The following is a 57,671-nucleotide window of genomic DNA, read 5'->3' as shown; positions in this document are numbered from 1 at the left end:
TGGAGCAGGAGCTTTTGGGAAATACCACTACATCAATCATCAAAAAACTGCGTTCGCCTGTATTGGCAGTTCCGGCTAATGCAAAGTTCAGCGTTCCTAAAAAAGTGCTTTTTGCCTGCGATGTATTGAACGGGGTTTCTGAAGAAATACTGGCCCGGGTTAAAGAAGTTGCCCTGGTGACCAAGGCCGAGATCGAAATATTGCTGATCAATCAAACCGTAGAAGAATTGCAGGAAGCAGGTGGAGACGCGACCTCATTAAATCGCATCGACGACGGATTAGAAGGCATTGATTACTATTATAAAAACGTTAAATCCGACTCTATTATTGATGGCATCGCCAACGAGATCAAGCGATTCGGCGCCGACCTGCTGATCATGGTTCCAGAGCAACACGGCTTCTGGGGCTCCATGGTGCACCGCAGCAAAACACGCATCATGGCCTCGGGCTTAAATATTCCGCTATTTTCAATTCCAGCTTAAAAAAGGGAAAGGCCAAAAGTCGGAAAAGTCCGGAAGAATGAAAATCTGGAAGTTTTGTACTATCTTAATTTCAGACTTTGGGGTCTTTCGGACTTCCAGACTAATCTGCATATTTGCACATAAGCATATCTGCACATCTAAAAATTATGATCCACAAAAAAACAAGAACATACATCCCGGCCACACTCGAAATGAAGTGGGAGAACCTGGAACCTATTTATAAAGAACTGCTCGATCGTCCGCTGAATTCAGTTCAGGAACTGGAAAAATGGCTGCATGATAAAAGCGAGCTCGAAGCCGCTTTGGAAGAAGATTTTGCCTGGCGCTATATCCGCATGACCTGCGACACAGCCAGCGAAGAGCTTTTACAGAACTTCCAGTACTTTGCTACCGAAATTGAGCCTAAAGTTGCGCCTTATGGTAATGAGCTCAATAAAAAACTGGTTGCCAGCGAATATGTTAACCAGCTCGACGGCGAAAAATATTTTATCTTTTTACGTGCCGTAAAAAAAGCCCTCGAATTGTTTAGGGAAGAGAATATCCCCGTACAAACCGAGATACAGGTTGAACAGCAAAAATATCAGTCTATTACCGGGGCCATGTCGGTACACATCGACGACAAAGAATTTACCTTAGAGCAAGCTTCTGTATTTCTGAAAGGTACCGACCGCGTTAAGCGACATGAGGTTTGGGAAAAGATCACCAAACGCCGTTTACAGGATAAAGAGCAGCTGAATGAGTTATTCGATCATCTGCGCAAACTAAGACATACCGTGGCTACCAATGCCGGCTTCGAAAACTTCAGGGATTACATGTTCCAGGCACTGGGGCGTTTTGATTATACCCCGCAGGATTGCTACGCTTTTCACGCGGCTATCGAAACCGAAATTGTACCTATCCTGCGCGAACAAGCCGCGAAACGCAAAGCGGCCCTTAACCTTCCCGAGTTAAAACCATGGGATATGGATGTGGATATATCGGGCAAACCCGCTTTAAAGCCTTTTAGTGATGGCAATGATCTGATTGAGAAATCCATCCAGTGTTTCAGCAATATCAACCGTTACCTGGGCGAGCGCCTGGAGATCATGAAAGATAACAGCCTGTTTGATGTGGAAAGCCGTAAAGGCAAAGCCCCTGGCGGTTACAACTATCCGCTGGCCGAAACCGGCGCGCCATTCATTTTCATGAATTCGGCCAATACCTTCCGTGATTTGACTACTATGGTACACGAAGGCGGGCACGCGGTACATACTTTTTTAACCGCCGACCTGGAACTGAATGATTTTAAACATTGCCCTTCAGAAGTGGCTGAGTTGGCATCCATGTCGATGGAGCTGATCTCGATGGATAACTGGAATGTATTTTTTGATAATGAAGAAGACCTGAAACGCGCCAAACGCGATCAGTTGGTTGACGTGTTGAAAACCTTGCCATGGGTAGCCGTGATCGATCAGTTTCAGCACTGGATCTACACCAACCCCAATCATACCGATGCCGAACGCACCGAAGCCTGGATAAAAATATTTGAACCATTTGGGGCCGGCTTTGCCGACTGGAGCGAGCATCCTGATGCCGAAGCTAACCTTTGGCAAAAACAGCTGCATATTTTCGAGGTACCGTTCTACTACATTGAATATGGCATGGCCCAGTTAGGCGCTATTGCCGTATGGAAAAACTATAAAGAAAACCCCGAAAAAGGTTTACAACAATATCTGGATGCCCTGAAACTGGGTTATACCAAAACCATCAAGGAAATCTACGAAACAGCAGGAATCAAATTTGATTTCAGCGCGGCTTATGTAAAAGAGCTGGCCGAATTTGTAAAAGCCGAAATGGACAAGATCAATTAAAAATAACATCGGTTTGTGCAAAAGCCTCTCCGTTTGGAGGGGCTTTTTTATTTTTAGAAGATCAAAGTGTATTGTTTTTAATACAAACTGATCAGCTTGACGTTCCAACAGATACCGTGAAGCCGATTGTTGGTTATCCTACTCATTAACAGTGCTATCCATCTGTCATCCTCCTGTTTCATTTCCTTTAAAAACTCTTGCAGATTAGTCTTTGGCATACCCATTGCATTATCAGTCTTATAAGACTAATTCGTATATAATTGACAGTCAATAAGATACGATTTAGTCATATTAAATTCATTATTAATATTCTTTTAAACTAACCGGCCTGCAGAGGGTTCTAATCAATATGAAAAAGATAATTTTAAGTATAACAATCATATGCTTGTTTGCAACACTGGGTTTTAGCCAGGCTTTAAAGCCAGTGCAGATAGATAACCTGGTTTCGATATCATTACCGGCAAATTTTTTAAAGAAAGACACTTTAGGTCAGCAAATCTATTCCGGTAATGGAGCTTTTGGTTATATGGTAGTAATTAAGGCCAAAAATCCGGCTAACACCAAACCACTGGATAAAGAACGCGATTTGAACCAGGTGTTAAAAAACACGGTGAATGATATCCAGAAACAATCAGTTACCGGTAGTGTCATGAACCTGCGAGATACCACTGTTGGCTCATTAAAAGCCAAAGTATTTACACTGTTTGTTGATAATAGCAATACAACAGGCGAATCGCCACAGTTAAGGAATTTTATCCTGATATATACTCAGGAAGCTGCTTATACAATTGAGTATCTGATTCCCGAACAACGCCAGGATTTAGCTAAAGATGAGTTGAAAGCATTTACCGGTTCATTAAAAATAGCACCTGAACTGCAGCGCCATGACCAATATATATCAGACGCCAAAGGTATATCATTTGGTGCCAAAATGGCCTTATACGGCGGTATCCCTATCGTACTGATCATTGTACTAATGGTTATCCGAAGGAACAGGAGATTAGCGCTTGAACAAGCTTAATAGCAAAAATTTAAATAAAAAAAGGCCCGGTTTAAACCGGGCCTTTTTTTATTCTATATAGTCATGCCGAACTTGTATTCCATTGGTAGGTATACGCCGTGATAGTTAACCTGCCTTGAGGGATCTTGAAACAAGTTCAGGATGACTTTATTTACTCAGCGTTTTAATCAATCCCCTATTCCATTTATCGGTATGAATAAACCGCCTGCTATCCAGCCAGCTCAGCCAAATTACCGTTACAATTACGCCGATAATCGAACCCATCATCACATCCTCAAAAAAATGCTGGCTCAAATACATTCTGGAATAGCCTACTGCTACGGCAACCAAAAAGGCCGGTATCCCCCATAATTTGTTTTTGCACAAATAAGTGATCACCACCGTAGCCGAAAATATAGAAACCGTATGACCCGAAGGAAAGCTATGCGTAGCCAATATGTATATACCCTTTACAAAATGGATGCGATCGAGCTGGTTTTCAAAATATATCCGGGGGCGTGGCGCATCGAAAATAAATTTCAGGATCTGGGCAACAATACTGGTAACAGCATAGCTTGTAGCCAATAATAACCCTTTCCGGTAACTGAATAAGCCGACAACCAGCGAAAGGATCACCGCCGTAAGTCCTTCGCCAATATCCGTTACATAAGGCGCCAGCGTATCTGCCCAGGGCGCATTTAAGCCATTCACAGTAAAGTATATAGTTTCGCGGCTATAAGATAGTTTGATAATCAAACACACGCAGAGCAACAGGAGGTATAGGATAAAAAACGGCCTTATCCGGTACAAAACATCTTTTATTCCTATCTTCATGGCGCAAAATAAGCATATACTTATTCAATGCAAAAAAATGATTATGTTTGAATTTGAGTTGAACTAATTAGCTGAAATAAATGTCGAAAAGTATATTTCGTAAGAAATCTGTTGAAAAAATATTACATGATGTAGAGTGTGGATTTAGTGATAGCGAGCACCCCGGGACACCGACATCACAGCTCAAAAAAGAACTTAATGTAAAAGACCTCACCCTCATGGGGATAGCGGCCGTTGTGGGCGCGGGTATATTCTCAACCATCGGCGAAGCCTCTTTTCATGGCGGGCCCGCGGTTTCCATCTTATTTGTAGTTACAGCCATCACCTGCGGTTTTTCGGCCCTTTGTTATGCCGAGTTTGCCTCACGCATACCCGTTGCAGGTAGTGCCTACACCTATGCTTATGCCTCCTTCGGCGAACTGATTGCCTGGATCATCGGCTGGGATCTTTTAATGGAATATGCCATCGGCAATATCGCGGTGGCCATATCCTGGAGCGAGTATTTTGTAAACCTGCTCGAAGGTTTTAACATCCACATGCCCAAATACCTTACTATGGATTATGTGTCGGCTTTACGGGCGCATGAACAGGTACAGGCAGCCGGTGGCCACCTGGCCGATATTGGCGACAGGGTAAAAATAGCGGCATCGGCATGGGATATGGCTCCAGGTATAGGCAATTTTAAACTGATTGCTAATTTGCCTGCTTTAGGTATTGTAATTATTATCACTTACCTGGTTTATGTAGGTATCCGCGAAACAAAAAAGGCAACCAATGCCATGGTTATCCTTAAAATATTAATTGTTATAGCCGTTATTGTTATCGGCTTTTTTTATGTTACCCCTGCCAACTGGCACCCTTTTATGCCTAACGGTTTTAGTGGAGTGATGAAGGGCGTATCAGGCGTATTTTTTGCCTATATCGGTTTTGATGCCATATCAACCACAGCAGAGGAATGTGAAAAACCCCAGCGCGACCTGCCCCGTGGCATGATCTACTCACTTATTATTTGTACAGTTTTGTACATCCTCATTGCCCTGGTGCTTACAGGTATGGTAAGTTATAAAGAGCTTCAGGTTGGTGATCCATTAGCATTTGTGTTTGCCAAGGTTGGTTTGCACAATATCAGCTATGTAATATCTATCAGCGCGGTTATTGCTACAGCCAGCGTTTTATTGATATTTCAATTAGGGCAACCACGCATCTGGATGAGCATGAGCCGTGACGGCTTGTTACCCAAAGCGTTCTCCCGTATTCACCCTAAATTTCATACGCCCGCTTTTGCAACCATAGTTACCGGTTTTGTGGTAGCTATACCGGCCCTGTTCATGAACCTGACCGAAGTTACCGACCTAACCAGCATCGGTACCCTGTTTGCTTTTGTACTGGTATGCGGCGGTGTGCTTTTATTACCACGCCAGGGCGCACAAGCCGGTAAATTTCACTTGCCTTATGTGAATGGTAAACTCATTATACCGTTCATAACGCTTATTATTTTGGGCGCTTGCATTTATTTTAAGCCAGCCCCACAAGTAGAGATGATGCAGCTTAAAAAGCTGAAAGACCGCTCGGCTATTATTGAAAACCTGGATGCTACGGATAATACAACCCTGCTTACCAGTTTCAATACGCTGTATGGTGATCAGCATATAACTCCGGCTAACGCCACAAAATATTTCAAAGACATTGAGGAAGATAAATTCAACACTGCCCTAAGGGCTACCAATATCAGCGATGCTAAAAAGTATTATCTCGGTCTGGATGGGTTCCTGTATAACTTCCCGAATTACCTGTTTTTTATCCTGATCATCATTATCAGCATATACAGCTTTATCAAAAACTTTTCGCTGATACCAGTGCTGGGCTTAATGAGCTGCTTTTATTTAATGACGGAATTGGGTTACACCAACTGGCTGCGTTTTTTAATATGGCTGGTTATTGGCCTGGTTATTTATTTTACTTACAGCTATAAAAACAGCGTACTGGGTAGAGTGGCAAGTGCTAAGTCGTAAGTTCTGAGGATAAAATTTCATCTTTAAGTTTGTTATTTTTAGTACTTTGAACTCAAGACTTAGAACTCAGAACTTGTATGACCTGGATATGCCCCATATGTAACCGCGAATTTGCTGCTACCAACCAGGTACATTCCTGCCGGGAACGTAACCTGAGCGATTTTTTGCAGGGAAAGTCGGATGATACCATAGCTCTTTTTGATTATTTCATCAACGAATACCTGCAAATAGCGCCCATCAAAGTTTATCCAACCAAAAGCATGATAGCCATAGGCGATCGTGTGAACTTTGCCTATGTTACCCAATTGGGTAAAAACTTTGTTGATGTGGTGTTTCCCTTTAACGAGATATATGAGGATAACCTCTGCTTTACCAAGATAAAAACAGTACCGGGAACTAATGATCATAACCATTACTTCCGGATGTATTTTAAAGAAGACCTAAACGACGAGGTGAGGAAATACATGAAAATGGCCTGGGAGAAGGGGAAGTAGTTTGGAGTCGGAAGTCTTAATTAAGAAATCTTTAGCAAAAAGAAAGATCTTTTACCAACTACAGGCTTAAGACTTCCGACTTAATACTCTCTACTGCGGATAATTCTTATGTTTCTTCTTACCCAAAATCCATTGCTGAGCTTTAAAGCTCAGATAAGCCGAACCTGCCCCTACAAGTGCTCCAGCCACAACATCACTTGGGTAATGAACGCCCAGGTACATCCGAGAATAGCCTACCGCGCCCGCGTATAAAAACGAAGGAGCTATCACATACCATTTGGGTATAGCCAAACTTAAAGAAGTGGCCGCCGAAAAAGCAAATGCGGTATGCCCAGACGGAAAGGAAGGGTCCGTAGGCCCCGGCAATTCTTTCAGCGTTATCAGATCGGGATGCGCTATGTAAGGTCGCGTACGGTTAAATATCTTTTTTAACACATAGGTAGAGCCGCCCGCGACAATCAGAGACGCTCCGGCCTGTAAACCAGTTATTTTGAGGTCGTCATCATGGTTAACAAAGCCGGCTACCAGGAAGCCAACCGGTACCGCCGCATCAACATAAATAGCTTTTTTGGTAACAAATCTCCAGGTTTTATCTCCACCGCTAACCGGGCAATTGATATCTTTTAACAGATTAAGATCAAGCCCCTGGGCAAATAAACCGGCGGCACAAAACAATGCCCAAAACGTCAAATATATTTTCTTTTTCACTCGCAGGATTTTTCAAACCGCGATAAAAGTGAAAAAACATTCTGTAGTAATATTGGATTAATATTGACTTAACATCTTTTAGAGAAGAAGGAGCAAGGATTTTGGGACCAAGGAACAAAAATTACTAATTGGGGCAAAGATTTTGGGAACAAGGATTAAGTCTTTAAGTCTAAAAGTCCTTACTCCAAAAATCCCAAAATCCTTGATCCAAAAAATCTAATTTACCCGGTGTATCTCTATAGCTTCAGGGATCGACAGCATTAACGGTACTTTCTCTACAGTAACAAAGCTCAGGTCCAGACCAAAGCCACGTTCCTCAGATAAACTCACCTTTTTAAGCTGTACGTAGAAATCCATGATAAACCGTTCGTAGAACGACAGGCTGTGCGAGCGTGACAGCACTTTTTCGATCACCACAAACCTGAAATCGCCAACGATCTTGTGTTTGTTCAATGATTTATAATGACTGGTAATATCCACCTCGCCTTTTTTAACCAGATCTTCCACTACTTTACGGAACAGCAGGTTGATCTGTTGCTCTACCCGGAAACCAAGTTTAAAGTCGATCCTGATCAATTTGTTAGGCACCAGGAACTCCACTTCATATTCGCGTTTGTAAGGCTCATCAACCACATCAACATGTACCAGCCAGTAAACATCAGCACGTTTAGGTTGCTTTTGTAAAATGGAGTAAACTATCTTCGATTCAATTTCGGAGTTGAAATTGGCGCTGGTTAAATACACCAATTGCGACGCGTATTTAGGTACGGTTTCATCGGCGCTTAATTCTTTAAGAATATCAAAGTAATCATCAATACTCACAAACTTCACGTAACGGTTCCTGATCTTACGGGCCGTGTGCCAGGTCCACATTACGGTGAACAGCACAAAACCTATTGACAGGGTAAACCAACCACCATCCAGGAACTTGTGTAAGTTACCCGCCAGGAAAGTACCCTCGATAGACACGTAAACAACCAAAAATATAGTAATGATATAGTTGGGTACCTTTTTGCGCTTCAGGAATTTGGATACCAATATAGTGGTCATCAACATGGCCACGGTTATACTTAAACCATAGGCAGCCTCCATCCTGTCAGAATGACGGAAGATCAATACCACACCCAAACAACCAGCCCAGAGTATCCAGTTTACACTGGGTACATACAGTTGTCCTTTTTGTTCCGACGGATAATTGATACGCACCTTGGGCCACAGGTTAAGTCGTACGGCCTCGGCTATCAGCGTAAATGAGCCCGATATCAAGGCCTGGCTGGCAATAATTGCCGCCACCGTGGCTATACCAATACCGAATATCAGAAACCAGGCCGGCATTATTTTATAGAACGGATTATTAATATTAAGGTCCATCACAGTGCCATTGCGTTGCAACAACCAAACTGCCTGGCCCAGGTAGTTTAGTATCAAACAGGTTTTAACATATATCCAGCTGATACGGATATTGGCTTTACCACAGTGACCCAGATCGGAGTATAAAGCCTCGGCACCGGTAGTACATAAAAACACGGCGCCTAATACAATAAACGCGTTACCACTGGTGCTGGAGCTTAATAATTTATAAGCATAATATGGGTTTAAGGCCCTTATTACGATTGGATCATGGATGATATAGCTTATACCCAGCACACCCATCATAGTGAACCAGATAAACATGATAGGCCCGAAAGCTTTACCCACCAGTGATGTACCAAATTGCTGTATCACAAAAAGCGCAGTAATGATGGCCATTACTATCTCGACGGTAGGTAAATTCGGATAATAAGTTTGCAAACCCTCAATAGCCGATGATATGGTAATTGGCGGGGTAATGATACCGTCGGCCAATAGCGCGCAGCCACCAACCACAGCAGGCACAATAAGCCATTTGGCTTTACGGCGCACCAGCGAGAAAAGTGAGAAAATGCCACCTTCGCCCTTGTTGTCGGCACGCAGCGTGATCACCACATATTTCAACGTGGTTTGCAGCGTAAGTGTCCAGAAGATGAGGGATACACCTCCGAGTATTAATGTTTCGGAAATTTGTTGCTGGCCAACTATAGCCTTAAATACGTATAATGGGGAGGTACCAATATCACCGTAAATTATTCCTAAACTGATAAGAAGGCCCGCGGCCGTCAGTTTTTGCAGATCTTTATGGTTCGACACTATTATATTTTAAAGTTGCAAAAATATTAAATTTTTCCAGTAAACTTAAATAAACATTAAACGTATAAATGAAAGAAGAGTCAAATAGTGTAAAACGGACATATTTTGTTAAAAATTGTTAAAAAGTTTTACAAAAGCATCATTTTTTTAATTGATGATGGCTTTATTTATACTTTTGTAGACGAAGACTTAAAATGGGGCGAAAAATAACTTATTCCTTTATTTACACTTATACATGGTTCGTACTAATTGCGATGGCAGTTTTTATGAATCTGGCCTTTGTCTCCGATGCCAAAATTAAAAACGACACTACTTACCTGCGTGCTTCAAAAGAGAAGGCAGGAAAAATGTCTTATTTTAAAAATGGGCTGCACCTGGTATTACCCCCAACAAAACCCGCAATAACATCAAGCGTAAAAGTAAGCGTTTCGCGCCCCACAGATAAATTATTGAATGATGTGCAGGTATACCCTAACCCGGTTACCGATCAGATCAATTTAAAATATACCATATCCCGCAACTCCAATGTCACTATTAAAATAATGGATATTTTGGGTAACGATATTACCACCATGTTTTCATCAAGGGTTGATTCCGGCGATCATAACATCAATTACCCTATAGCCAACAAACTTAACCGCGGCTTTTACTTTGTACGCGTTGTAGCCGGTACCGAATCGGTTATCAAGCGCATCTCGGTATTGTAATCCTTAATAATTCATCTTTTATTTTGTCATCCTGAGGAACGAAGGATCTGTTATTTAACTATTCAGGTCATATAATTAGATGCTTCACTACGTTCAGCATGACAAATCTCTCGCTCAAAAACTCAAATCATATTTGCCATTTCCCCAAAATCCCCATACCACAAACCAACCTATTTTTTTAGCTTTGGCGTTTAAGCTTTACTTATGAAGATAATTGCCATTGGCCGCAACTATGCCGAACATGCCAAAGAATTAAATAACCCGGTACCCGCCGTTCCGGTTATTTTCATGAAACCCGAAACAGCCATCATCAAGGATAACAAGCCTTTTTACCATCCCGATTTTTCTGACGATGTACATCACGAGATCGAGATCGTTTTAAAAATAAGCAAGGAAGGCAAGCACATCAGCGAAAAATTCGCGGCTAATTACTATGAGGAAATTGCCCTCGGTGTTGATTTTACCGCCCGCGATATCCAAAGCAAACATAAAGAAAAGGGCCTGCCCTGGGAACTGGCCAAAGCATTTGACGGTTCAGCTCCCATCAGCGCTTTTGTGCCCAAAAGTAAATTTGCCCAAATCTATGATCTGAATTTTAAACTGGACGTAAATGGCGAAACCCGGCAGCAGGGCAATACCCGTGATCTGCTGTTTCCGTTCGAGAACATTATTGCCTTTGTTTCACGATACATCACCCTTAAAAAAGGCGATTTGATATTTACCGGTACCCCACAGGGCGTATCAAAAGTAAAAGTTGGCGATAGGCTGGAAGGATATTTAGAGAACGAAAAACTGCTTGACTTTTACGTTAAATAAAATATGATTAAAAAACAGCTGATTGCAGCCGCGCTATGTCTCGCTTTTAATTTGGGCATACAGGCACAAACACCTATACAAAGCAGGCAATACCCGCAAAACTATTTCCGCTACCCACTTGATTTGCCGCCTACAACAGCCGGTTCATTTGGCGAACTCAGGCCTTCCCACTTTCACTCGGGGCTCGATTTTAAAACCAATCAGCGTACCGGCTACCCGGTACATGCGGCCGCCGAAGGCTATGTATCAAGGGTAAGGGTGCAATTTGGTGGTTTTGGTCGCGCGGTTTACATCACCCATCCCAATGGCTATACCACCGTTTATGGTCATCTCGAAGCTTTTTCACCGGCTATAGCGGCCATTGCAAAAGCCTACCAATATGATCACCAAACCTACGAGGCCGATTTTAATCTCGACCCTAAACAGGTACCTCTTCAAAAAGGTGACGTATTCGCCATGTCGGGCAATGCCGGGGCATCGGCTGGGCCGCACGTGCATTTCGAGATCAGGGACACTCAAACCGAGCAAACCATTAACCCGCAATTGTTTGGTTTAACCATTCCGGATCGCGTTCCACCATCCATCACATCTATCGGCATTTATCACCTCAACGGTAGTCCTTTCAGCGAAAAAACGCCTAAAGAATTTCTGGCAGTAACCGGGAGCGTAGGTACAGGCAGCTATCGCTTATTAAAACCACAGGTGTTGCATCTGAGCGGATACGTAGGTTTCGGTATCAATACTACCGATATGAACAGCGCGTCGGCCAATCATAACGGCATTTATTCACTGGAGTTAAAGCTCGATGGTCAAACCGTGTATACCTTTACAGTAGAGCGTTTTGCCTTTGATCAAACCCATGCCATCAATGCTTATATTGATTATCCCGCGTTTGAATCATCGCGCCGCTGGATGCAGAAGTGCTTTATATTACCTGGCAGCCACATATCCCTTTATCCACAGTCCATTAACCGGGGTATCATTACTTTTGATGACAACGCTCTGCACGATGTGGAGTATGTAGTGAAAGACGTGGCCGGCAATACATCAACCCTGAAACTAAAAGTACAGTCAGAAAAATTTACGCCCCCTGCTTATAAAATAGCTGGTACATTGTTTCATTTTGATCAAAAAAGCGAGTTCAGTACAGATAAGGTGAAGGTGAGTATTATGCCGGGCAATTTATATGACGATTTGGATTTTATTTATTCTGTATCGCCCAAACCGGCCTCGGGCTTTTCGCAGGTACATCATATCCATAATCGCCTTACACCCATCCATGATAGTTACGACCTTTGGATAAAACCAGATGCCGACCTGGGCAAATATGCCGATAAGGCAGTGATTGTAGGTACAGCAAATGGTTGCCAGGGTGGTTATTTTCAGGATGGCTACGTTAAATCAAAAGTGACCTCCTTTGGCGATTATTTTATTAAGATAGATACCATTTCACCGGTTATCCATCCGCTCAATATCATCAACGGTAAAAACATGGCTGCGGCCAAAAGTATCAATTTCAGGATGAGCGATAACCTGTCGGGCATTAAAACCTATGCGGGCACTATCGATAATAAATGGGTTTTAATGGAGTGGGATTATAAAAGTAAAATACTAAGTTATACCTTTAACGGCGAAATTGCTCCCGGTAAGCATGTATTTAAGCTTACAATTGGCGACAATAAGAATAATTTTTCGGAATTTACAGCCGATTTTTATAGATAGTATAATTTAGTATCAAGTAGCTAGTATCAAGTATCAAGACCTCTTGAATGCGGTGTTTAGGAGCAACGAAAATCTTGATGTAAAAAATCTTGATACTTGATACTAGCTACTTGATACTAACCGGCTACTTGATACTAAAAAACAAACAACACCTATGGCAACATTAAAAGAAGGCGATAAAGCCCCCGATTTTACGGCGAAGGACCAGAATGGTAAAACCATTTCGCTTGCTGATTACAAAGGAAAAAATGTGATCCTTTACTTTTATCCAAAAGATGACACCCCGGGTTGCACCGCCGAGTCATGCAACTTTAGAGATAACTATCAGTATTTATCGAAAATTGGCTTTGAAGTGATCGGAGTAAGTACCGACGACGAAAAATCGCACAAAAAATTCGAGACCAAATACAGCCTGCCTTTTACCCTGATAGCCGATAGCGAAAAACAAATTGTAGAAGCTTATGGCGTTTGGGTAGAAAAAAACATGTACGGCAAACAGTATATGGGTACCGCACGCACTACTTTCCTCATCAGTGCCGATGGTATCATCAGCAAAATAATTCACAAGGTTGATACGCAAAACGCTTCACAGCAGATACTCGACCTGATAGCATAAACTTTAAAAACCATATCAAAGCTATTTTTAGCGATCCCGAACTTTATTGATGAAACCTACTATTCAAGAATTAGAAAAAACCGCGTCGCAGATCCGCCGCGACATTGTACGTATGGTACACGCCTGCCAATCCGGTCACCCGGGTGGTTCATTAGGCTGTACAGACTATTTTACCGCCCTTTACTTCTCGGTAATGAACCACAATCCAAAGTTTAACATGGATGCCGTGGGCGAGGATATTTTCTTTTTATCAAACGGGCATATTTCGCCTGTATTTTACAGCACATTGGCCCATGCCGGTTATTTTGACAAAGCAGAGCTGGCTACCTTCCGCAAGCTGAACACCCGTTTGCAGGGCCACCCAACCACGCATGAGCATTTACCGGGAATCCGCATCGCTTCGGGTTCATTAGGTCAGGGTTTATCGGTAGCTATTGGCGCCGCTCTTACCAAAAAATTGAATGGCGATAAATCATTAGTATTTACACTGCACGGTGATGGTGAGTTGCAGGAAGGACAAATATGGGAAGCCGCCATGTTTGCACCGCACAATAAAGTAGATAACCTGATATCAACCATAGACGTAAACGGCCAGCAGATTGACGGACCAACCAACCTGGTATTGTCATTAGGCGACTTACATGCCAAATGGGAAGCTTTTGGCTGGGATGTACTGGAGATGAAAGGCAACGACATGGCCGATGTGGTAAAAACACTGGAGCTGGCCAAAAGCCGCACAGGTCAGGGCAAACCGATCATGATACTGATGCATACCGAAATGGGTTACGGAGTTGATTTTATGGTGGGCAGCCACAAATGGCATGGTGTAGCGCCAAATGACGAGCAGCTGCAACTAGCCCTCGGCCAACTGGAAGAAACACTGGGCGATTATTAAGCCCCTTCTTAGAAGCAAGAGACAAGAATCAAGACACAATAATTTATCACATAGAATATTTCCCAAAAACACTCTCTCCCGATAACTATCGGTATGGAAAGGGTTGGGTGAGGCTCATGAAAAAATACACTTACACAGATAAAAAAGATACCCGCTCGGGCTTTGGCGCCGGGCTGCTGGAAGCCGGCAGAAAAAACAACCAGGTAGTGGCCCTTTGCGCCGACCTGATCGGATCGTTAAAAATGAATGATTTCATTAAAGAATTTCCTGAACGTTTTGTACAGGTAGGTATTGCCGAAGCCAACATGATGGGCATTGCCGCCGGTATGACCATTGGCGGTAAAATTCCGTTTACAGGTACTTTCGCTAACTTTTCAACCGGCAGGGTTTATGACCAGATCCGCCAATCGATAGCTTACTCCAACAAAAACGTAAAAATTTGCGCTTCACACGCCGGTTTAACCCTGGGTGAGGATGGTGCTACTCACCAGATCCTGGAAGATATTGGGCTGATGAAAATGTTGCCGGGTATGACAGTGATCAACACCTGCGATTATAACCAAACCAAAGCCGCTACCCTGGCCATTGCCGAATATGATGGCCCGGTTTACCTGCGTTTTGGCAGGCCGGTGGTGCCTATTTTTACCGATCCGGATCAAAAATTTGAGATTGGCAAGGCATGGATGGTGAATGAAGGCGCAGATGTAAGTATATTTGCCACCGGTCACCTGGTATGGCAAGCCATATTGGCCGGCGAAATATTGGCCGAGGAAGGTATTGATGCCGAGATCATTAACATACATACCATAAAACCTTTGGATGCAGAAGCCGTATTAAAGTCGGTAGCCAAAACAGGTTGCGTAGTAACTGCCGAAGAGCATAACCGCCTGGGTGGTTTGGGCGACAGCATTGCACAAGTGCTGGCGGTACATAACCCAACACCACAGGAGTATGTGGCAGTTAATGACAGCTTTGGCGAAAGCGGTACACCAGAGCAGTTGATGACAAAGTATGGCCTTGATGCCGAGCACATTGTGCTGGCGGCAAAAAAGGTGATGAAAAGAAAACAAAATGCGATAATAAGCATTTAACTATAAAATTTAAAAAATGTCGTTGCAGGTTGAAGATTCAGAGATTTTAAGTAAGTTCCAGGACGAAAAAACACGTAACGAAGCGTTTAACCTGTTATTGAAAAAATACCAGCAAAAAATTTACTGGCACATCCGTCGTATGGTTGTTGATCATGACGATGCGGACGATCTTGTGCAGGACGTTTTTATCAAGGTTTGGAAAAACCTGCTGGGCTTCAGAAACGACGCGCAGCTATACACCTGGATGTACAGGATAGCATCCAACGAGTGTATTACCTTTTTGAACAAGAAGAAGCAAAAAAATAATATACCGTTGGATGATGTAGCTTATGAACTGGCCGATTCATTAGCCGATTCGAGCTATTTTAACGGCGACCAGGCGCAACGCAAACTGCAGGAAGCATTGCTTACCCTGCCCGAAAAACAGCGCCTGGTTTTCAACATGAAGTACTATGATGATATGAAATATGAAGAAATATCTGACGTTTTGGGTACCAGCGTGGGTGCGTTAAAGGCATCTTTTCACCTGGCAGTCAAGAAGATAGAGGCATTTTTATTATCAAAAGATTAAATTCAAAATTAATACAGATTTACGTTAAACCTTTTAGCACTAAATTCATCTATAGTACTGTATGAAAAGCGATATGGACAATAGGGAGTGGCTGGATGATTATGAATCACTAAAACGGATCGATGCCAGGAATCCGTTTGTGGTTCCAGCTGGCTATTTCGATGAATTAGCGCAGCATATAACATCACGCATAAGGCTGGAAGAGCTAAAAAGCTCATCCACCGGATTTTCCGTGCCTGAAAACTACTTTGATCAATTAAGCAGTAATATACAAAGCCGCATACGTGTTGAGGACGCTGTGCACACACAGGACTCCGGTTTTACCGTACCTGAAAATTATTTTAATGAACTTGGCAGCAATATTCAAAGCAGAATAACTATTGAGGAGGCATTAAACCCGGAGCATCAGGGTTTTAGTGTGCCCGAAAATTATTTTGACGAACTGAGCAGTAATATCCAAAGCAGGATAGCTATTGACGAATTGGTAAATAATGAAGCCGAAAGCTTTACCGTGCCCGAAAATTACTTCGAAACACTGAGCGGTAATATTCAAAGCCGGATAGCCGTTGAGGAGCATATCAGCAGTGAAGCCGAAGGTTTTACCGTGCCCGAGAATTATTTTGAGCAGTTAAGCCGGAATATCTTAAGCAAAACTGTTAATGAGGAAGAGGTAGCAACCGCCAAAGTAATTACCTTGCCGGCTGCCGTTAAAAAGAAGGGCATTGTACGCAGGATGTTCGCATCACAAACCTTCAGGTATGCTACTGCAGCCTGCTTTGCCCTTATATTGGGTATTGGACTGTTGGTAAGAAATGGTGATTCTCCTGTAAAACATGATCACTCATTTTTACATGAGCAATTGTCGACCGTGCCTGTTGATGAAATTAAGAGCTATCTGCAATTACACGCGGATGCAAATGATACCCGTAGCCTGATGGATGGCGGACAGCAAATTAATACTGCAAATCTGGATGAAGATCTGTCGGACTATTTGGATTCCACTAATTAACGATACTTTTAATGCGCATATTGATCAGGTATATTCTTATTTTATTTTTTATAATGGCAGCGGGTTACCAATCCTTTGCACAGGTAAATAACAACCTGGTGCAGAGGCAAAAGATAACCCCTGCTCCTTTGCGTGATAAAAAAAACACCCGCCAGAAACTTGATGCGGCTCATGACAGGTTTATCACCAAGCAGCTTAACCTTACCGATGAAGAATCGGCTAAATTTTGGCCCATATACCGTCAATATCAACAGGAGCTTACCGCCGTTAACGTGCTCAAGCGCCTAAACAACTCCAGCGCAGCGGCCAATGGTACCGAACAAATAGATAAAGAAATTTATTACGAAAGCCAGCAGGTAGCCATACGCAAGCGTTATAAAGACGCTTTTCTGAAAATACTCCCCCCCGAAAAGGTAAGCGAGCTTTACAAAAGCGAACGCGAGTTCCGCGATGAGCTCATCAAACAACTCAGCGAACGCAGCGAAAGAGCAGGGAACTAACTAATTATTGAATTATTGATTTAGTGAATTAGTGATTGGTTTTCAATTAGTGATTTTACAATAGCTAAAGTGTTAAGGGAAATGACGATTTTTGTATCGTCATAAATCAATAACTCAATAATTATTCTACTCCCCCAACTCAATAATTCACTAAATCAATAATTCACTAATTGCTCTCCCATGCCTACTCTTCGCCAGATCTTTTTAACCAATAACGCGCAAACCACCAATTTTCCGCTGTTGCTGGAGTTTGAACGGGCCGAGGGAGTATATATGTATGATACAGCAGGCAAAGCCCATACCGACTTGATATCGGGCATTGGCGTAAGCAGCCTGGGTCACGGCAACCCTAAAGTTATAGCAGCCATCAAACACCAGGTTGACCAATACATGCACCTGATGGTTTATGGCGAATACGTACAAACACCACAAGTGCGTTTTGCCGAAAAGCTGGTGTCTGTGCTGCCTCAAAATCTGCAGTCGGTATACTTTACCAATTCCGGTGCCGAGGCCGTTGAGGGAGCCTTAAAACTGGCCAAACGTTATACCGGACGCCAGCAGATCATCGCTTGCCATAACTCTTATCACGGCAGCACCCAGGGCGCCTTAAGCGTAATGGGCAACGAAGAATTTAAACAGGCTTACCGCCCCCTATTGCCTGGCGTAAGCTTTATACGTTTTAACGAGGCAGACGATCTGCAGCTCATCACCCATCAAACCGCCTGCGTTATTATCGAAACGGTACAAGGCGAAGCTGGTATCCGTGTACCCGATTTTGCTTACATGCAGGCCCTGCGCAAGCGCTGCGACGAAACCGGCACTTTGCTGATACTGGACGAGATACAGGCCGCTTTTGGCCGCACAGGTAAACTTTTCGCTTTTGAACATTTTGACATTGTACCCGATATTTTATTGCTGGCCAAAGCGCTGGGCGGCGGTATGCCTGTAGGTGCTTTTATCTCCTCTAACGCTATCATGGGCGCGCTGAAAGAAAACCCCATCCTGGGTCACATTACCACCTTTGGCGGGCACCCGGTGTGTTGCGCCGCCGGACTGGCAGCATTAGAAGTACTACTGTACGACAACCTGGTATCCGGCGTAGCCGAAAAGGAAGCCCTGTTCCGCAAATTACTGGTTCACCCGGCTATTAAACAGGTACGGGGCAAAGGTCTTATGCTGGCTGTTGAACTGGACAACTTTGACCTGAATAAAAAAATAATCGACCGCTGCATTGAACACGGCATCATCACCGACTGGTTCTTGCATTGCAGCAACTCCATGCGTATAGCCCCTCCGCTTATTATTACTCCCGACCAAATTGAACATGCATGTAGTGTGATATTGGAGGCTGTTGAGTATTATACTGTAGATTAGCATAACGGCCAATCAGCTCATCCAATCAACTCCCACACGCATTATTGCTGAGGAGGAACGACGTGGCAATCCCCGATATGCAAAGCCACTCTGTATAGTTAGGGATTGCCACGCTGCGCTCGCAATGACATATTCTTAAATTTATTATACTCCTATCCCCCAACGTAACTTTCAAGTTACTTTATTAAATAATATATTAAAATTTTTATTTTGAATTAAACTGGTATGGTTTGTGCATTTATGGTATTATCTATACAAAAAGGATCGAAAAAGTCTGTTTCCTGTCAAAACAGATCAATACTGCTCTTTTTTATAGTCATAGTTTAAACAATTAATTAAAAGGAATTGTTCAATCTATTACCATACGTTCTTAACATCTATACCCAATATGAAAATAGCATATATATCAACCTACCCTCCCCGCGAATGTGGCCTGGCCACGTTCAATCAAAACCTGATGCGGGCTATTAACGCCAATTTTCCCGAAAGACAATCTTTAGCGCATGGTGGCTTTGTGGTCGCGCTGAACGATTCGGAGAGTTTGCAGCATTACGAATACCCGGAGGAGGTGAAATATGTTATTCGCCAGGACCACCAGAAAGATTATATCCGTGCGGCCAACTATATCAATACCAGCAATGCCGACGTATGTATCATGGAGCATGAGTTTGGTATTTACGGCGGCGAAAGCGGCATCTACATTTTACCGCTGATCAACCGGCTCGAAAAACCATTGATCTCGATACTGCATACCATATTAAAAGATCCCAGCTATGTGCAGCGTATCATCATTCGCGAAATAGCCGAGCAATCATCAAAGATCATTGTGATGAGTCAGCGGGCTGTGGAATTTTTAACCACCATTTATGATATCCCTGCCGAAAAGATCCAGATCATTGAACATGGTGTTCCGGATGTGGAAGCGCTGGTCAATAATCCGGTTAAAAACCTGTCGTCATTTAAAAATCGCCGGGTGTTGTTAACCTTCGGTTTGCTGAGCCGCAATAAAGGTCTGGAAACCGTGGTAAAAGCATTGCCCCGCATTGTGGCCAAACATCCTGATGTAACTTATGTAATATTAGGCAATACCCATCCGGGCGTAATCAAAAGCTCAGGTGAAGAATACCGCGACCACCTCAAAACCCTGGCCGCCCAACTGGGTGTATCGGCCAACCTGGCTTTCATCAATAAATTTGTATCGGAAGAAGAGCTGGTAAATTACCTCACGGCCTGCGAAATTTATGTTACTCCATATTTGAACGAAGCGCAGATCACCAGTGGTACGCTCTCTTATGCCGTTGGTGCCGGAGCAGCCGTGGTATCAACCCCATACTGGCATGCAACCGAACTACTGGCCGATAAACGCGGCCGCCTGTTTGATTTTAAAAACGCCGACGCCCTGGCCGATACCGTTATTGAACTGCTTGATCAGGACCTGGTATTAAAAGAACTCAAAGAAAATGCTTATCAATATGGCTTACACCTGCGCTGGCCGGTAGTAGGTGCCGAGTTTATTAAAGTGGCCCAGGAAGCCAGTGTACGGTTTGATTTTAGCGATAAGATACTAAAAAACAGTATTGTTGATCCCGAGATATTGCCCAAATTCAGCCTTACGCATGTACTGCGCTTAACAGATGATACCGGTATTGTACAACATGCCAAATACGGCATACCCAATTTAAAAGAGGGTTATTGCCTGGATGATAATGCCCGCGCGCTCATTATGGCGCTGATGGCTTATCAACGCAGCAAAAGCCGCGAAGCATTTGAGCTGCTCCCTATCTACCTCAGCTATATTCACTACATGCAAACGGATGATGGCAATTTCCGCAATTTCCTGAGTTTCGACCGGAGGTATCTGGACGAGGTAGGATCGGAGGATTCTTTCGGTCGTACCATTTGGGCGCTGGGGCACCTCATCGGTTGCGCGGCCAGCAACTCGTACCGGGAATTTGCATTGGAGATATTCCATAAATCGGTACCGCATTTTGAAAAGCTGGAACATTTAAGGGGCATGGCCAATACCATTATCGGCATCAGTTCATACTTACAAGTGTATCCTACCGATGAAGGCATGGTGAACATACTGAACCGGCTTACGCAGCCGCTCATCGATGCTTATGAAAATACGCAATCGGAAGATTGGCAATGGTTTGAGGAGAAAATGACCTATGATAATGCCATACTGCCACTGGCCCTGCTGCATTCCTGCGAAATAACCGGGAATGAGGATGCCAAACGGATAGCATTGGCTACAATGGCGTTCCTGGATAAGCTCACGCTGTCAAACGGGTATCTGAGTCCGGTAGGAAATGATGGCTGGTATTATCGCGGCGGCAGCTTCCCTACGTTTGATCAGCAGGCTATTGAAACCATGGCCATGGTGCTGATGCATTTCCAGGCTTACCAGATATTCAGGGTGCCACAATATGTAGAGAAAATGTTCCTGAGCTATAAGTGGTTCCTGGGCGAAAACACGTTGCGCGCCCCTTTATATGATCATGAAACCAAAGGCTGCTGTGATGGTTTGCTGCCAACCGGCATCAACCGTAACCAGGGCGCCGAAAGCACGCTGGCCTATCTCATATCGCACTTAACGGTACTGAAAGCCTTCGAACTGGAATACGAATATAACAAGTATGGCAATCAAAAAATGGAGATTTGTTAGATGTGGAGAGTGCTGAATGGTGAATAGTGAGTGGTAAAATAAAACTACATCCCTCACTATTCACCATTCCCCACTCACTAATTCACTAACTCACTAATTCACTAATTAAAATGAAGGTTGCCGTATTATCGCCCGTCGCCTGGCGCACACCGCCAAGGCATTATGGCCCCTGGGAACAGATAGCATCAAACATTGCCGAAGGTTTGATAAAACTGGGCATCGATGTTACCCTTTTTGCCACCGGCGATTCGATAACCGCGGGAAAGCTGGAATCGGTTTGCGCTACGGGCTACGAGGAAGACCGTAGTCAGGATGCCAAAGTGTTGGAATGTTTGCATATCAGTAATCTGATGGAGCAGGCCGGTCGGTTTGATATTATCCATAACAATTTTGATTTTTTGCCGCTCACTTATTCGGGTTTAATCAAAACACCGCTGATAACTACCATTCACGGCTTTTCATCACCACGCATTATCCCCGTATACAAAAAATATAACCACCGCGGCCATTACGTAAGTATTAGTAATGCCGACCGTAGCACCGAACTGGAATACCTGGCCACCGTTTATAATGGGCTAAATACTGCCGATTTTGAATTTTATGAAAAGCCAGATTCGGATAAATATCTGCTTTACTTTGGCCGCATCCACCCGGATAAGGGCACAGCCGAAGCTATTTCCATTGCTCAAAAGAGCAAGCGCAAACTGCTCATAGCGGGCATAATCCAGGATGAAAATTATTACCGCGAAAAAGTAGAGCCGTTTTTATCCGCCGAAATAGAATATATAGGTCATGCCGGGCCAGAAAACCGGAAACAGCTTTTGGGCAATGCCTATGCCTTGTTGCACCCCATCAGTTTTAATGAGCCTTTTGGCATGAGCGTAGCCGAGGCCATGCTTTGTGGCACGCCGGTGATCGCCTTTAACCGCGGATCGATGCCGGAGCTGATCAGGGATACCGAAACCGGTTTTTTGGTGGATAATATCGACGAAGCCGTAACAGCTGTTGATCAAATAAAAACAATTGACCGGGTGGCTTGCCATACTTGGGCAGCATCCCGGTTCTCAAAAGATAAGATGGCGGCTGATTATTTGGGCTTATATAAACAAATATTAAGCCCCTAACCCCCAATTAAAATATTTGTTAAACGCTGCCGCGAGATTAGCGTATCTCGTGGCAGCGTTTAACCGACAACATGTAATTTTTAATGTCTACGAACGCTCGATCGTGCCAATGATCCCGCCTATGGCTTTCTTCAATACCATATTATTCATAGCAGGGTCAATATCTTTAAAATAGCGGTTCAGGGCTACCAGGCCATGTACAAACGACATGCATATCAGGTAATTGCACCGAAAAGTTTCCTCTGTCAATGCATTTGCTTTTACCAGTGGCTGCATCCCCTCGCGAAACAGGTTAATAAAGGTCGACAGCGCCGGGAAGGCCTTTTCCACATCCGCCACATCGGTACCTACCTTATACATTAACTGGTAAAGCTCGTTTTCACTGGTGGCAAAATAAAGAACGGCCCTTAATACGGTCTCCATTCTTTCTTTGGGATCGCTTACCGTTGCCAACCGTTGCTGTATACAATTGATAAGCATGGCAAAACCCCGTTTTGACAATTCGATCAGCACCGCTTCCTTATTCAGGAAATAAGAATATACAATAGTTGGACTGTATTCAATGGTATCGGCAATTTTCCTGATGCTTAATGCCTCGCATCCTTCATCTTTAACGATCCCCATCGCGGCATCAAGAATAAGCTGACGGACCTCTGCTTTTAAACGTTCCACCCGTTCTTTACTACCCATACATTTTATAAATTGGTATGGCTAAAGTTAAAGCTTTTTATGATTATGAATAACAATGCCAATGCTGTTGCAGCGGAATAAAAATGACCCTTTAGAACTCATATTTAAAAAATTAACCAGCGAAAATCTGCTGATAATTTAGTATATTTACTATAATTCAACAGCCCGTTTTTTCCTGATCAAAAAGGAGAAAACGGGCTGTTGAATTAAGGGAAAAACAGAGCAAAAATCGCTCATTTCCAATACAGTTATTTGACAATCAATAATTTAATACTTTTTAAAGTTTCAAAAGCTGCTCAAAATCGTACTGAAAATTTGTTAAAAAGTGTTAAAATGCGGTTCTCCGAACAGTTTTTGAACGATTTTCACCCCATTTAGGCACAAAAAGTGTTAAAATTTAAGGTTTAAAAAGTTTTTGACCTACGCTTTTTGTTTCCTGGTTTTGGCCCGGTGCTCGGCTGCGTCCTCTTTTAATTTTTTGAGGAGCTCGTCCAGGCAAACCTCGGCAAATGCAGTTGATGAGTCCGACACGCCATACGGGATAATGAGCTTATCGTTATGCACGATGGTACCGCAGGAGTACAATACATTGGGTACATAGCCTTCCCGTTCGTCGCTGTTGGGGATAAGCAGGGGCTCCTTCAGGCGACCGATCTCAATGGTTGGATCGTCAAGCTTCAAAAGGCTGGCGCCCAGCACATAGCGCCGCATAGGGCCTACGCCATGGGTGATCATGATCCAACCTTCTTCAGTTTCTATAGGCGATCCGCAGTTACCTATCTGGATAAACTCCCAGGTAAATTTAGGCTGTTGCAGCAATACGGGTTTTTCCCAGATATTGATCTTGTCGGAGTACATGATATAGTTATTGCATCCATCAATGCGCGATATCATCACAAACTTATCATTCACCTTACGAGGAAACAGGGCCAGGTTCTTGTTCTGAGCGCCAGCGCCATACAGGGGCATGATCTTAAAATTATAAAAGTCGGTGGTTTGCAGCAATTTGGGCATAATCAGCGAACCATCATAGGCAGTATAGGTAGCATAGTATACATAGGTGCCATCGTCATTGATAAATTTCACAAAGCGGGCATCTTCGATACCTTTGCGTTCGTACTCCGATATGGGGAATATGACCCTGTCTGATATATCGGTATCCAATGAAAATACAATCTCATAGTAGGAATCGGCCAGCCAGAGTACCTTGTCGTATTCCAGGCGCTTCATGTCGCTCTCCTGTAGTTTCTGCGAATCGAGAATGATGCGGCGCAGATTGGCGTACTCAAAATGATGATCGAGCTTTGATTCCAGCTCATTGATCACATCTATACTGATCTGGGTAATAGCGGCTTTTTCAAAGAACAGCTTTTTGTTATAAACAGCGTTCCGCACAATTTCGGCCTCATCAATATAGCTACCTGAAGGTTGAATGGTAATTTCATTATTTTTATCGATCAGCGCTCTTCTGAAAGTGATAGAGGAGATATGGCCCTCACCTACTGCCCTAAAGCTGATGATCACTCGTTTCTGACCATCTTCCAACTCGGTTTGATCTGGATCTTCTACTATGGATGGGTTAAAGAACGCCGCAGATTCAATGGAATATTCATGGGTAAAATAGGAGCCGATGAGTAGTTTTCGGTAAACTGTGAGGGTATCAAAATCAATGTTCAGCTCATTAAATAATGGCTTTAGCTTACTGCAATGCCGGTTTAGTACCCTGGTGATGTTACGATGCCTTTTGGAATACTCCTGCAGCAATGGCGAAATGATACCGAAAGCTTCTTCCTCGCTAATATCCATCACGCGTTCTATCACTTCTTTTGCACGGTCGTTCCCATTAAAAAAGAATCTTGCTATAACGCGTTTGGGATCGGGATTAACTCTTATGGGTTTTCGTTCAATGGAAAGTCTCATATAGAAGGAGGTATTTATTCTTTAACAGCATTAACCCGAAATTGATTTCGATAATTTATATTCATTTTGGAATTTGAGCTTGACATTTAAAAACAGAGTAAATCTTGAAATATACTGCACCTGATTTTAAATAAAAATCCGAAATCTCAAATCCCAATTCCGAAATTATCTCTATTCTTATATCTTTTGTAAATTGCAGGCGTATGAATGTATTAATTGTTGAAGACGAAAAGGGCTTGGCCCTTGAAGTAGATGAATTTTTAAGTCATGAAGGTTTTACTGTTGAGCACGCGCGTACCAAAAAATCGGCCGAGGAAAAGATATTTGTAAACAACTATGACTTTATACTGCTTGACCTTGGCTTGCCCGACGGTGACGGCTTTGACCTGTTAAAAATGCTGAAAGGCCTTGAAAAACGCGACGATGCCGTTATTATACTTACAGCGCGTGGAGCCGTTGACGACCGCGTAATGGGTCTGGAACAAGGCGCCGACGACTACCTGGCCAAACCGTTTTCGTTAAGTGAGCTCCTTGCACGCATGCATGCCATAACACGCCGCAAACACCGATTGGAAAGCAATGATATCAATATCAAAGGATTGCGCGTTAATATCCAGAACCGTACGGTGATGTATAATGATGAGCGTATTAACCTCACCAAAAAAGAGTTCGAGATATTCAATTACCTGGTGCTGAATAAAAACCGGGTAATATCACGTACCAACTTAACCGAACACGTTTGGGGCGATGTACTGGAGATCAATTCCGACTCCAACTTTGTGGACGTGCATGTTAAAAACCTGCGTAAAAAGCTATCGCAATACATTCCTATTGATTGGTTTGAAACCGTAAGGAGTATTGGTTACCGTATTAATATTTAAACATTCCCCGGATGAAACTTCAGGTAAAGCTGGCGCTATATAATACGCTAACCAAGGTGGCCATTATTTTATTTACCGGCCTGCTTATCCTGCTTTCTATTGAAAAAATATCTTATAACCATATTGAGGTTCGCCTGGAAGAAAAAAAAGAAGCTACGTTAAGGAGTCTTTCTTCCAGGGAGATCAACAGCTTTCTGGCGGCGCAAAAAGTATATACCGACTATAATATATTAAAAGAAGAGTTTATTACCATAACCCCGGTTAAATATGAGGCCAACACGCCCGGCAAAGTAACCTTTAGTACAGAAACAAGGAAGGTTGAGCGGAATATGGAAACTTATCGCATACTCTCCAACCGCTTTAACTTTAATGAGCATACCTACCTTCTGGAAATTGGGGAAACCATCGAATCTGTTGAAGAATTAAAGTCCATCATCAAAAAGTTCACTTTACTGGTATTGTTCATTGCCCTGGTACTTACGTTGATAAGCGACCTTGTGTTTACCAAGTTTTTGCTTGCCCCTTTTTATAAGATTATTGACCGCAAGCTGATCAAAGTGAATGACCCCATGAACTTTGATTACGAGAAGATCCAAACCACAACCCAGGATTTTGAATTACTTGATGATAGTATAAGCTCATTGATGAAAAAGATCTCCAACCTTTTTATATTGGAAAAACAATTCATCGCCAATGTGTCGCATGAGTTACTTACGCCTATATCCATCATCAGCTCAAGGCTCGAAAATATATTACTACATGAGGAATTAAGTGAGGGCAGCGAAAATAAGATGCATGCCTCCCTAAAAACACTCAATCGCCTCAAATCAATCATTAATAGCTTGTTACTTATATCAAAGGTAGAAAACAACCAGTTTGACAAGGGCGATATGGTCATGATAGCCGGAGTTATCAAAGAAATACATGAAGAATTGGAAGATCGTATAGATGAAAAACACTTAACTTTTACCAATCATCTCAAATACATTTATTCTATACAGGGCAACCGTCCGCTCATGCATACGTTGCTGTTCAACATCATTAACAACTCCATTAAATACAATACCACTAAAGGCAGTATTACTATTAGTGATGATCTTAATGATGATATTTATGCCATTACAATTGCCGACACGGGTATTGGTATGGAGCAAAAGCAAATTGATAATGCCTTTAATCGTTTTGAGAAGTTTGATACCGATGAAAAAGAAAGTTATGGTTTAGGCCTCGCTATTGTGAAAAGTATCACTGCGTTTCATAACATTAACATTAAAATAAACTCGGTAAAAAATAAGGGAACTGCTGTAAAGCTGATATTTGATAACCAGGTATAACTTCACCAAATCTTCATTCGAAATTTATTACTTTGGGCAGTTTTAGTAAGTGCTACCCCTATTGAGAGGGCTATTTTTATTTTAAGAATAGCCTTTTTTTTATATCATCTTATTACGCTTCACCAAATAGGTTTTCAGTATATTCTGATAGCCTTCGTGTATATCGGCATCAATCAAATCAATATGATATTGCGCGCATTTGAGTTCCAGCTCATGCCGGTACGCTGCTAACGATTTTTGATAAGCATCACGTATTTTACCAGGATGCACTTTTATCTCGGCGCCACTTTCCATATCAATAAAATGATGCGGACGGTTATCAAAATTAAAATCGAGTTCTTTTTGCTTATCGTGCACATTAAATATAACCACTTCGTGCTTATTGAATTTCAAGTGCTGTATAGCCGCGAATAGTGCCTGTAACTTTTCGGTGTCGAGGCTATTTTCGAGCATATCACTAAAAATAATCACCATGGAACGTTGATGTATCTCCTGGGCAATATGGTGCAGCACATCAGTTATATGCGTAACCGTATTTACCCGCGGACTATTATACATTTTTTCGAGCTCGGCATACAAATGAAACAAATGCGTGCTGGTTGATTTGGCGGCACTCAGCCAGTCAATCTTATCCGAAAACAGACATAATCCAAAAGCATCGCGCTGTTTTTTAAACAGATACATTAACGCGGCCGCCGCATAAACAGAAAACTGTAGCTTATTCATCCCCTTTTCGGGAAAATTCATAGACGACGAAGTGTCAAGCAGTAAATAACAGCGCAGGTTAGTTTCTTCTTCAAACTGTTTTACAAACAATTTCTCCGTGCGGGCCAATAACTTCCAGTCGATATTTTTTACCGATTCGCCATTATTGTACAAACGATGTTCGGCAAACTCTACAGAAAACCCATGGAAGGGACTCTGGTGCAGGCCGGTTATGAAGCCTTCAACCACCTGGCGGGCCAGTAGCTCCAGGTTGGCCAGTTGCCTTATTTGCTGATCATCATTTAACAGGGACATAGGGCTAATATAGGGTATAAAAAAAGCGTCACCAAATAGGTAACGCTTTTTTAAGGTAATAAATATGGTGAGTTAAGCTATCAATAAGCTTAATTTTTGCCTTTTGTAATTATGCTAATTGCTTAACCAATTTGTCGGTTAAAACTGATTTTGGAACGGCGCCAATTTGTTTATCAACAATTTCGCCATTTTTGAAGAATAATAAAGCAGGGATATTACGGATTCCGTATTTCATTGATATACCTGGATTGTTGTCAACATCAACTTTACCAACAACGGCTTGGCCTGCATATTCTTTTGCAATATCCTCAACAACCGGACCTACCATTCTACAAGGACCACACCATTCTGCCCAAAAGTCAATAAGTACGGGTTTGTCTGATTTCAGCACAAGTTCGTCAAAGTTCGCATCAGTTATTTCTAAAGCCATGATTTCTATTTTTTAAATTTTTTGTATTACAAATATATACTATTCAAATAACTTGCCACAAATGTGACCTGACAATGTGACAATTATATTAATAACATAACCAGAGCTCTATATCAATCCCCTTAAAAAAAACCAAAAAAGTGGGTTTACATGGTTTACACTTTTTACGGTTTACATTATTTTACTTAATTAAAAATCAAATAGTTAAATAAAATAATTGCATAAAACAGGCATTTTCATGTTAACCCACATCGTAACGTTTTCTATGTTAATAAATAGCCTGTTTTCCTTTATTGACCGTTTGAATAATTAAGTCAGAAATTATAAAAATCAAATAATGTCTTTTTAATTCAACACCGGCTGTATGTTGGTCAAATTAAAAATATCGGCCATCAGGTCATCGCTTGGGTTTACTTTGAACAATTTGGAGGCCAGTTCAACCTGTAAAGCTTCTTCCCGATCTTTGATCAAAAAGCGTAGTTTACAGTTCTGAACCGGATACTTTTCATTATTGACCATAATGGCCTGCTGAATATCATCCAGCAGCTTACTGTTCAAACTATTTACATCCAGGCAAACGGTCAATGATTTGGTCATCTTATCGCGCATTTCCGATAGCAGGCTCATTACCTGTATGCGCAGGTCCCAGTTATCTTTTTGCCTGAATTTTTCTTCGATATTCCCTTTGATATGCAGAAAATAACCATCCATCATCAGATTACGAAATTTCACATAATCCTCGCCAAACAAGGCAAATTCGTATGATTCGTTATAATCTTCGAGCACAAAGGTGCCAAAAGGTTTACCGGTTTTAGTCATCTTATGCTGCACGTTACCAACCAGGCCGCCAATGCGGATCTCGCCCCGCTTCCGTAATTCGTTAAACGCGCTCATGATCTCTTCGCCGCCCTCACCTGTACGTGCTTTTTGCACCAGTTTCAGATCGCTTACGGTACTGTTGCAGAAGCGTTCCAGCTCAACTTTATAATTATCAAGCGGGTGCCCGGTCAGGTATATACCGATCACCATTTTCTCGTACTTCAATTTTTCAATCAGCGGCCACTCTTCCACATCGGGCATAGCCGGCTCCGGCACATAGGAGGCCACCGAACCGCCAAACAATGATGATTGTGAACTGCTTTGCACGTTCTGATAATCATTCGCGTATTTGATCAGTCGCTCAACACCTGTTAATACCCCCAGCTCGGTCTTGGCAAAAAACTGCGACCGGTGTACACCAAAGCCGTCAAAAGCTCCCCCGTAAACCAGGTTTTCATATGATTTACGGTTTACACTCCGCGTGTTTGACCTGCGTGCAAAATCATACAAAGTTTCATACGGACCATTAGCTTCGCGTTCTTCAATGATACTTTCAACCGCTTTATCGCCAACGCCTTTAACGCCGGTTAGTCCGAAACGGATATGCCCCTTTTTATTTACCGCGAATGACATGTCCGACTCATTAATATCCGGGCCTAAAACCAGCAGATCCATCCGGCGGCATTCCTCCATGAAAAAGGTAATCTTTTCTATATTGTTCTGGTTATTTAAAACCGCGGCCATATATTCAGAGGGGTAATGCGCTTTTAAATATGCAGTTTGATAAGCCACAAAGGCGTAACAGGTAGAGTGCGATTTATTGAAAGCGTATTGCGCAAAGGCCTTCCAGTCGGTCCATATTTTAGTCAGCTTATCTTTGGGGTGTCCTTTAGCCATGGCCCCATCCATAAACTGGGCCTCCATTTTATTTAGCACCTCAATTTGCTTTTTACCCATGGCTTTTCGCAAAACGTCGGCATCGCCTTTACTAAAGCCCGCTAACTTTTGCGATAAAAGCATCACCTGTTCCTGGTATACGGTGATACCATAGGTTTCGCCCAGGTATTCCTCCATATCCGGAAGGTCAAATACAATAGGTTCCTGACCGTGTTTACGTTTAATAAAGTTGGGGATGTACTCTATCGGTCCCGGACGGTACAGGGCGTTCATGGCAATCAAGTCCTCAAACTTATCCGGCTTCAGATCGCGAAGGTACATTTGCATACCATCGCTTTCAAACTGGAACGTACCGTTGGTATCACCGCGTTGATAAAGCTCATATGTTTTAGTATCATCAAGCGGTATATAATCAATATCGATGCTTACTCCATGGTTTTGCTTGATCATCCGCAGCGCGTCTTTAATAATGGTCAGGGTCTTCAGTCCCAGAAAGTCCATCTTGATAACGCCTGCATCCTCAATCACACGCCCATCGTATTGCGTAACCAGCAGATCGGAGTCTTTAGCGGTTGCAACCGGTACAATATCAGTTAAGTCATAAGGCGCAATGATGATACCCGCGGCGTGTACACCAGTATTACGAACTGAGCCTTCTAACTTTTCGGCCTCACGCAGCACCTGTCCGCGCAGGTCGTTCCCTTTTACAATTTCTTTAAGCTCGGGCACCTGCTCAATGGCTTCTTTAAGCGTGATACCTAATGTTTCGGGAACCAGCTTTTTAAGGGCCGCCATTTCGGGCAGCGGCATATCCAGCACCCGGCCCACGTCCTGTATACTGGTACGGGCGGCCATGGAACCGTAGGTAATGATCTGCGCCACCTGGTTCTTGCCATATTTTTCTACTACATAGTCAATCACCCTTTGTCGGCCCGCATCATCAAAGTCGGTATCAATATCGGGCATCGACTTACGATCCGGGTTAAGGAACCTCTCGAACAGGAGGTTATACTTCATCGGGTCGATATTGGTAATCCCTGTACAATAAGCCACTACCGATCCCGCGGCCGAACCACGGCCAGGCCCAATAAATACGCCGATATCACGGCCATGCTTAATAAAGTCGGCCACAATTAAAAAGTACCCGGCAAAACCCATGGTACGTATGGTGAACAGCTCAAAGTTGATCCGTTCTTCCGTTTCGGGCGAAATATCTACATAGCGCTCCTTTGCGCCAGTAAATGTTAAATGTTTTAAATATTCCCACTGGTTAAGGGTATCGGCATCCGGTGTGTTGTGGATCTTGAACTCTTCGGGAATAACGAAATTGGGTAGCAGTATGTCTCGCTTTAATTTTAATACCTCTACCTTATCAACAATTTCGTTAGTGTTATCCAATGACTCAGGGATATCAGAGAACAAGCTGCCCATTTCTGCCTGTGTCTTGAAATAAAACTGGTCGTTCGGAAAGCCGAAACGGTAGCCTTTACCACCCTCTTCATCAGTCGCTATCGGCGTACTTTGCATATCGCCGGTGTTTACGCACAGTAAAATATCGTGGGCATTGGAGTCCTGCTGATCCACATAGTGCGAATCATTGGAGCATATTACTTTTACATTATACTTTTTAGCATAAGTAAGCAATACATTGTTAATAGTGGTTTGCTCCGGAATATCATGACGTTGCAGCTCGATATAAAAATCTTCGCCAAAAAGGTCAAGCCACCATCTAAATTCTTCTTCCGCCTTTTCGGGTGTTTCCCGTAATATAGCCTGGGGTACTGATGCACCAATGCAACAGGTAGTGGCAATGAGGCCTTTATGGTATTTTAATATCAGTTCTTTATCAATACGCGGCCATTTACTGTACAGGCCTTCCATATAGCCTAAGGAACATAGCTTCACCAGGTTTTTGTAACCTTCGGGGTTTTTAGCCAGCATCAGCTGATGGCGGCGTACGTCTTTTTTCTCCTTGGTAAATTGCTTTTTATGCCTGTCCTCAACCACATAAAACTCGCAGCCTACAATGGGCTTTACATTGTGTTTACCCGCCTCAGCTACAAACTTAAACACGCCGAACATGTTACCATGATCGGTTATGGCTAATGCTTTCATCCCATCAGCCGCGGCCTTTTTATATAGCTTTGATATATCGGCGGCACCATCAAGTAGTGAAAACTGGGTATGTACGTGTAAATGAGAAAAATCTGGCATAATGAATCCTTTTCAGCAAAATCCTGTAGAAATACAAAGTTATCAATAAAACAACTTTGCCGCATCATGTGTTGAAAAACTAAGCCCGAATAATTTTTTTATCTATGGGTTGTGGTGTTTGGTTATTATGCTGATGAAGCTGTAACTTAAACCGGACTAATCACATAGCTAATATATTATGCTATTGGAGTGTTTAACATTGAACGATCATCACCCTTGAAAAATTTATACAGTTGAAAAAAATTGGACGAATAGCCCTAAAAACCATACTCTGGATAATTGCAAGTATCATTTTCCTGGTGCTGCTTGTAGTTGTACTTATACAGGTTCCTGCTGTACAGAATTTTGCCAAGAATAAAGCGGTGAATTTTTTACAGGGGAAGATCCATACCAAAGTACAAATCGGCCATATCAGCCTGGGCCTGCCCAAGCTGCTGATATTGGAAGATGTTTATTTTGAAGATCAGAAAAAAGACACCCTCATTGCCGGCGAAAAACTAAAGGTTGATATCAGCCTGTTTAAACTGCTTCATCATAAGGTGGAGATCAATGAGATCAATCTGCAGGGCATTACCGCCAATGTAAGCCGTGGCGCCGACAGCGTTTTCAATTTCGATTATATCACCAAAGCTTTTGTGGGCGAGCAAAAAAAAGAGGTAAAACCCGAAGACACTACCTCAACCATGAAGTTTTCGCTGGATAAGATCATCCTTGACCGTATCAACATTAAATATAAGGATAAGATCACGGGCAACGATGTTAAATTCCTGTTGGGGCATTTTGATACCCGTATCAAGGATTTTGATATGGATAAAATGAAATTTTCTATACCCAAGATCACTTTATCCGATGTTAACGCCCGGATCATTCAAACACCGACTGCCCCCCCTCCTCCGGATACAGCTACCGCACCGCTTAATATGGATCTGAACCTGGGCGTTATAGATGTATCGAAAATAAAAGTAGATTACCAAAGCAGCGAAATGAACGCCAATGTCGACCTGAACAAGCTTTTGGTTGATATGGATAAGATCGATCTGAAGAAACAAAAGGTAGACATCAAAAGTATCGAGCTGAATAATACCAATGCGACATTGAGCCTGGCTAAACCCAAAACGGTACAAAAAGCCATTGTAAAGGCCGTCAAAAAACTCGATACGCTGGTATCATCCCCACAAACATCTAAATGGGCTCTTACCCTGGGTAAGGTGAACTTTACCAATGATAATATCAAGTTTGATAATGAAGCACAGAAAGCCATACCCAAAGGACTTGATTTCGGACACATGGATATCCGGAGCCTTAACGCCGAAGCGGAGAATATTTCCTATAATCCCGATACTATTTCAGGTAAGATCAATTCCTTCAGCTTTAGCGAAAAAAGCGGACTAAAGATCAATAAGTTTCACACTGCTTTCTTTTACGGGCCTACCAATGCCTATATGAATGACCTTTTGCTGGAGACACCACAAACCGTTCTTCAAAAATCGGTACAGGTACGCTATCCATCTATTGCCGCCATTACCAAAAACATCGGATCATTGGGTATCAATGCCAATTTAGATGGCAGCCGCCTGGGATTAAAGGATGTGTTGCTACTGATGCCTACGATGGCTACCATGGAACCTTTTAAAAGTTCGCCGGGTACGGTTTTCAAAATAAACGGTAAGGTAAAAGGCCAGGTGAACAACCTGGATATCCCTGGCCTGGAAGTGAGCGGATTAGGCAGTACCCACATTAAGGCATCAGCCAAAATTAAAGGCTTGCCCGATGTAAATAAGGCTTATTTTGATGTTAACATAGCCGATTTTACCACGAGCAGTAAAGACATAGCCAAACTGGCTCCCGCGGGCAGCATCCCGGCCAACGTAAGCATCCCCGAAAAAATGAACCTAAAGGGTACATTTAAAGGCGGCATGACCAACTTTGATACCAAAATGCAATTACGCTCCAGCTATGGCGCAGTCGACCTGGTTGCCGCCATGAAAAACGGTGAGCATAAAGGCAAGGAAATGTATACGGCTCACATCAAAGCCAATGACCTGAATGTGGGCGCCCTAACCAAACAGCCGCAAATGGTTGGCAAAATAACCATGAACGCCGATCTTAAAGGTGTAAGCCTCGATCCTAAAAAAGCCAGTATACAATTTAATGGCAACCTGGCTAAAGCTTACGTGAAGGGTTATACCTACCAAAACCTGGTACTGAAAGGCAGTTCGGAGAATGGAAATTATACCGCCACCGCCCGTATGAAGGATCCAAACATCGATTTCAGCCTGGATGCTAAAGCTTATTTAAACCGCAAATACCCATCAGTTAACGGCACTTTACTGGTTGACAGTATCAACCTGCAAAAACTCAATTTTGTAAAAGACGACATGCGTTTCCACGGTAAAATGGTGGCCAACGTCCCAACCGCCGATCCGGATTACCTGAATGCTGATATATTAGCCACCGAACTATTGGTGGTAAATAAAGGACAACGCATACAGCTGGATACAGTAAGCCTTAAATCGACAGCTAATGCTGATAGTAGCACCCTGCGTTTAAAAACCCCAATTATGACAGCTCACATGGCCGGCAAATACAAGCTTACCCAAATAGCCGATGCCCTGCAGGATGTGATCAACAAGTATTTTAATACGGCTATCGCGGGCGGGCAGCAGGTGGCGGCGGTGAAAAGTCAAAAGTCAAAAGTTAAAAGCCGAAAAACTAAACTCAAAACTCAAAACTCAAAACCTGTCGCTCGCTATTCGCCGCAGCAATTTGTTTTTGAAGCCCGCCTGGTAAAAACACCACTGCTTACCCAATTTGTACCCGATCTGAAACAGCTGGACCCGGTACAGTTAAAAGGCAGTTTTAACAGCGAAACCGGCGAGCTCATCGTAAACGGATCGATGCCTAAGGTGGTTTATGGCACCAACACGGTGAGCAACGTAACCTTGGCTATTAATACCAATAACAACGCGCTTAATTATAACATGGGGATCGATCAGATCAAAGTAGGCTCCTCGCTCAACTTGCTATACACCAGTCTTTCGGGCAAAGCTCAGGACAATAAACTTGATATCAGTTTACAAGTACGCGACAAAGCAAAAAAAGAGCGTTACCGCATTGCTGGTCTTTTCAGCATATTGCCCAATCAATACCAGTTTAATTTTGTACCCGACGGCCTTTTACTGGATTATACCCCATGGACCGTTAATGCCGACAATTATTTGCAATACGGCCCCAAGGGCATACTCGCGCATAATTTTACCATTACCAACAGCAACCAGGTATTGAGTATCAATAGTAATCCACAGGAATTTAACGCGCCTTTAACGGTTAATTTCACCAACTTCAGGATAGAAACGCTTACCAAAATTGCCCAGCAGGATTCGCTGCTGGTAGGTGGTACCATTAATGGCAAAGCCGATGTAAGCAACCTGGATAAATCGCCTCTGTTTACCGCCGCTATCGATGTAAACAACCTTAATTTCAAGGGGGATACTTTGGGTAATGTAGCGCTCAAGGTAAATAACCAAACCGAGAATGCTTACGCGGCCAGCGTAAGCATTACAGGCAAAGGCAATCAGGTTGACCTGACCGGCCTTTATTATACCAATCCGGAAAGCAGGTTTGATATGAACCTGAATATTGTGAGCCTGAATATGAAGAGCATCGAAGGTTTTAGCTTTGGCAGTCTGCGTAATTCGTCGGGCAATATCAGCGGGCAGCTCAAAATAACGGGTACTACGGATGCGCCGTCCATCAGGGGGGATGTTAATTTTAATAAGGTTGGCTTTAACGTGGCTATGCTCAACTCCTATTTCCGCATGCCCCAGGAAAGTATCACCTTTAACGACCAGGGCATCCGCTTTAATGATTTTACACTGGTTGACTCCACTAATAATAAAGCGGTTATCAGCGGCAGCATCTTCACCAAAACCTATACCGATTTTGCCTTTGGACTGGATATCAATGCCCGCAACTTTAGGGCTATGAACTCCACCGAAGCCGATAACAAACTATATTACGGCAAATTGTTTATTGACACCCGTATTAAAATAAGGGGCAATATGAACAAACCGGTAGTTGATGCCAACTTGACAGTAAATGAAAAAACAGACATGACAGTTGTGCTGCCCACTACTGATCCAAGTGTAGAAGACCGCAAGGGTGTGGTTGTGTTTGTAAATCATGATGCCTCTAAATTGGATTCCATTTTGCTGGCCAAACGGCTCGATTCTTTGAAAAAGTCGCAGGTCACCGGGATGGATGTATCAGCAACCATCAATGTTAATAAAAACGCGGCCTTTACTATTGTAATTGATGAGTCGAACGGTGATATCGTACATCTTAAAGGTGAAGCCAGCTTAAACGCGGGTATCGATCCAAGCGGTAAGATCAATTTGACCGGTACTTACGAGGTAAACTCGGGCTCCTATGATCTGTCATATGCCACCGTAAAACGTAAATTTAATTTCAAGAAAGGCAGTACCATTGTATGGACCGGCGACCCCACCAGCGCCAACATTGACCTTACAGCTATTTATGTAGCCAATGTGCCACCTATCGACCTGGTCGAAAGTCAGTTGACCGGCTCAGAGAATTCGGTTCAATACAAACAAAAACTACCTTTCAATGTAAATCTGAAACTTAAAAATCAATTACTTACACCAGATATTAGCTTTGATATTGTACTGCCCGATAGTAGCTACTCGGTATCAAGCGAGGTAACCACCAATGTGAATACCCGTTTGGCCCAGGTACGCCAGGATCCAAATGAAATGAATAAGCAGGTACTCGGGGTATTGGTATTGGGGCATTTCATCGGGGATAACCCGCTACAGAGCCAAGGGGCAGGATTTTCGGCCGAGAGCTTGGTGCGTAACAGTGTGAGCAGCCTGCTATCAGATCAATTGAACAAACTTGCCGGCAACCTTATCGACGGTGTGGATCTGAACTTTGGTTTAACATCGGGCGAGGATTATTCTTCAGGTACGGCCACCAACCGCACGGATCTGAACGTGGGCGTATCCAAACGTTTCCTTAACGACAGGCTCACCGTAACTGTTGGCAATAACTTTAACCTGGAAGGCAATCAACAGGGGCAAAAAGCCACCAATATAGCGGGAGATGTATCTGTAAATTATAAATTAAGTAAAGATGGCCGTTATGCCCTGCGTGCTTATCGCCGCGATGAATTCATTGTAATACAAGGTCAGATCATTGAAACCGGTTTAGGCTTTACGCTTACCGTTGATTACAATCGCTTCAGAGAAATATTCCGGAAACGCACCACTCAGGAACGAGCCCTGCGCCGCAAATATTTACAGGAAGAAAAAGAAAAGAAACAAAAAGAGGATGATGCTATAAAAGCGCAAAATGAGGCTATAAAAGCAGAGGAGCAAAAGCCACAAGAGCAAAAAAAGCAAACCACCACTTCAAACTAAACTTATGATCAAACACTTTAAATATATATTATTTGTGTCCGTTTTACTAAGTGCCTGTAGTAATACCAAATATCTCACATCCGGCCAGAAACTGTATACCGGTGGCGAAGTAAAAATTGAGGATAAGGATATTAAAAAAAGTGACGCTAAAGCATTAAAAACAGAAATGGACGCGCTGTTGCGCCCAAAGCCCAACAGCTCCATTTTAGGCCTAAGAGTTAAATTATGGATATATAACAAAACCCGCACTAAAAAGACAAAAGGACTTGCCCACTGGCTCAATACCAAATTTGGCGAGCCCCCGGTTCTGGCAAGTGCGGTTGATCTGGAAAGAAACAGCAACATAGTCCAGAACCGCTTACAAAACGAGGGCTATTTTCAGGCACAGGTAACCGGCGACACCGTCAGTAAACCCAAAAGCAAAACAGCAAAAGCGGTATACACTGCAGCCACCGGACCTGTTTACAAAATACGAAAAGTGACATTTCCGGGTGGTAAAGAAAGCATTGATACCGCCGTAGCGGGTACAGCAGCCCAAACTTTTTTAAAGCCTGGCAATAACTATAACCTGGATGTGATCAAAAACGAACGGATACGTATAGATGCCCGTTTGAAAGAAGAAGGATTTTATTATTTTGCTCCCGAAAACCTGATCATGAAGGTGGATAGCGCAGTTGCCAACCACCAGGTTGATATTTCGGTAGCTGTTAAGAGAAGTACAGCCGACCGGGCAAAGGAAATCTACACCATTAACGATATTTATGTGTATCCCAGCTATTCACTCCGCGATACTTCATTAATGTTGGATAAAGGCTATAAGTATCGCTGGTATCACATTGTTGAGAAACGAAAAACAGTGAATAGCTACATTTTTGCCAATACTGTTTTGCTGCGCCCCGGTGAGGTTTACAACCGTACCGATCATAATAATTCCTTAAACCGTTTTGTAAACCTGGGGCCATACAAATTTGTAAAAAACAGGTTTGAGGATGTATCTGAAGATTCATCTAAACTGGATGTATACTACTTTTTAACTCCCTACAAAAAGAAATCGTTACAGCTGGAATTATTAGGTCGCACCACCTCGGCCAATTATACCGGCACACAAATAAATATCAACTGGCTCAATCGTAATGCATTTAAAGGTGGTGAGGCCTTAAAAGTAACGCTGTTTGGTAGCACCGATGTGCAGTTTGGCGGTAATAACAACGGTTTTAATGTGTACCAAGCGGGTATTCAAACAACCCTATCATGGCCACGCTTTATCAGTCCTATATATCCTAAGGCTGATAATGCTTATATCCCCCATACTAATTTTACCCTGGGTTATACGCTGGTTGACCGCCAAAAGCTATACAGGCTAAACTCCTTTAATGCCTCTTTTGGCTACCAATGGAAGGAATCGGTCCATCGTTCGCATGAGTTAAATATCTTCAACTTTAATTTTGTTAACCCACAGCATATCTCACAGCTGTATTTGGATAGTATTAATAACCCAAAAAATATCAACCCGGCTTTAAAACATGTTATTGATAAACAATTTATTTTTGGCCCAAGCTACGGGTATACCTATACCAATACCACCGAAGATTACCGTACCAATTCGTTTTATTATAATGGCAAAGTAAGCCTCTCAAACAATTTATATGGCATTATTTCCGGGGCTGATACTGTGAAGGGTAAAGTGAAACAGATCTTCGGCGCCAACTTTAACCAGTATGTAAAAATAGAGAACGAAATTAGGTTTTTTCATAAAACCGGTCCCAACAGCAAGTTTGCCAGCAGACTATTGGTGGGTGTCGGCCTCCCTTATGGCAACTCAACCCAGCTGCCTTACAGCCAACAATTTTTTATAGGTGGCCCTAACAGTTTGCGTGGTTTTCAGGCGCGTACTATAGGCCCGGGTTCTTATGTGGTTAAAGTCAATCCCGGTAATTTTTTTCCAGATCAATCGGGCGATATCAAGATAGAAGCCAACCTTGAGTACCGGCCAAAATTGTTCAGCATTGTGTATGGCGCCTTGTTTGTTGATGCGGGTAATATTTGGCTAAAAAACTCAAACGGCTTACAACCAGGTGCCGTTTTCACCAAAAACTTTTTAAATGATATGGCTGTCGATGCCGGATTTGGTCTGCGCTTCGATCTAACTGTATTGGTATTACGTACCGACTTAGGTGTACCACTAAGATATCCCTACAGCCGGCCAGGAAAAAAAGAATGGGACATGAACTTCCGCTACAGCGTATTTAACCTGGCCATTGGTTACCCTTTTTAATTTAATTATTGAATTAGTGAGTTAGTGAAATATTGGATGAAATGTTCATTTTTACTTCCTTTACTATTAAACTTTAAAATCGCTAATTCACTAATTAAAAAATGACTTCTATTCCCCTACAAATTATTGACCTGCATGACGATGGTTTTCACCCTCTGCTGGAGGTTAATCTATTTGGCAAAGCTTTTACCGTAGTGCTGGATACAGGCGCATCTAAAACGGCATTTGACCGTACGGCACTTTTCGAAGCCAATGAAACTATGGCCATATTAGCCAGCGACAGGCTTTCAACCGGCCTGGGTACTAATACCATGGAGTCATTCACTGCCGTGATCAGCGGGATGCAAATAGGCGATATGCCCATTGCTGATTTTGAAGTAGCTGTGCTTGATCTTTCCACCATTAATATAGCTTACAGCCAAATGGGCCATCCGCAGGTATTGGGTGTTTTGGGTGGCGATATCCTGATGAAATACAAAGCTGTAATAGACTATGGCAAGCAGGTACTGAAATTAAAAAAGCCACGATTCTAAACAATCATATACGCTAAAGTAATTTTTATTTGCACCTGTTAATCTTAGATAAAACTCATCCCTTCGGTTTTAACCTCATTTTATGTGGTCGTTGCCTTTTAACAAACCATTATTTTAATAATGACTTATAAGTTGTTATTAAAATCCAGCTATCCATTATTCCAGAAATATTTACAAAATATATAAATAATAAATATTTTACTATATTAGTAAAACGTTTTATCTATATACTTTGGTGTAACATAGAATATTCATTAAGCTTTTCCCAGAAAATAAACAATAATCAATACATATTTAATAACCTATCTAACCAATTGTAAAGCATGAAAAACAAATTAATGAACCTGGTTTATGGGGTCATGTTGGCCTCCGTAATCTTTTCCTGTAAAAAATCAGAAAACGTTACTCCTGATGATGCAAATAAAACAGCTAACAAAATCACTGCTACTGTAACCCCTATTGGAACTGTAATTTATACCAGTGCCGGGTATAAACTCACATTTACAAATAAAGAGGCAACCTTTGATGATCAGGAACGCCAGAATTTTGTAAATGCCTTTTTTACCGTGTACCCACAAATGGCAAACCGCTTTAATACATCGGCAACCAAAAACGTCACTTTTATTGTTGACCCTGCTTATAACGGAGTAGCAGCCACCTCTAATGACATTACTACATTTAGTCCCGCCTGGTTCAAAAGCAATCCCGCCGATTACGACGTAGTTACTCATGAAGTAATGCACATCGTACAAGCCTACCCCGGCGGTGTACCCGGATGGCTTACCGAGGGGCTGGCAGATTACAGCCGTTATAAATTCGGGGTTAATAATGCCAATGCGGGCTGGTCGCTCCCGGCATGGTCATCATCACAAAAATACACGGATAGTTACAGAGTTACAGCCCGCTTCTTTGCCTGGCTGGAGCTACACGTAAACAGCTCTATCTTAAACAATCTGAACAGTATTTGCCACAATGGTAGTTATACCAGCAATACCTGGGTACAGCTTACCGGCAAAACGGTAGATCAATTATGGGCGCAGTATTCTGCCAGTCCTGCTTTATAAATATCATATTTAAGCATAAAAAAAAGCGGCTGTTTCATTTTGAAACAGCCGCTTTTTAATTTTATAAGCTCCCAAGAGCCAATATGCTATGTATCTATTTTGGCGTATTTGGCATTGCGCTCAATAAATTCGCGGCGAGGTGCTACTTCATCGCCCATCAGCATACTGAAGGTATGATCACATTCAGCCGCGTTTTCAATAGTAGCGCGTTTTAATGTACGGGTTGCAGGGTTCATGGTGGTATCCCATAATTGGATATCATTCATCTCACCCAAACCTTTGTAGCGCTGTACATGTACACTATCTTCTTTACCGGCACCTTTTAGGCGTTGTATAGCAGCATCGCGTTGCGCATCGTTCCAGCAATATTCAGAGTCCTTACCTTTTTTAACCTGGTATAATGGCGGCGATGCGATGTAAACATAACCAGCCTCAACCAGCTCCTTCATATAACGGAAGAAGAATGTAAGGATCAAGGTGGTAATATGCGAACCATCCACGTCGGCATCCGTCATGATAATGATCTTATGATAACGTAATTTGGAAATGTTCAACGCCTTATCATCTTCAGGAGTACCGCGGCTTACGCCCAAACCGGTAAACATGTTCTTGATCTCCTCGTTCTCATATATCTTGTGCTCCATGGCTTTCTCCACGTTGAGAATCTTACCACGCAGTGGTAAAATGGCCTGGTATTCGCGGTCGCGGCCCTGTTTGGCGGTACCACCCGCCGAGTCACCTTCCACCAGGTATATTTCGCAAAGTGAAGGGTCGTTATTAGCACAATCGGATAGCTTACCCGGCAAACCAGATCCGGTCATTACGCTCTTGCGCTGTACCAGTTCACGGGCCTTGCGGGCAGCGGCACGGGCTGTAGCAGCCAGTATCACTTTGTTAACAATTAGTTTAGCTTCTTTCGGATTCTCTTCCAGGAAGTTACCCAGAATTTCGCCTACAGCCATATCAACGGCACCCATTACCTCGTTGTTACCCAATTTGGTTTTGGTTTGCCCCTCAAACTGTGGCTCCTGCACTTTTACCGAAACTACGGCGGTTAAACCCTCGCGGAAGTCATCACCGGTGATCTCGATCTTCATGTTTTTCAACAAGCCCGATTTATCGGCATAAGCCTTCAGCGTACGGGTAAGCCCTCTGCGGAAACCGGCTACGTGTGTACCGCCTTCAATAGTATTAATGTTATTTACGTAAGAGAATACATTCTCGGAGTAAGTATCATTATATTGAAAGGCCAGCTCAACAGGGATACCATTTTTTACACCATCCAGGTAAATAGGATCTGGAATGATGGATACCCGCGTTCCGTCTAAAAACTTAACAAACTCGCGTAAGCCACCTTCTGAGTAAAATTCTTCCGAAGGGAAAGAACCATCCTCGTTAGGGAAACGTTCATCGGTTAAAGTAAGGCGGATACCTTTGTTTAAGAATGCCAGTTCGCGCAAGCGGCCGGCAAGTGTTTCGTATTTATATTCAGTGGTGAACTGGAATATTTCCGGATCGGGCTGAAAAGTTTGGGTAGTACCCGTTTTGTCAGATACACCTATTTCCTTTACATCAAACAAAGGCTTACCCCGTTCATACTCCTGGGTAAATATTTTTCCTTCGCGGTGCACCACGGTTTTAACATGGGTTGATAGCGCGTTAACGCAACTTACACCCACACCGTGCAAACCGCCGGATACCTTATAGGTATCTTTATCGAATTTACCACCGGCGTGTAAAACCGTCATTACTATTTCCAGTGCCGATTTACCTTCTTTGGTATTGATGCCCGTGGGAATACCCCGGCCATTATCAACAACGGTAATGGAATTTCCTTTATGAATAGTAACATTTATAGTATCGCAGTAACCGGCCAGGGCCTCGTCAATGGAGTTATCAACAACCTCATATACTAAATGGTGCAAACCTTTAACGCCGGTATCACCAATATACATGGAGGGGCGCTTACGTACCGCCTCTAAACCTTCTAATACCTGTATATTATCTGCTGAATAATTGGATTTGTCCTGATTTTCTTCGCTCATATTTATTTAGTACAACAACCTTCAAAATTACGAAATTAACACGAGATTAACGATTAGTTGTTGATAAAAAAGCAGGTGTGGAATACTGACTGAATCATAATTAACTTCGTTGAAGGCTTTGCCGTTTTCAGAATTAAAAAATTAACAAAATTGATCCGTCAAAATTCTGAATATTCTACAATTCTTAAAATTCTGATTCAGACAATGAAATTAGGATACTTGTAATGAAAGATTATCTTTGTCAAAATTTTTACTTAAAAAAGATAAATCTTCGGTGCTTGCACAAAGAAGTTGATTAAAAAACAACGGCGCCAACTATAAACGCCAGCTAAATAAAACACGAAAAAATCGATCAATTAGATGAAAACTACGGCTTCAACATTAACAAAGTTCACATTAGGGATATTAATTGCAGGAAGCATAGCCGCCTGCAATCAGAATAAAACTGCCGATAAACCCGCAGCTGCTGCAACCACTGCGCCAAGCGAGGCTAAAGAGTCTATCGTATATGTAAATTCAGATAGTTTGTTAAACAAATACGACTATTTTAAAGATATGTCAAAACGTTTGGAAGATAAAGGCAAGGCTTCACAAGGTGATTTACAGGCTAAAGGTCAGGCTTTTCAGCGTGAGGTTGCCGAGTATCAAAAAAATGCAGCTACTCTTCCTGCCGATCAGCGCCAGGCTACAGAACAACGTTTACAACGTAAACAGCAGGAATTGCAAGGTTACCAACAAAATGCCAATGCCGAGTTTCAGAATGCCCAGGCAACTGAAAACGCTAAATTGTATGATAAAATAGCCGATTTTACAAAATCTTACGCTAAAGAAAAAGGATACAAACTGGTATTAACTTATTCAAAAGCCAACCCAACCGTATTATATGGCGACCCTTCACTCGATGTTACTGCCGATGTGGTAAAACGCCTGAACGAAGCTTACGCTAAAGACAAGAAGTAAGGATATCCAGATGGCGTCTGAATCAGAATTTTCAGAATTATTGAATTTTCAAAATCAGGCCTAACTAATTCTGTTAATCCCGGAATTCTGAAAATTCTGATTCAGACAATAAAAAATCATAAAATATTAACTTTAAAAACCTCAACTTCGGCTGAGGTTTTTTTAATTTAGAAGTATATGCAAAATACGGTTCACGAAAAGTTTATGCAGATAGCGATTGAACTGTCTGAATATAATGTAAAGCAAGGCACCGGCGGCCCTTTTGGCGCTGTTATAGTAAAGGATGGAATGATTGTGGCACGCAGCGCTAACCGTGTAGTGCCAACAAATGATCCTACCGCTCATGCTGAGGTATCGGTGATACGCCTGGCTTGCCAGGAATTGGGAACCTATGACCTTTCGGGCTGCGAAATTTATACCAGCTGCGAGCCCTGCCCCATGTGCTTAGGCGCAATTTACTGGGCACGTATTGATAAGGTTTATTATGCCAATACCAAGGCAGATGCTGCGGCTATAGGCTTTGATGATCATTTTATTTACAATGAGCTGGAAAGCCCTATGGCCGAGCGTAAGCTCCCCTTTATACAATTGCTTAGGGACGAGGCCATGACAGCATTTAAGCTTTGGGAAACAACAGAAAATAAAACGGACTATTAAAAAAACATGCTTGTCATCCTGTGCTCAGGATGACAAATCTTATTCGTTTTCCTCTTCCTTCTTATCAAAAAAATCATCTTTCAGATCGTCAATTTCCCGGCGGTCGCGTTTGGTTGGGCGGCCCGTACCCCTGTCGCGTTTTAATATTGGTGCATGGAACATGGATTTGAAAGCCTGGGTCTGCTCTACAGGAGTTATATCCTCATAAAAATTCACCGCGGTTTTGGCGTCAACCCGGTTTTCCAATAATCCGGTTACACGTACCACTTTACGTTCAATTCCTTTAGCAACCTGGTAGGTATCGCCAATTTTCACCTCGTATGATGGCTTGATGTTTTTGCCATCCAGTTTTACACGCCCCGCCTTGCAGGCATCCGATGCCAGGGTGCGTGTTTTAAAAAGCCTGATGGCCCATAGGTATTTATCTATCCTTAATTTTTCTTTTTCGGGCATGGGTAAAAGTCGAACTTCAAAATTAAGAAATACCGGGCAAATTATGATGAAGAACCTAACCCGCCCCTCTCCAATGGAGCGGGAGTAAAAAACTTAAGATCTGTTAAGTGAAGTCCTCTCCTTTGGAGAGGATTTAGAAGAGGTCCTTGATCCAAAACTCCCCCCGTAACTACAGGGTTAATTTAAAGGCTATTACTTAATAATTTGATAATCTAAATTTCGCATTATGTAAAAGCTGCCGCCCTACATTTAATCCAATACAAGAAATCCGGTTTACCCGGTTTGTAAAAGAAAATATTAGTTATAAAAAAAGACCCCTGAAGGTCATAACCTAAAAATGGATTTTGCGAACGGCTCAATGTCGGTTGGCAATTTAATTCAAAAACCCGATGAATGAAATTTTAAAACAAAAGGCGGCAGGTATCAAATTACTGATAACCGATTGCGATGGCGTATTAACAGACGCCGGAGTTTATTATGGCAGCAATGGTGAGGATCTGAAAAAATTTAACATGCGCGATGGCATGGGCGTTGAGCGGTTACGCAAATATGCAGGTGTACAAACCAGCATCGTTACTGGCGAACTATCACCATCTATAGCCAAAAGAGCCGAAAAACTACAAATAACCGAGTTGCATTTAGGTATAAAAGATAAGGTAGCCGTTTTTAAGGATATCTGTAACCGTTTAAACTTACACCCAGAACAGGTGGCCTATATAGGCGACGATTACAATGACCTGGACGTAATAAGGCTGGCTGGCTTAACCGCTTCTCCCGCAGATGCCCTGCAGCGTATCAAAAATGAAGTAGATATTATCTGTAACTTAAACGGAGGAGAAGGCTGTTTCCGTGAATTTGCCGAATTGATCATCGATGCAAAAAGTAACGCGTTTTCGGCCAGTAACTATAGCGGCACTATTACTTTAAATAATGGTAAGGTGATTGGCAAAGGCCAGCCAAGTTATATTATTGCCGAAATTGGCATTAACCACAACGGATCACTGGAAACAGCTAAAAAACTAATCGACGAAGCAGTGGCCGCTAAAGCCGATGCGGTTAAGTTTCAGAAACGTACCCCGGAGATTTGTGTACCTAAAGATCAGTGGGAAATTATGCGCGATACACCATGGGGCCGTATAAGCTACATAGATTACAAACGCAAAACGGAATTTGGCATTGCAGAATACGCCACTATTGATCAGTACTGTAAAAAACTGGGTATCGACTGGTTTGTATCTGCCTGGGACGTGCCATCGGTTGATTTTATGGAACAGTTTGATACCGTAATGTACAAACTGGCCTCAGCATCATTAACCGACTTTGCACTCATACAACGTATCCTGGAAACCGGTAAACCATTAATGCTGTCAACCGGCATGTCAACCATCAAAGAGATCGAGGCCACCATGAACTATATTATGGCATTTGATGAAAATTATCCGCTGTTCATAGCGCATTCTACCTCGGCTTACCCATGCCCGCTGCAGGAGCTTAATCTGAAAATGATCCAAACATTGGAAGCCAAATATCCGGGTATTCCGGTTGGATACTCTGGTCACGAAACCGGACTGGCCACCACAGTAGCAGCAGTTACCCTGGGTGCTACCTTTGTAGAACGCCACTTTACGCTTGACCGTGCCATGTGGGGATCTGACCATGCCGCTTCTGTTGAGCCGCAAGGCCTGCAACGTTTGGTACGTGACATCCGCGATGTGGAAACCGCACTTGGTGATGGACAGAAAAAGGTTTACGAATCTGAGCTGGCCCCCATGAAACGCTTACGGGTTAACATCAGCGACGAATATAAAGAGAAACCACTGGCTTAATTAATAGTAATCCCGTATACTTTTACTTTCTGCACAAAAAGTAAAAGTATACGGGATTATCCTAGTAAATATTTTCTTATTACTTTACTGTAATGGTTTTGGTTTGCGTAGTGTGTGCACTAAAATAACCAAGTGTTGAAGGGGTAATATTAGTAGGAGGATCTGAGGGCGTAACACCTCCCCCCGGACCATTATAGTTTTGCTGCATTAGGGTTAGCCAGTAAGTATATATCGATTTATCAACACACTGCATCTCCACGATCACTTTATCCCCCGGATTTATACCAATATCATCTTCCATCAGATCAAAGCTCACGCTGTTTCCATCCGTAAAATCGTCATTATTTACTAATACCCGCTTTACCCGTGCACCGTTAACATACATCAGAAAGTTATACTGGTTGGCCACTCCCTTTGGATCCTGGTAATGAACTGTTATTTTACGCGTACCATCACTACTGTTAAATCTGCTGTCTGAAGATGAAATGGATTTTAATGCAACCAGTTGCGGCATTATAGAACTGGCCTTATAGGTTTTTCCATTGATAACCACGTTCATGGTATAAATATTCCCTGCAACGCCAACCATTTTAGGGGTTGTGTAGGTACCGGCAGGCCCTTCGGTAAATTTGTAAACAGTGCCACCCTGATCTGTAACGGTAACTATTGCTCCTGTTACCGGAGGGTAGGTATTGGTATTGGAAACAGCCACATTAGTATTAAGCTTTATGGTTTGCGGACCCAATACATCGGTAATGTTTCCTTCAATAACCAGCCTGTCTGTTTCACTATCCAGCTTGACATCGATCACTTTATCGCAGGAAGTAATGACCAGGATAAAGGCAAATAACATGAAATAAATAAGGGGATTTTTCATAGGTCATGTTTTTAGGTTAAAAATTAAAATTCCAGGTAACCGACGGGATGAGTGTTGGAAAAAGACTTGTCTCAACCGCCTCGGTAGTATTAGGTACAGTCTTACTATCTCTGAATGTTATACTATATGGGTCTCTGTGCGCGTAAACGTTGTAAATACTGAATGTCCAGCTGGAGTGATATTTTTTATGTTCTTTCCCTTCGAACGTGGCGCCAAAATCTAGCCTGTTGGATGAAGGCATACGGCGCCCGTTTCGTTGTGTATAGGAAAAGGTTGTTAACCCACCCGAGCTGTATTTTCCGGTAGGGTAAGTAACAGCATTCCCGGTACCATAAATAAAGGTGCTTGAGAAAGACCAGCGTTTATTAAGCTGATAGATACCAACAACAGAAACATCATGCGTACGATCCTGCCTTGCGGGAAAGTAATGTCCACTATTAATGGCATCAAACCGGCGCTCGGTTCGGGATAAAGTATAACCTATCCATCCATTGAAACGGCCATACTTTTTCTTCAAAAGCAATTCGATGCCATAAGCCCTGCCCGTACCGTAAGTAAGCAGCGACTCCACATCCTGATTAACCAAAAGCTGGGCACCATCTTTATAATCAATCTGGTTCTGCATCCATTTATAATATACTTCTGTTGAAAATTCAAAAGTATTATCACCAAAATTCCTGAAGTAGCCGGTAGATACCTGATCTGCTATTTCGGGCTTTATGTTATTGCTGCTCATCACATACAAATAGGTAGGTGAATTACTTGATGAATTACTGAGCAAATGAATATTTTGGGTATTACGGTTGTAGGAAGCTTTTATTGAATTTTGATCGTCTATGATATAATTTGCCGTAAAACGTGGTTCCAGGTTGATGTATTTTTTCACCAGGTCAGTTCTGGAATTATATATTTTGGCGCTTGTAACATTACCGGCATTGTTATAGGTTTTAAATGTTCCGGGGCCTAGTAAAAACAATCCGCTTAGTCTTAAACCATAAAGGAAAGTTAAATGCTTATTTACATTCCATTCATCGCTTGCATACAGGGCATTTTCAAAACCATGTCTTTTTTCAACATGTTTATTGTTATAACTTGAATTTTGAGGAGAAGTGATATCCCCTGGGGTGATATCATGGTACAGGATATTGAATCCAAATTTTAGTGTGTGTTGATAGCCAATGGAATATTGCAGATCCTCCTTTAAATTAACATCATTAATTTGCGAGGTAGCTTTAAATGAACGCGCATTATCCTGAAGACCCTGTACAACAAAATTATAATTGCTGTAAATTACAGAAGTGTTGGAAAACAGCTTGCTGTTGAATATGTGATTAAACCTTAGTGTACCGGTTTTATTCCCCCAGTTTGTTCCTAAAACATCTTTTAAGGCCAAAACATCTTTCCCAAGATAACCTGAAATATAAATGGCATTTTTATCATCAAAATGCCAATTGGCCTTGGCATTTACATCATAAAAATATAGTGAGTTACCCCTTATACTGGTATCTGTTGTGAGTTTTAAAAAAAGATCAACATATGTTCTGCGGGCACTCACCATGAATGATCCTTTATCTTTTTCAAGAGGGCCTTCAATTTTGATCCTTGATGAAATAAGACCGATGCCTCCCTGTCCGCCAAAATCTTTATTATTGCCATCATTCATCTTAACATCCAATACGGAAGATAGACGGCCGCCATATTCGGCCGGCATCCCTCCTTTATAGATATTGACATCCTTAATAGCATCTGAATTGAACGTAGAAAAAAAGCCCAGTAAGTGCGATGCGTTATATACCGGGGCCTCATCCAGCAAAATGAGGTTTTGATCTGATGCCCCGCCCCGTACATAAAAGCCGGTATTCCCTTCGCCCGCCGACTTAATACCCGGCAGCAGGGTTATCGTTTTCAGAATATCCCTTTCGCCTAACAATACAGGTACCTGGTTAATTTGCAACATGTTCAATTTCTCCACACCCATCTGGGGAGATACTACATTGTCATTACTCAAGCGCTTGCCTGTTACAACAACCTCTTTCAACCCATTTTTAGCGGATAAGGAAATATTAACAACCTGATTTTTATGAAGAGCTATTTTTTGAGCAACAGGGTTATATCCAACACAGGTAAATAATACCGTATATTCCCCTTCTGCAACGGCCAGCGAATAAAATCCATAATTATTGGTTGCCGTACCAACTGCCGGTAGTTCCTGAAGGGTAACAGAAGCCCCTATTAAGGTTTCACCTGAGGCAGCATCCTTAACAGTTCCGTTAATGGTAGCCTTCTTTTGAGCGTAGGCAGTAATGGTGGTCAGTGTTATGAAAACAGTAAAGATAGATCTGGCCATTTGCATATAGCACTAAGGTATCCGTATCTACAACTAAACTATTTTAATTTATACGAAACCCAGTATAAATTATAGGAAGTGCACTATCGCTTATACTAAAAAATATAAGCGTTAAGCAAAAAATCATGCGTATTAATAAATTATTAAAGCAACATTTGGTATAATAATTTACACATTTGGTATAAACAAAATTTACACCCTGTTTAAAATATTTATTTTTAAATGATCAGACATCCGATGAAACCTGAAACTGATACAAAGGAGTTAAATAATGATATGCTCATACAGTTTTTAAGCAGCAAAAAGTATAGGATTTATAGGCATATCGCACTGGTTTTATTTCTTGGAGCCATATTTTCAAGCACCAGGGATACGTTTATTGAACCTGTTAACACCTATTTAAAAATCACCTTCTTTCTTATCCTGTTGCTGTTGTTTTACATCAACATGTACGTATTGATACCCCGCTTTGTATTTAATGCCAGTTATGTAAAATATTTTATATGGGTAATGATACTATTTGGCGTGGCTCTGGTATTTTTTGTATCAGGAAAATATATGATCAACCCTTACTTTAAGTTTCACTACAAAGCCAGTAACGAAAACACCAGTATCCTTCTGTTTACTTTTATAACGCTGATATTCCTGATCCTGATAGCGGCTTCTGCCGCTATTAAATTATTTCAGCACTCCATCGTTGTTAATCAGCGGATCAATGATCTGGAAACGGTTACTATACAGGCCGAACTGGAACAATTAAAAAACCAGATCAATCCGCATTTTTTATTTAACATGCTCAATAATGTTAACGTATTAACACAAACCAATCCCGAAAAGGCTTCGCAAGTGGTTATGAAGCTAAGCGATTTGCTCCGTTACCAGCTTTATGACAGTACCCGGAACAAGGTTTTGCTTACTGCTGAGATCCGTTTTTTAGAAGATTTTTTAAACCTCGAAAAAATACGGCGTGATAATTTTGAGTTCATTATGTCAAGAGAAGGCGACATCAGTGGCGTACAGGTATCCCCCTCACTTTTTATTACCTTTGTTGAAAATGCGGTAAAACATAACATGGATGCCGAAAACACATCCTATATTCACGTATTTTTTAAAGTAAAGCACAACGAGATCGATTTTAATTGCATTAATTCAAAACCCCGGATCGAAGTGATCAGTAATGGTAATGGAGGGTTAGGACTGGGAAATGTAAAGCGAAGACTGGAATTGCTTTATCCGGAAAAACACTTTTTCCGGATCCAGGATGACAAAGATAAATTCCGTGTTGACTTAAAAATTATCCTATGAATTGCATTATTGTTGATGATGAGCCCTTAGCCCGGGAGGCCATTCAGTTATTTGCCAATAAAACTCCTAATCTACAATTACTCAATAGTTTTGGAAGCGCCAATGCTGCGGCAAAATTCATTAACGAAAATCCGGTCGATCTCATTTTCCTGGATATCCAGATGCCGGGCCTCAGCGGAATGGAATTTGCCAAAATGATCCCCTCCAAAACTTTACTTATTTTCACTACCGCTTATGCCGAATATGCATTGGAAGGCTTTGAGGTTGAAGCCATTGATTACCTCATTAAACCCATACGGCATGAACGTTTTTTGAAAGCGGTAAATAAAGCGCAGTTTTACCAGGACATTTTAAAAGCCGATCATTCGAACAGCAAAATTGAGAATATCGCGGAGGACTACTTTTTTGTTAAAGCCGACCGGAAATATATCAAGATCTATTTTAAAGATATCTTATTTATTGAAGGCCTTAAAGATTATGTGGTGATGCAAACCGAAGATCAAAAGATCATCACCGCTATGAATATTAAAACCATTCATGAACAGTTGCCTCAAAACCTTTTCGCCCGTATTAGCAAATCGTATATCATCAACATCAATCAAATAACCGCTTTTGATAATAATACGGTAAACATCCGTAAGTATGAAATATCCATTGGCAACACTTACCGTACCTACTTTTTTGATGAGTTTGTGACCAAGAAAATATTAAGCAGATAAAATTTATTGCTGCATCAATCCAACGTTCCTTTATTCTTCTGCTTTATTACGAGCGTTCGCTTAATCAAACTTTCGTTTCAAAAGGTTAGCGACTAATCGCCTAATTTCAATCAATTCTCCCTAAAATTCCTTTAATTTGCCAAAAGTTTAATTTTACCAATGCAAGATCTTAAAAAACTGATTGAAGATGCCTGGGAAGACAGGAATCTGCTGAACTATAATGAATATACCACCGCTATCGAAACCGTTATTGAGCGGTTGGATAAAGGCGAGATCCGTGTAGCCGAACCAATTGGTTCACGCTGGCATGTGAACGAGTGGATTAAAAAAGCAGTAGTGCTGTATTTCCCTACCCGCCAAATGGAAGAAATTAAAGTTGGCCCTTTTGTTTTTCATGATAAAATGAAACTAAAGACCAATTATAAAGCCGAAGGCGTACGTGTGGTACCTCACGGTATTGCCCGTTATGGCGCTTATCTGGCTAAAGGTGTTATCATGATGCCGTCGTACGTAAACATTGGCGCTTATGTTGATGAAGGTACCATGGTTGATACCTGGGCTACTGTAGGTTCATGCGCGCAAATAGGCAAGCATGTACATTTAAGCGGTGGTGTTGGTATTGGTGGTGTACTGGAGCCATTGCAAGCTGCACCGGTTATCATTGAAGACAATTGCTTCCTGGGATCACGTGCTATTGTGGTTGAAGGTGTACATGTAGAGCATGAAGCTGTATTAGGTGCCAATGTGGTTTTAACAGCGTCGACTAAGATCATCGACGTAACTGGTTCAACTCCGGTTGAATATAAAGGTCGTGTACCGGCGCGTTCGGTAGTTATTCCGGGTTCATACACTAAAAAATTCCCTGCCGGCGATTACCAGGTTCCTTGTGCCCTTATCATTGGTACCCGCAAGGAATCAACCGATAAAAAAACATCATTGAACGACGCGTTAAGAGAAAATAACGTAGCGGTTTAGTAATTGGTTGATTATGTTGGATTAAGTGAGTAGTTAGATGTTAAATATTTAACTAATTAACCATTCACTTAATCAACCACTCACCTAATCAACATAAAATGAAAATACTAATAAGGCTGCCCAACTGGCTTGGCGATGTGGTGATGAGCACCGCATTTGTTAACGCGGTTGGTCAGCTTTATCCTGATGCTCAGATCGATGTGATCATCAAAAAAGATCTCAGTAATATTGCCCCGTTGATACCGGGCTTAACCCAAATCCATCCTTTTTCAAAACGGGAATTTAGTGGCCTTGGCGGTGTTTACCGTTTTGGTAAAAAACTGAAAGCAGGTAAGTACGATCTCTTTTTTAATCTACCTCAATCACTTTCATCGTTAGTAATGGCCTGGGCAACCGGTGCAAAAAAGCGGGTAGGCTTTGGTAAAGAAGGTGGCTTTTTTTTACTCACCAATTCCCTTAAAAAGCCTGCTAACCTGCACCGAGTTGACGAATACCTATCCTTACTGGAGCAATTTACCGGTAAAACAATTCCTCATAAACAAGTAACATTAAATGCTCCTGCAACAGCACCCAAACAAAACAACCGGCTGCTCATCAACTTTAATTCCGAAGCATCATCGCGCAGGATGCCGCTGGATAAAGGACAGGCACTGCTGAATAAATTAACCGCTGCTTTTCCGGATATTACCTTTGGGTTGATCGGTGCAGCTAAAGAGGCCGATTTTGTAACACAGCTTATTACCGGTGCTGAAAACCCGGAGAGATTAGAAAACTACGCGGGTAAAACTGATCTGCCTGGTTTATGCAGCCTGATGGCACAAAGCTCGGCCATGTTAACTACCGATTCGGGGCCTGCCCATTTGGCCAACAGTGTGGGTACGCCTGTTATCGTCTTATTCGGTGCAGGCAATGAGCATAACACGGCCCCTTATAACAAACAAAATTTAACCGTATTGCGTTATGGTAAACTAACCTGCGAACCTTGTGTACGCAATACCTGCAAGCTTTATGGCGTTCCGCGTTGTATGGAACTGCTGGATGAATTGCAAATTATAAACGCGTTAAATCAAGAGTTAAGATATAAGAGCAAAGAACCAAGAGGAAAAAACATTTAACTGTTTTCTTGATTCTTGACTCTTGGTTCTTGATTCTAATAAAATATACCAACCATGCTTAAAGACGAAGTTGCCAAAGCACTAAAAATAGTACAGGAAGGCGGCATTATCCTGTACCCTACCGATACCATTTGGGGTATTGGCTGCGATGCCACCAATACCGAAGCCGTACAAAAAATATATCGCCTGAAACAACGCGATGAAGCCAAAAGCATGATCATTTTGCTGGATACCGAAAACAAACTGGAAAGCTATGTACAGGAGGTTAATACCCTGGCTTATGACCTGATTAAATATGCCGAAAACCCTTTGACCCTGGTTATGCCGGGCGCCAAAAATATTTCACCGGCTTTAATAGCTCCCGATGGCAGCGTGGGTATCAGGGTAACCAGTCACCAGTTTTGCCAGCAATTGATACAGCGGCTGCGTAAACCGCTGGTATCAACATCGGCCAATATCAGCGGCAAGCCATCTCCGCAATATTTTTCGCAGATAGACCAGGAGATCGTTGATGGTGTTGACTATGTGGTTGATATTGATCAGCACAGCAAAGAGATCAAAAACCCATCAACCATTATGAAACTGGCTCCCGATGGTACGTTTGAGTTTCTACGTAGGTAGGAAATAGAGGCAAGAGATAAGAGTCAAGAGTCAAGAAAAATAACTATGCCTTTTGTGTCTTGATTCCTGGCTCTTGACTCCTGATTCTTTTTATGTTTTTAGAACTTAGGATTTACCATTACCTTTGACCTTCGTTTTAGAATTTAGATTTTAGAACTCAGAATTTTATTAAGCTACATGAAAGCCCACCTTCAGCATTCCGTATTTTCTATAATATCAAAACTTGCAGCACAGCACAATCTGCAGGTTTACGCTATTGGTGGCTTTGTACGCGATATTTTCCTTAAACGCCCTTCAAAAGATATTGATATTGTTATTATAGGCAATGGTATCGCTTTTGCCGAAGCCGTGGCGGCTAAATTAAAAGTAAAGGTAGCCGTGTATAAAAACTTCGGCACCGCGTCACTTAAATACCAGGATCTGGAAGTGGAATTTGTTGGCGCCCGTAAAGAATCATATCGCCGCGATTCCAGGAAACCCATCGTAGAGGATGGCACATTGGAGGATGATCAGAAACGCCGAGATTTCACCATCAACGCGCTGGCTATTTCCCTTCATCCCGATACTTTTGGCGAGCTGCTCGATCCCTTTAACGGCATAGCCGATCTGGAACACAAACTGATCCGGACACCGCTTAACCCGAATGAAACTTTTTCTGACGATCCGCTACGCATGATGCGTGCTATCAGGTTTGCCACACAGCTAAATTTCCGGATAGATGATATAGCCGTAGAAGCGATCAGGAACAATGCCGATCGTATCAGCATCATATCGCAGGAGCGTATCACCGACGAGTTGAACAAGATCATCCTGTCGCCGGTACCTTCCATTGGTTTCAACTATTTATTTGATACCGGCCTGCTGCATAAAATATTCCCGCAGATGACCAACCTGTACGGGGTTGACTATATAGATGGCAAAGGCCATAAAGACAATTTTTATCATACCCTGCAGGTATTAGATAATATTTGCGAAACCACAACCGACCTTTGGCTGCGCTGGGCTGCCATACTACATGACATTGCCAAACCAGCTACCAAACGTTTTGAACCCGGCCACGGCTGGACCTTTCATGGTCACGAAGACCGTGGCGCCCGCATGGTACCTAAAATATTTGCTCAGTTAAAATTGCCGCTTAACGAAAAAATGAAGCAAGTGCAAAAACTGGTGCAGCTTCATTTACGCCCCATTGTATTATCACAATCCATCGTTACCGATTCGGCCGTTCGACGGTTACTTTTTGAGGCTGGAGATGATATTGAAGGCCTGATCTTGTTGTGTAAAGCAGACATTACCACCAAAAACGAATATAAGGTTAAAAAGTATCGTAACAATTTTGAGTTAGTTCAACAAAAATTAAAAGATGTTGAAGAACGAGACAGCATCAGAAACTGGCAACCACCTGTTACCGGTAACGATATTATGCAACTTTTTGGCCTTCAGGAGGGCCGTGAGGTAGGAATTATCAAAAATCAGATACGTGAAGCCATACTGGAAGGCGAAATTCCCAATAACCGCGAAGCGGCTTTAAATTTTACAATAAGCAAAGGTTTAGAAATTGGCTTAAAAGTTGTGGCAGACACAAAATTGAATTAAAAGATTATTTTTGTCCCCAAA

The 57,671-nt window shown here is 42.3% G+C and carries 44 protein-coding genes (1 of these 44 running past the window's edge); 32 read left to right on the top strand and 12 right to left on the bottom strand.

Annotated features, from left to right (window positions below; all coding sequences use genetic code 11):
* The 3 genes from ACTJKG_RS22380 to ACTJKG_RS22370 form a co-directional block, all read left to right on the top strand.
* Positions 1 to 482 carry the 3' portion of a universal stress protein gene (locus ACTJKG_RS22380; RefSeq protein ID WP_440740454.1) on the top strand. The gene continues 340 nt to the left of window position 1, outside the view, so only the last 482 of its 822 coding nucleotides appear in the window; its start codon lies off the left edge, out of view; its stop codon occupies positions 480 to 482.
* Positions 483 to 628: 146 nt separating this feature from the next.
* Positions 629 to 2,332 carry a M3 family oligoendopeptidase gene (locus tag ACTJKG_RS22375; RefSeq protein WP_440740453.1) on the top strand — a complete coding sequence of 568 codons (1,704 nt, stop codon included), beginning with the start codon at positions 629 to 631 and terminating at the stop codon, positions 2,330 to 2,332.
* 349 nt (positions 2,333 to 2,681) lie between these two features.
* A complete protein-coding gene (locus ACTJKG_RS22370; protein WP_172336365.1) occupies positions 2,682 to 3,353 on the top strand; it encodes a hypothetical protein in 672 nt (223 codons plus the stop codon).
* A gap of 147 nt (positions 3,354 to 3,500) precedes the next feature.
* Here ACTJKG_RS22370 and ACTJKG_RS22365 read toward each other — a convergent pair whose 3' ends face one another.
* Positions 3,501 to 4,166: a phosphatase PAP2 family protein gene (locus ACTJKG_RS22365; RefSeq protein ID WP_440740452.1), complete on the bottom strand. Its 666-nt coding sequence runs from the start codon at positions 4,164 to 4,166 to the stop codon at positions 3,501 to 3,503.
* An 80-nt stretch (positions 4,167 to 4,246) separates the two neighbouring features.
* Here ACTJKG_RS22365 and ACTJKG_RS22360 point away from each other — a divergent pair, with 80 nt between their 5' ends.
* Positions 4,247 to 6,178, top strand: a complete 1,932-nt coding sequence (locus ACTJKG_RS22360) for an amino acid permease (protein WP_440740451.1) — start codon at positions 4,247 to 4,249, stop codon at positions 6,176 to 6,178.
* Between the two features lie 77 nt (positions 6,179 to 6,255).
* Positions 6,256 to 6,672, top strand: coding sequence for a DUF5655 domain-containing protein (locus ACTJKG_RS22355; protein ID WP_253952260.1), 417 nt, complete (start codon positions 6,256 to 6,258; stop codon positions 6,670 to 6,672).
* A gap of 90 nt (positions 6,673 to 6,762) precedes the next feature.
* On the opposite strand, the gene ACTJKG_RS22350 is transcribed toward ACTJKG_RS22355, so the two are convergent.
* On the bottom strand, positions 6,763 to 7,380 hold the full coding sequence (locus tag ACTJKG_RS22350) for a phosphatase PAP2 family protein (protein WP_172336368.1): 618 nt from the start codon (positions 7,378 to 7,380) through the stop codon (positions 6,763 to 6,765).
* 216 nt (positions 7,381 to 7,596) lie between these two features.
* A complete protein-coding gene (locus ACTJKG_RS22345) occupies positions 7,597 to 9,546 on the bottom strand; it encodes a KUP/HAK/KT family potassium transporter (protein WP_172336369.1) in 1,950 nt (649 codons plus the stop codon).
* Positions 9,547 to 9,800: 254 nt separating this feature from the next.
* Between ACTJKG_RS22345 and ACTJKG_RS22340 the strand changes: the two genes are divergently transcribed.
* The 12 genes from ACTJKG_RS22340 (at position 9,801) to ACTJKG_RS22285 (ending at position 22,639) form a co-directional block, all read left to right on the top strand.
* Positions 9,801 to 10,253, top strand: a complete 453-nt coding sequence (locus tag ACTJKG_RS22340; protein WP_172336370.1) for a T9SS type A sorting domain-containing protein — start codon at positions 9,801 to 9,803, stop codon at positions 10,251 to 10,253.
* Positions 10,254 to 10,457: 204 nt separating this feature from the next.
* Positions 10,458 to 11,069, top strand: coding sequence for a fumarylacetoacetate hydrolase family protein (locus tag ACTJKG_RS22335; protein WP_440740450.1), 612 nt, complete (start codon positions 10,458 to 10,460; stop codon positions 11,067 to 11,069).
* Positions 11,070 to 11,072: 3 nt separating this feature from the next.
* Positions 11,073 to 12,791: a M23 family metallopeptidase gene (locus ACTJKG_RS22330; protein WP_172336372.1), complete on the top strand. Its 1,719-nt coding sequence runs from the start codon at positions 11,073 to 11,075 to the stop codon at positions 12,789 to 12,791.
* Positions 12,792 to 12,945: 154 nt separating this feature from the next.
* A complete protein-coding gene (gene bcp / locus ACTJKG_RS22325; protein WP_172336373.1) occupies positions 12,946 to 13,407 on the top strand; it encodes a thioredoxin-dependent thiol peroxidase in 462 nt (153 codons plus the stop codon).
* A 49-nt stretch (positions 13,408 to 13,456) separates the two neighbouring features.
* Positions 13,457 to 14,302: a transketolase gene (locus tag ACTJKG_RS22320; protein WP_172336374.1), complete on the top strand. Its 846-nt coding sequence runs from the start codon at positions 13,457 to 13,459 to the stop codon at positions 14,300 to 14,302.
* Between the two features lie 116 nt (positions 14,303 to 14,418).
* Complete coding sequence (locus tag ACTJKG_RS22315; RefSeq protein WP_172336375.1) at positions 14,419 to 15,393, top strand: transketolase family protein; 975 nt, start codon at positions 14,419 to 14,421, stop codon at positions 15,391 to 15,393.
* 16 nt (positions 15,394 to 15,409) lie between these two features.
* Positions 15,410 to 15,964, top strand: a complete 555-nt coding sequence (locus tag ACTJKG_RS22310; protein ID WP_172336376.1) for an RNA polymerase sigma factor — start codon at positions 15,410 to 15,412, stop codon at positions 15,962 to 15,964.
* 61 nt (positions 15,965 to 16,025) lie between these two features.
* Entirely contained in the window at positions 16,026 to 16,973 is a 948-nt protein-coding gene (locus ACTJKG_RS22305; protein WP_440740449.1) for a hypothetical protein, read from the top strand.
* Between the two features lie 53 nt (positions 16,974 to 17,026).
* Complete coding sequence (locus ACTJKG_RS22300; RefSeq protein WP_172336378.1) at positions 17,027 to 17,473, top strand: hypothetical protein; 447 nt, start codon at positions 17,027 to 17,029, stop codon at positions 17,471 to 17,473.
* 180 nt (positions 17,474 to 17,653) lie between these two features.
* On the top strand, positions 17,654 to 18,847 hold the full coding sequence (locus tag ACTJKG_RS22295; protein ID WP_172336379.1) for an aspartate aminotransferase family protein: 1,194 nt from the start codon (positions 17,654 to 17,656) through the stop codon (positions 18,845 to 18,847).
* 388 nt (positions 18,848 to 19,235) lie between these two features.
* A complete protein-coding gene (locus ACTJKG_RS22290; protein WP_172336380.1) occupies positions 19,236 to 21,515 on the top strand; it encodes a glycosyltransferase family 4 protein in 2,280 nt (759 codons plus the stop codon).
* A gap of 110 nt (positions 21,516 to 21,625) precedes the next feature.
* Positions 21,626 to 22,639 (top strand): glycosyltransferase family 4 protein, encoded by a 1,014-nt coding sequence (locus ACTJKG_RS22285; protein WP_172336381.1) that lies wholly within the window; start codon positions 21,626 to 21,628, stop codon positions 22,637 to 22,639.
* Positions 22,640 to 22,726: 87 nt separating this feature from the next.
* Here ACTJKG_RS22285 and ACTJKG_RS22280 read toward each other — a convergent pair whose 3' ends face one another.
* Together ACTJKG_RS22280 and ACTJKG_RS22275 are read right to left on the bottom strand one after the other, a co-directional pair.
* Positions 22,727 to 23,329: a TetR/AcrR family transcriptional regulator gene (locus tag ACTJKG_RS22280; RefSeq protein ID WP_172336382.1), complete on the bottom strand. Its 603-nt coding sequence runs from the start codon at positions 23,327 to 23,329 to the stop codon at positions 22,727 to 22,729.
* 420 nt (positions 23,330 to 23,749) lie between these two features.
* A complete protein-coding gene (locus tag ACTJKG_RS22275) occupies positions 23,750 to 25,249 on the bottom strand; it encodes a glycoside hydrolase family 130 protein (RefSeq protein ID WP_172336383.1) in 1,500 nt (499 codons plus the stop codon).
* A gap of 203 nt (positions 25,250 to 25,452) precedes the next feature.
* Between ACTJKG_RS22275 and ACTJKG_RS22270 the strand changes: the two genes are divergently transcribed.
* Positions 25,453 to 26,130: a response regulator transcription factor gene (locus ACTJKG_RS22270; RefSeq protein ID WP_172336384.1), complete on the top strand. Its 678-nt coding sequence runs from the start codon at positions 25,453 to 25,455 to the stop codon at positions 26,128 to 26,130.
* Positions 26,131 to 26,141: 11 nt separating this feature from the next.
* A complete protein-coding gene (locus ACTJKG_RS22265; protein ID WP_440740448.1) occupies positions 26,142 to 27,464 on the top strand; it encodes a sensor histidine kinase in 1,323 nt (440 codons plus the stop codon).
* A gap of 99 nt (positions 27,465 to 27,563) precedes the next feature.
* Here the strand turns inward: ACTJKG_RS22265 and ACTJKG_RS22260 are convergent, their stop codons facing one another.
* From ACTJKG_RS22260 to dnaE, 3 genes are all read right to left on the bottom strand, one after another.
* On the bottom strand, positions 27,564 to 28,484 hold the full coding sequence (locus tag ACTJKG_RS22260; protein ID WP_440740447.1) for a DUF58 domain-containing protein: 921 nt from the start codon (positions 28,482 to 28,484) through the stop codon (positions 27,564 to 27,566).
* A 109-nt stretch (positions 28,485 to 28,593) separates the two neighbouring features.
* On the bottom strand, positions 28,594 to 28,914 hold the full coding sequence (gene trxA / locus ACTJKG_RS22255) for a thioredoxin (protein WP_172336387.1): 321 nt from the start codon (positions 28,912 to 28,914) through the stop codon (positions 28,594 to 28,596).
* Positions 28,915 to 29,259: 345 nt separating this feature from the next.
* Positions 29,260 to 32,844 (bottom strand): DNA polymerase III subunit alpha, encoded by a 3,585-nt coding sequence (gene dnaE, locus ACTJKG_RS22250; RefSeq protein ID WP_172336388.1) that lies wholly within the window; start codon positions 32,842 to 32,844, stop codon positions 29,260 to 29,262.
* Positions 32,845 to 33,077: 233 nt separating this feature from the next.
* On the opposite strand from dnaE, the gene ACTJKG_RS22245 reads away from it, so the two are divergent.
* From ACTJKG_RS22245 to ACTJKG_RS22230, 4 genes are all read left to right on the top strand, one after another.
* Positions 33,078 to 38,282, top strand: a complete 5,205-nt coding sequence (locus tag ACTJKG_RS22245; RefSeq protein ID WP_440740446.1) for a translocation/assembly module TamB domain-containing protein — start codon at positions 33,078 to 33,080, stop codon at positions 38,280 to 38,282.
* A gap of 4 nt (positions 38,283 to 38,286) precedes the next feature.
* Positions 38,287 to 40,557 (top strand): translocation and assembly module lipoprotein TamL, encoded by a 2,271-nt coding sequence (gene tamL, locus ACTJKG_RS22240; RefSeq protein ID WP_440740445.1) that lies wholly within the window; start codon positions 38,287 to 38,289, stop codon positions 40,555 to 40,557.
* Positions 40,558 to 40,658: 101 nt separating this feature from the next.
* Complete coding sequence (locus ACTJKG_RS22235; RefSeq protein ID WP_172336391.1) at positions 40,659 to 41,090, top strand: aspartyl protease family protein; 432 nt, start codon at positions 40,659 to 40,661, stop codon at positions 41,088 to 41,090.
* A gap of 323 nt (positions 41,091 to 41,413) precedes the next feature.
* Entirely contained in the window at positions 41,414 to 42,154 is a 741-nt protein-coding gene (locus ACTJKG_RS22230; protein ID WP_440740444.1) for a basic secretory protein-like protein, read from the top strand.
* An 86-nt stretch (positions 42,155 to 42,240) separates the two neighbouring features.
* Here ACTJKG_RS22230 and gyrB read toward each other — a convergent pair whose 3' ends face one another.
* Positions 42,241 to 44,199: a DNA topoisomerase (ATP-hydrolyzing) subunit B gene (gyrB, locus tag ACTJKG_RS22225; RefSeq protein WP_172336392.1), complete on the bottom strand. Its 1,959-nt coding sequence runs from the start codon at positions 44,197 to 44,199 to the stop codon at positions 42,241 to 42,243.
* A 360-nt stretch (positions 44,200 to 44,559) separates the two neighbouring features.
* Between gyrB and ACTJKG_RS22220 the strand changes: the two genes are divergently transcribed.
* Positions 44,560 to 45,159 carry an OmpH family outer membrane protein gene (locus tag ACTJKG_RS22220; RefSeq protein ID WP_172336393.1) on the top strand — a complete coding sequence of 200 codons (600 nt, stop codon included), beginning with the start codon at positions 44,560 to 44,562 and terminating at the stop codon, positions 45,157 to 45,159.
* Positions 45,160 to 45,336: 177 nt separating this feature from the next.
* The gene (locus ACTJKG_RS22215; protein ID WP_172336394.1) at positions 45,337 to 45,816 is read left to right on the top strand and encodes a nucleoside deaminase; all 480 of its coding nucleotides are present in this window, start codon (positions 45,337 to 45,339) and stop codon (positions 45,814 to 45,816) included.
* 39 nt (positions 45,817 to 45,855) lie between these two features.
* On the opposite strand, the gene ACTJKG_RS22210 is transcribed toward ACTJKG_RS22215, so the two are convergent.
* Positions 45,856 to 46,269 carry an RNA-binding S4 domain-containing protein gene (locus ACTJKG_RS22210; protein ID WP_172336395.1) on the bottom strand — a complete coding sequence of 138 codons (414 nt, stop codon included), beginning with the start codon at positions 46,267 to 46,269 and terminating at the stop codon, positions 45,856 to 45,858.
* Between the two features lie 389 nt (positions 46,270 to 46,658).
* On the opposite strand from ACTJKG_RS22210, the gene ACTJKG_RS22205 reads away from it, so the two are divergent.
* The gene (locus tag ACTJKG_RS22205) at positions 46,659 to 48,095 is read left to right on the top strand and encodes an N-acetylneuraminate synthase family protein (protein WP_253952261.1); all 1,437 of its coding nucleotides are present in this window, start codon (positions 46,659 to 46,661) and stop codon (positions 48,093 to 48,095) included.
* 79 nt (positions 48,096 to 48,174) lie between these two features.
* Here ACTJKG_RS22205 and ACTJKG_RS22200 read toward each other — a convergent pair whose 3' ends face one another.
* Together ACTJKG_RS22200 and ACTJKG_RS22195 are read right to left on the bottom strand one after the other, a co-directional pair.
* A complete protein-coding gene (locus ACTJKG_RS22200) occupies positions 48,175 to 48,972 on the bottom strand; it encodes a DUF4249 domain-containing protein (RefSeq protein ID WP_440740443.1) in 798 nt (265 codons plus the stop codon).
* 16 nt (positions 48,973 to 48,988) lie between these two features.
* Entirely contained in the window at positions 48,989 to 51,319 is a 2,331-nt protein-coding gene (locus ACTJKG_RS22195; protein WP_440740442.1) for a TonB-dependent receptor, read from the bottom strand.
* A 237-nt stretch (positions 51,320 to 51,556) separates the two neighbouring features.
* Here ACTJKG_RS22195 and ACTJKG_RS22190 point away from each other — a divergent pair, with 237 nt between their 5' ends.
* The 6 genes from ACTJKG_RS22190 (at position 51,557) to ACTJKG_RS22165 (ending at position 57,650) form a co-directional block, all read left to right on the top strand.
* On the top strand, positions 51,557 to 52,624 hold the full coding sequence (locus ACTJKG_RS22190) for a sensor histidine kinase (protein WP_440740441.1): 1,068 nt from the start codon (positions 51,557 to 51,559) through the stop codon (positions 52,622 to 52,624).
* A complete protein-coding gene (locus tag ACTJKG_RS22185; protein WP_172336399.1) occupies positions 52,621 to 53,343 on the top strand; it encodes a LytR/AlgR family response regulator transcription factor in 723 nt (240 codons plus the stop codon). Before ACTJKG_RS22190 ends, ACTJKG_RS22185 begins: the two co-directional genes overlap by 4 nt.
* 159 nt (positions 53,344 to 53,502) lie before the next feature.
* The gene (locus ACTJKG_RS22180; protein ID WP_440740440.1) at positions 53,503 to 54,318 is read left to right on the top strand and encodes a 2,3,4,5-tetrahydropyridine-2,6-dicarboxylate N-succinyltransferase; all 816 of its coding nucleotides are present in this window, start codon (positions 53,503 to 53,505) and stop codon (positions 54,316 to 54,318) included.
* Between the two features lie 98 nt (positions 54,319 to 54,416).
* Complete coding sequence (locus ACTJKG_RS22175; RefSeq protein WP_440740439.1) at positions 54,417 to 55,433, top strand: glycosyltransferase family 9 protein; 1,017 nt, start codon at positions 54,417 to 54,419, stop codon at positions 55,431 to 55,433.
* 54 nt (positions 55,434 to 55,487) lie between these two features.
* Positions 55,488 to 56,054 (top strand): L-threonylcarbamoyladenylate synthase, encoded by a 567-nt coding sequence (locus ACTJKG_RS22170; RefSeq protein WP_440740438.1) that lies wholly within the window; start codon positions 55,488 to 55,490, stop codon positions 56,052 to 56,054.
* 177 nt (positions 56,055 to 56,231) lie between these two features.
* On the top strand, positions 56,232 to 57,650 hold the full coding sequence (locus ACTJKG_RS22165; RefSeq protein ID WP_440740437.1) for a CCA tRNA nucleotidyltransferase: 1,419 nt from the start codon (positions 56,232 to 56,234) through the stop codon (positions 57,648 to 57,650).
* Positions 57,651 to 57,671: the final 21 nt, after the last annotated feature.

It is taken from the genome of Mucilaginibacter sp. 22184 (assembly GCF_052045695.1).
GTDB lineage: Bacteria > Bacteroidota > Bacteroidia > Sphingobacteriales > Sphingobacteriaceae > Mucilaginibacter.
Note: the sequence above shows the minus strand (reverse complement) of the source record. Positions and strands in the feature narration are given on the sequence as shown.

What these genes read in the sequence shown, in the direction of transcription:
- ACTJKG_RS22360 (WP_440740451.1), top strand. Translation starts at nt 4,247, where the DNA reads ATGTCGAAAAGTATATTTCGTAAGAAATCTGTTGAAAAAATATTACAT.
- ACTJKG_RS22295 (WP_172336379.1), top strand. Translation starts at nt 17,654, where the DNA reads ATGCCTACTCTTCGCCAGATCTTTTTAACCAATAACGCGCAAACCACC.
- ACTJKG_RS22265 (WP_440740448.1), top strand. Translation starts at nt 26,142, where the DNA reads ATGAAACTTCAGGTAAAGCTGGCGCTATATAATACGCTAACCAAGGTG.
- ACTJKG_RS22180 (WP_440740440.1), top strand. Translation starts at nt 53,503, where the DNA reads ATGCAAGATCTTAAAAAACTGATTGAAGATGCCTGGGAAGACAGGAAT.
- gyrB (WP_172336392.1), bottom strand. Translation starts at nt 44,199, where the DNA reads ATGAGCGAAGAAAATCAGGACAAATCCAATTATTCAGCAGATAATATA.
- ACTJKG_RS22365 (WP_440740452.1), bottom strand. Translation starts at nt 4,166, where the DNA reads ATGAAGATAGGAATAAAAGATGTTTTGTACCGGATAAGGCCGTTTTTT.
- ACTJKG_RS22220 (WP_172336393.1), top strand. Translation starts at nt 44,560, where the DNA reads ATGAAAACTACGGCTTCAACATTAACAAAGTTCACATTAGGGATATTA.
- ACTJKG_RS22260 (WP_440740447.1), bottom strand. Translation starts at nt 28,484, where the DNA reads ATGTCCCTGTTAAATGATGATCAGCAAATAAGGCAACTGGCCAACCTG.
- ACTJKG_RS22355 (WP_253952260.1), top strand. Translation starts at nt 6,256, where the DNA reads ATGACCTGGATATGCCCCATATGTAACCGCGAATTTGCTGCTACCAAC.
- ACTJKG_RS22310 (WP_172336376.1), top strand. Translation starts at nt 15,410, where the DNA reads ATGTCGTTGCAGGTTGAAGATTCAGAGATTTTAAGTAAGTTCCAGGAC.
- bcp (WP_172336373.1), top strand. Translation starts at nt 12,946, where the DNA reads ATGGCAACATTAAAAGAAGGCGATAAAGCCCCCGATTTTACGGCGAAG.
- ACTJKG_RS22210 (WP_172336395.1), bottom strand. Translation starts at nt 46,269, where the DNA reads ATGCCCGAAAAAGAAAAATTAAGGATAGATAAATACCTATGGGCCATC.
- ACTJKG_RS22185 (WP_172336399.1), top strand. Translation starts at nt 52,621, where the DNA reads ATGAATTGCATTATTGTTGATGATGAGCCCTTAGCCCGGGAGGCCATT.
- ACTJKG_RS22340 (WP_172336370.1), top strand. Translation starts at nt 9,801, where the DNA reads ATGGCAGTTTTTATGAATCTGGCCTTTGTCTCCGATGCCAAAATTAAA.
- ACTJKG_RS22375 (WP_440740453.1), top strand. Translation starts at nt 629, where the DNA reads ATGATCCACAAAAAAACAAGAACATACATCCCGGCCACACTCGAAATG.
- ACTJKG_RS22335 (WP_440740450.1), top strand. Translation starts at nt 10,458, where the DNA reads ATGAAGATAATTGCCATTGGCCGCAACTATGCCGAACATGCCAAAGAA.
- ACTJKG_RS22235 (WP_172336391.1), top strand. Translation starts at nt 40,659, where the DNA reads ATGACTTCTATTCCCCTACAAATTATTGACCTGCATGACGATGGTTTT.
- ACTJKG_RS22330 (WP_172336372.1), top strand. Translation starts at nt 11,073, where the DNA reads ATGATTAAAAAACAGCTGATTGCAGCCGCGCTATGTCTCGCTTTTAAT.
- tamL (WP_440740445.1), top strand. Translation starts at nt 38,287, where the DNA reads ATGATCAAACACTTTAAATATATATTATTTGTGTCCGTTTTACTAAGT.
- ACTJKG_RS22175 (WP_440740439.1), top strand. Translation starts at nt 54,417, where the DNA reads ATGAAAATACTAATAAGGCTGCCCAACTGGCTTGGCGATGTGGTGATG.
- ACTJKG_RS22205 (WP_253952261.1), top strand. Translation starts at nt 46,659, where the DNA reads ATGAATGAAATTTTAAAACAAAAGGCGGCAGGTATCAAATTACTGATA.
- ACTJKG_RS22285 (WP_172336381.1), top strand. Translation starts at nt 21,626, where the DNA reads ATGAAGGTTGCCGTATTATCGCCCGTCGCCTGGCGCACACCGCCAAGG.
- ACTJKG_RS22195 (WP_440740442.1), bottom strand. Translation starts at nt 51,319, where the DNA reads ATGGCCAGATCTATCTTTACTGTTTTCATAACACTGACCACCATTACT.
- ACTJKG_RS22315 (WP_172336375.1), top strand. Translation starts at nt 14,419, where the DNA reads ATGAAAAAATACACTTACACAGATAAAAAAGATACCCGCTCGGGCTTT.
- ACTJKG_RS22305 (WP_440740449.1), top strand. Translation starts at nt 16,026, where the DNA reads ATGAAAAGCGATATGGACAATAGGGAGTGGCTGGATGATTATGAATCA.
- ACTJKG_RS22165 (WP_440740437.1), top strand. Translation starts at nt 56,232, where the DNA reads ATGAAAGCCCACCTTCAGCATTCCGTATTTTCTATAATATCAAAACTT.
- trxA (WP_172336387.1), bottom strand. Translation starts at nt 28,914, where the DNA reads ATGGCTTTAGAAATAACTGATGCGAACTTTGACGAACTTGTGCTGAAA.
- ACTJKG_RS22280 (WP_172336382.1), bottom strand. Translation starts at nt 23,329, where the DNA reads ATGGGTAGTAAAGAACGGGTGGAACGTTTAAAAGCAGAGGTCCGTCAG.
- ACTJKG_RS22290 (WP_172336380.1), top strand. Translation starts at nt 19,236, where the DNA reads ATGAAAATAGCATATATATCAACCTACCCTCCCCGCGAATGTGGCCTG.
- ACTJKG_RS22270 (WP_172336384.1), top strand. Translation starts at nt 25,453, where the DNA reads ATGAATGTATTAATTGTTGAAGACGAAAAGGGCTTGGCCCTTGAAGTA.
- ACTJKG_RS22190 (WP_440740441.1), top strand. Translation starts at nt 51,557, where the DNA reads ATGAAACCTGAAACTGATACAAAGGAGTTAAATAATGATATGCTCATA.
- ACTJKG_RS22320 (WP_172336374.1), top strand. Translation starts at nt 13,457, where the DNA reads ATGAAACCTACTATTCAAGAATTAGAAAAAACCGCGTCGCAGATCCGC.
- ACTJKG_RS22300 (WP_172336378.1), top strand. Translation starts at nt 17,027, where the DNA reads ATGGCAGCGGGTTACCAATCCTTTGCACAGGTAAATAACAACCTGGTG.
- ACTJKG_RS22370 (WP_172336365.1), top strand. Translation starts at nt 2,682, where the DNA reads ATGAAAAAGATAATTTTAAGTATAACAATCATATGCTTGTTTGCAACA.
- ACTJKG_RS22170 (WP_440740438.1), top strand. Translation starts at nt 55,488, where the DNA reads ATGCTTAAAGACGAAGTTGCCAAAGCACTAAAAATAGTACAGGAAGGC.
- ACTJKG_RS22215 (WP_172336394.1), top strand. Translation starts at nt 45,337, where the DNA reads ATGCAAAATACGGTTCACGAAAAGTTTATGCAGATAGCGATTGAACTG.
- ACTJKG_RS22230 (WP_440740444.1), top strand. Translation starts at nt 41,414, where the DNA reads ATGAAAAACAAATTAATGAACCTGGTTTATGGGGTCATGTTGGCCTCC.
- dnaE (WP_172336388.1), bottom strand. Translation starts at nt 32,844, where the DNA reads ATGCCAGATTTTTCTCATTTACACGTACATACCCAGTTTTCACTACTT.
- ACTJKG_RS22275 (WP_172336383.1), bottom strand. Translation starts at nt 25,249, where the DNA reads ATGAGACTTTCCATTGAACGAAAACCCATAAGAGTTAATCCCGATCCC.
- ACTJKG_RS22200 (WP_440740443.1), bottom strand. Translation starts at nt 48,972, where the DNA reads ATGAAAAATCCCCTTATTTATTTCATGTTATTTGCCTTTATCCTGGTC.